Genomic DNA, 57671 nt, shown 5'->3' with positions numbered 1-57671 from the left:
CCGGTCGATCTCCGCGCGGGTCACTCGTGTCATCGGCGCTCTCCTCCGGGCGATTCGGGGCCGGTTCCGGGCGGTTCGGGGCGATACGCGGGGGCGATTCGCCAGGGCGATTCGCCAGGGCGATTCGCCAGGGCGATTCGCGGGGGCGATGAGGCGTCCCTAGCCATGCCCTGAGACTCCTAGGCCATGCCCCGAGAATCGCCCGTCTCACACCGAAATCGGACGGAACCGCGGAAGTCAGCCCCAGGTGTAGGGGAGACGCGTGATGCCGTTGTCGAAACTGGAAAGCAAGTACTCCGGCTCACCGGACGCGCGCAGGCCCGGCAACCTGTCGAACAGCTCACGCAGCATGATGCGCAACTCCATGCGCGCGAGGTTCGCCCCAAGGCAGAGATGCGGCCCCGGCCCGCCGAACCCGACGTGCGGGTTGGGGGAGCGGGTGATGTCGAACGCGTCCGGATCGGTGAAGACCTCCGGGTCGCGGTTGGCCGCCAGGTAGAACAGCACGACCTTGTCGCCCGCCCTAAGCGCATGCCCGTTCAGCTCATAGTCCGTGGTGAGGGTCCTACGGAACTGGATGATCGGGGACACGTACCGGACGAGTTCCTCGGCCGCCGTACTGATCCGTTCGTCGTACTCAGCCAAGAGCAGGTCGCGCTGGTCAGGATGGTCGGTGAACAGCTTGAGCCCATGCGCGAGCGCGTTCCGCGTCGTCTCGTTCCCTGCCACTAGCAGCAGGTCGAAGAACGAGCCGAGTTCCTTCACCGACAGGCGCTCACCGTCCGGGTTGGCGTTGACGAGTGCCGACACCAGGTCGTCCGTCGGGTTCTGGCGGCGTGCCTCACCCAAGCGTGCGACGAGCCTATGCAGATCGACGATCGCCTTGAGATTCCCTGCGAGAAGCCGCATCGTGCGCGGGCTGGCCAGGGAACCGCGCACGCCGGAGTACTCCGTCATGGCGTCGATCCGCGACAGCACGTACGGGCGCTTCTCCTCCGGGATGCCCATCATCGAGCAGATGACGTGGATCGGCAGGCGCGCGGCGACCTGCTCCACGAAGTCGCCCGGACCGTCCTTGATGACGTCGTCGACTATGCGCGCGGCCGTGGCGCGGATGTCGTCCTCGATCCGGGCGAGCATCTTCGGTGTGAACGCGCGGAACACGATGCGCCGCAGACGCGCGTGCGCGGGATCGTCCATGTTCACCATCGGCGTGCCGAACACCTTCGCCAGCCAAGGCGGAGGCTCGGGGGACGTCGCCGCGGGCTCGCTGGAGAACACCTTCGCGTTCCGGCTCGCCTCCACCACGTCCGCATGCCGGACCAGCGCGTAGAAGCCCTTTCCTGAGCGGACGAGCGGGACGCGCGGTTCGGCGAAGAACACGGGCGCGCCGCGCTCGCGCAGGCGCGCGAAGTCCGCGAGCCGTTCGCCGGGCGGACGATCCCAGAACGCGATGTCGACCAGGTCGATACCGGTGGCGAGCGTCATCGCATACCCCCTGCGTCCCCCGCGTCTCCTGCGCCCGATCTCACCGGGTCGCCCATCTGACCTCGTAGGGCGCGAGGTCGAGTCCGCGGCCGTCCACCTGGGCCGAGACGGGCCGGCTGCTCGTGTTCACGATGACCATCTCGTGCGCCTGCGCGAGTACCCGCACGGACGGGTCGGACGACCGCACGTCCACGAGTCTGGTCCCTGGCGGGAACCAGTGCGCGAAGTTCTGCAACATGACCAGGTTCGGCGTTCCGCCGCCGCCCTGCGCCGAACCGAACCACAGGCAGCCGGGGCAGTCGGAGTTGGTGTTCGTCTGCGGGCTCCAGTAGAGGGCGCTGGACGCGCCGCCCTTCACGAACTCCATCATCGCGGCCGACAACACCGCGCCCCTGTGCTCGTCCGTCCATCCCGAACCATCCGGCTCGACATACCACTCCGCCCACCACACGGGCAGTTTCGGATCGAGCGCGCGCAGCCATTTCGTGGTGTCGGAGAACTTGCCGAGCATCTGGAACTCGTCCACCTTCGAGTCCTTCTGTTGCGGCAGTGAAGAACCGTCCACGGCAAGGAAATCGGCACCCGCTTTGTGCTTCGACCAGTACTTCACCGCATCGAGCCCGCGCTGGTCCATGCTTCCCCACGCGCCGCGCAGCTCGGACGGCGGACCAGTGGCCCTACCTGGGGCGTCGCTGTTGAGGACGATGTACGGGCCACCGACCTGGATGTCTGGGTCCACCTTCTTCAGTGCCGCATAGACCTTGTTGTAGAGCTTGGTGTAGCCCTCGTAGTCCCAGCGGTTCGCGCCGTTGTTCCAGAAGCCTTTGAACTCGTTCCAGACCGCGTAGTACTTCACGTCCGGATAGCGCCGGGCGACCTCCGCGGCCAGGTTCGCGAAATCATCGAAATGCCGCGGTTGGACGGCGTCCTCAAGGTGCGTCCAGTCCGTCTGGCCCGCGGCCCCGCCCTTCATCCAGTCCGGCGAGCAGCACAGCGTGACCACCGGCGTGCCCTTCGTCTGCCGGATCACGCCCATCCGCCGGTCGAGCGAGGCGAAGTTGAACTGTCCCGGGCTCGGCTCCGGGTTGTCCAGACCCCACCCCATGATCGGCGTGACCTGCGGCATCGGCTGCCGCGCCAGGTCGCTGAGCGCCTGCGCGGGTCCCTGCTGGGTGTCGACCGTGACCTGCGTGTGCGTGAAGCCCCACGCGGGCCAGCCCTCCGGCGCGCCCGGCGCCACCCTGGACGCCGCGCCCGCCGGCGTGGACGGCCCCGGCCCCAGACCGCCCGCCCCCCACCCCATCAGCCAGATCACCAGCGCGGAGGTCAGCACGCCCGCGATCGCCGCCACGACCGCCACCGCGACCGTTCCCCGGCGGCGCCTGCGCCCGTGCTTCCCGTGCCGTCCCCGGAACAGCGCGGTGCGTCCCGTTTCCCCCACGTCATGGGTCCGCGACCGAACTTCCACGTGCGCCTCCTGTGATCGGCGTCATCCGCGCACGACTGTTAGAACGCCACGCGCAAGGACCGGGTTCGTCCCGCCCCCCATTCGGCCGGTCACAACTGCCTAACCGCTACGCCCCCAACCCCGGAACCCCCACGAGTACGACCCCCCCTGCGCCCCCTGCACGACCCACCACCTGCCCACTCACCCCCAAACCCCCGCATCCTCCGCGAGGACGGAGCGGGTGACGGGGGCCCCGGGAGCGCCCCGCACGCGCTCCCGGGGGTGTCCGGGCGGACGGGTTCACCGCTTCCCCGGACGTCGCGAGGGATCCGTGCGACGGGAGAAAGCGTCGGTTCCACCCCGTCCCGGAGGAAGAATCACTCTGCGCAACCGCACGGACGGCACGACTTCTCGTTGGGGTCGCGCCGATGTGCCATCCGTGCGGTCACGTCGTTCTGGCCCGCGAGGTGACATCCACCCCACCGACCAGGGCTCCACTCCTGTGTCACCTGAGCGCCACAGGTCACTGTCGCCGCGGCATGGCCGATCCCGGCCCGCCCCCGAGGACGGGCCGGGCCGGCCGGCGCCCCCGCGGCGGCCCTCACCGCTCGGCCCCGCCCCGGCGGGACTGCTCGGCGAGGAGCTCGCGGAGGCCGCCCGAGTCGTCGGCGGCCACGGTCATCGCATATCCGGCCTGGAGTTGGGCGTCGGTGAGGTCGCCGCTCCGGGTGGCGTACCAGCGGCCCGCGTCGCTGCGCCACACGAGCCAGCCCGGATACTCGCGCTCGATGGCCGCCTTCAGATCCTCGAAGTCGCCCATCAAGGTCGTCCTTTCCCCGGGGCGGCTGTTCTGTATACAAAAGTCTTACTCGGTCGAAGAGGTGTCAAGCTGTCCGTAAGAGGACCGTCCCCTCACGGACAGTGCCTAGGGAGGTGAGCCCGTGCCCGAACGCCCGGCCTACCTGCGCATCGCCGACACCATCCGCGACCAGATCCGCTCGGGCACCTATCCGCCCGGGTCCCGGCTGCCCACCATGCGGGACCTCGGCGACCGGTACGGCGTCTCGGAGATCGTGGTCCGGCAGGCGTTCGCGCTGCTGCGCGGGGAGGGGCTGATCGAGTCGCGGCGCGGCGCGGGCACCATCGTGCGGCACGCGCCGCCGGTGCGCCGCATCGCGATGGACCGGTACCGCACGTTCACCGCGCCGGTCGCGACGCCGGCCACGACCTTCACCCACGACCAGCGGATCGGCTGGCGGGAGTACCGCCTGGACCGCGAGTTCACCCGCGCCGCCGCCACCCCCGACCTGGCCGCCCTGTTCGAGCTGCCGGTCGGCACCGAGCTGCTGCGCCGCCGGTTCGTGTTCTACGCGCGCGGCGACCCGCAGCAGATCTCCGTCAACTACCTCCCGTGGGACCTGGTCGCCGAGACCCCGGTGTCGGATCCCGCGCGCGAGCCCTGGCCGGGCGGCACCCTCGCCCAGCTCGCCTACCTCGGCCACCCGCCGACCCGGGTCGAGGAGTCCGTCGGCGCGCGCATGCCCACGCCCGAGGAGGCCGAGACGCTCGGCATGGCCGCCGGCGTCCCGGTCTTCACCATCACCCGGCGGATGATCTCCAGGGACCGGGTGATGGAGGTCTGCCGCGACATCGTCATCCCCGCCGACCGCGCCGTGCTCGACTACGCCATCGACCTGGACGCCCGTCCGGCCGACCTGGACACCCGCCCCAACGGCCACCGCGACACCAGCTGACCGCCACCCGCCCCGCCACCCGTCCGCGCCCGCCCGTCGTGCCGCGCGGCGCGAGGCGGGAGGGGACGGGCCGGCGCGGCGGGCGGTCAGTCCTTGAAGAGCCAGTCCTCGTCCTCCTCCTTGTCGCGGCGGGGGAGGGGGAGGTCCTGGCGGGTCGTGGCAGGGGCGTGCGGGGGCGCAGGCTCCGCGGCGGCGGGCCCGTCCGGACGGGGTGGACGGCCCGGTGGTCGGTGGACGCGGCTCAGGGCCGCCAGGACGGCGCTGAGCAGCAGCACCGCGAGGACGCCGTGGAGCGGGGTCCAGGCGTCCGCCATCAGCATGACCTGCGCCGTCCCCGCGAGGACGGCGAAGGCCCCGGCCAGAGCGGCGACCAGGCGGCCCAGCGGGTCGAGGCCGGGCAGCAGCAGCCACCACGCGGCGGCGGGCGCGGCGAACAGCAGCAGCGCGAGCGCGAGGCTCATGAGATCACCACGAACCTCTCGACGATCACCGCGACGACGCTGAGGAACAGCGGGATCGCGAGCACCGTCAGCGGCCGCAGCCGCCACAGCCCGCCCGGCGGCAGCCGCAGCCGGCGCAGCTCGCGCGCGAGCAGCACCCCCAGCAGGACGGGCAGGTAGATGAGGCCGGCCGGGGTCCACGGCGACGAGCGCAGGCCGAGGCCGGACGACCTCGGCACCGGCGGGTCCGGCTCGGCCGGGGGCTGCCGCAGCCGGTACACGGCGGCGTCCCGGTCGGACACGACGGTCTCGATCCGCGGGTCGGCCGCGAGCGCGGCGCGCATCTTCGGCGCGAAGTCGGTGGACAGCCCGGCGGTGAGGACCTGGAAGTCCTCGTGGCTGCGGGTGGTGACGAAGAACCCGCCCGGCCCCTGCTCGCGCAGCCGCTGGATGATCTCCGACAGGTCGGCCGGGTCGCTCCGGTTCGCGATCACCGGGGTGTAGTTGAACCGCTCGAACTCGCGGTACGACCAGGGCATCACGGGCGTGCCGCCGACCAGGTCCGGATTGTCGGCGCTCATCCACACCACGCCGATCACGCCCTTGGTGCGCTGCGTCATGACGTCGAACGCGCGGACGTCGCTCGGCCGCACCTGCTCGTACTTCTCGTTGCCGTAGCGGACGGTCAGGAACCCGGCGACGAGCAATAGCGAGAACACCGCCGCCGCCGCGACCGCAGGCCAGTGCCTACGCGGCCCGGCGCGCAGCCAACCCAGCCTCATGCGCACGCGCGGGTCGCGCACCGGCGGCGCGTCGAACGGCGCGGGGAAGAACAGGTAGGCCACCAGCAGGCACGCGGCGGGCAGCATGAAGAAGTAGATGCGCAGCGCGATCTCACCGCCGTAGTTCTGCAGCCCGAACGAGGAGAACGGCACCAGGAGCAGGACGAGCGCGACCCGGTCGTCAATGCCGCGCGCACGCCGCCGCAGCAATCCCAGCACGGCCAGCCCGACCACGACGACCGCGATGACGATACGCAACTGCTGGACGTCGGCGGTCTGCGGGCTGGTCTGGCTGATCCGTCCGCCCGTGCTCTGCTGGACGTTCTGGAACACGTTGCCCAGCCCGCCGAACAGCTCGCCCTTGCGGCTGGACCAGTAGCCGACCGTCATGAAGCTGACCCACGCCGCGTACACGACGCCCGCGATGAACGGCAGCCCGCGCAGGCTGCACCGCCGGACCAGCACCAGGCCCGCGCACGATGCGGTCATCAGGAACGGCGTGAGCTGGTGCGCGGCCGTGCCGACGAGGATCAGCAGGAACAGCAGGCAGAGCAGGATCGTCCGATCGCGGACGGTCGCGTTCGGCGCGGGCAGTTCGCCTGGGTCTTTGGGCCCGAACAGCCAGTTGTAGACGCGCCACATGCCGCCGGTGCGCTGCGCGGTCTCCGGCGAGCGGCGACGGCCCGCGCTCTGCGTCGTCTCGTCGTGGTGGCGGAACCAGTTCACCAGGATCGCTACGAAGAACAGGTAAAGCAGGTAGGCGAACGCCTGCGGGGAGAGGTAGTCCTGCCCGACCCAGTTGGCGGCGATGAACAGCCAGGCGGCGAACCACTTCGCCCGCCACGTCGCCCTCAGCACGCGCAGGATCAGCATGTAGGGGACGAGGTACATCAGATCGGTCAGCGGCGGCGCCCATTTCAGCAGCGGCGAGATGTTGTTCTGGCCGACCGCTTTCAGCATGAAGCCGACGAAGGCGAAGAAGCCGGGCGTGCTGAACCGGGCGTCCAGATCCCAGCTGACGGTGTGGGTGCGCCCGATGTACTCGGTGAACCCGGCGGTCTGCCACGCCGTCGGGAACCGCGCCTCGGGCTCCAGCGCCTGCGCGACGCCGTGCAGCGTCGCGATCAGCACGAGGATCTGCGCGACCAGCAGCACCCGGTGCGGGCGCGGCAGTGCCAGCGTCAGCAGGAACGACAGGACGATCACGGCCGCGCCGGCGAACGTCGCGACCGGTAGCACGCTGACCAGGCCGTACCCGTTGATCGCGTCGAGGTCCACGTGCCGCAGCGGCGTCCAGAACAGCGCGGTGCCGAAGACCAGCAGCGCCGCCGCGGCGAGCGCCGTCCCCCGGTCGGCCGCCTCGGGAGGGCGCGGCGCGTTCCGGGCACGCTCGTCCGGTTCCTGGCGAACCGTCATGCTCAACTGATATCCCGCCCTCCGCCGGCGGGGAAGACGCCGACCGGCCCGACCGGCCCGCCGCCACCCTCCAGCCCGCCGCCCTCCAGCCCGCCGCCCTCCAGGCCGCCGCCTTCCGGGCCGTCCAGCCCGCCGCCTCCTGGGCTCCGCGGCCGGTCTTCCGGTGCCCCCGGACGGGACGGGGGGCCCGCACCGCGTATCGCGCGCACGAGGCCAGGCAGGACGAGGAGGGCGACAACGGCGTTCACCGCGAGGATCGCGAGACCGATGACGGCCAGGTGGTGCGGGTCGATGAGCGGGAACAGCAGCGCCAGGACGCCCAGGAACCGGGCCGCCTGCAACGCCGCGATGAGCCGGGTGCGGTTCTCCACCCGCAGCACGCCGATGTAGAGCTCGATCAGCGCCTTGGGCAGCACCGCGATGGCAAGGATCTGGAGGAGCGGGGCACCGCGCGAGGCGTATTCATGCCCGAAGAACGCCAGGCCGAGGGGTGCGCCCACGACGACGACGAGGACGACCGGCGGCAGCAGCGTCAGCGTGCGCCGCAGTGCCGCGCGCGCGGACGAGGCGAGCCGGTCGGTGTCGAACGACCCTTCCACGGTCAGCGACATCGACAGCGTCAGTGCGAGCAGGTCCAGCATCATGCCGAGCGCCCACGCCATCTGGAAGTAGGCGTTCGCATCCTCGGCGAGGTGCGCGGCGACGATTACTGGGATGAGGCTGATGGAGGCGTACTGGAACGCGCCGCCGAGGTATGCGCCGCCGAGGTAGGACCAGATGTCCCTGTAGGTGGGGCGCGGGCCGCGGCCGTAGTTCTCCGCGCGGTGGCGCGGTATGAGCCGTCCGAAGATGAGGTAGCTGACCGGGACGAGCGCCACCAGCACAGGTACGAACCAGGACAGCGTCACACCGTTGCTAGGGAACGACGTAGCCAGCGCTACCAGCAGCACGAGTTTCGCTAGCCCGAACGCGACGTTCACTACCGGAACCCAGCCTGCGTGCCGGAGCCCGGTGAACACGCCCTCCTGCTGGTTCCACAGGTTCCACGCGACGGCCATGACCAGGAACCACAGCGCCGAACGCCAGTCATGCAGGTGCCGGAAGGACGGCCCCCACCACGACAGCGTGCCGAGGAACCCGAGCGCGAGCAGCGCCGCGGCTGCCGCGCCCGTCCCGTAGCAGGCCAGAACCAGCGCGCGTGTGTGCCGGGCCGTCTGCGGGACGAACCGGATCAGCAGGAAGTTCAGCATCGTGACGCTGCCGACGAACATGATGGCCTGGATGACCGCCCAGTTCCGTCCCATGTCGGCCGGTGCGTACAGCTTGGCGCCGAGCGCCCAGTAGCCGAGCCCGAGCAGCCCGGTCAGCCCGCCGTTCACCACCAGCGCGTACGCGTTGCGGAACAGCGGGTTCGACAGCTCGCGCCGCAGCCACCCCGGCCCGCGCCCCGCGCCGTCCACCGGAGGGGCGGCGGCGTCGGCGCTCGCCTCGCTGGAGCTGGTCATGACCGTTCCCCGGCCGGCGCGTCCCGCTGCGGGACGAGGGTGCGGCGGAGCGCGTAGCGGGTGCGGCGGACGACGGCGTAGCCGCGGGTCAGCGCGCGGTCCTTGAGGAAGATCAGGGGGATGTCCCTCCCCTCCACGACGCGGGCGAACGTGCCGGGCCCGGTCGTCGCGCGGATGGTCAGCCTCGGGACCGCGAGCGGGTCGGCGGCCCCGGCCGCCATCCGGTTGGCGACCGCGCACGCGGTGTCGTACCCCGCTTCGCGCGCCATCCGACGCACGCGCGCGCTGGAGTAGCCGAACGGATAGGCCATCGTCCGGACGGCCCGTCCGAGCCGCTCTTCCAGCAGCCCGCGGTTGCGGACCAGCTCCTCGCGCAGCGCGCGGTCGCCGAGCTGGTCGAGCTGCGGATGGCTGTGGCTGTGCCCGCCGATCTCGATGCCGTGCGCGGCGGCCTCGGCCACCTGCGCCCACGAGAGCATGCGGTCGAGCGGCCGTCCGGCGGCGTCGCCCCCCGCGTCCGCGAGCCACCCCGTGGTCACGAACAGCGTCGCCGCGAACCCGTGACGCTCCAGAACCGGCAACGCGTTCTCATGGAAATCGGCGTACCCGTCATCGAACGTGATGACCACCGGCCGTTCATGAGCATCGCGCCCACTGCGCAAAGACATGCCGTCTTCGAGGCAGCTGGAGAACGGTATGGGGTTGTAGCCGTGGGCTGCGAGGTGGGCCATCTGGTCGGCGAACGCGGCGGTGGGGACCGAGAGCGCGCGGGTCCCGGGCGCCGGGCGGTCGGTGACCGAGTGGTACATCAGGATCGGGACGGCGGTCACTGGGCGGGTTCCTCCCCGTTGGGACGGGCGGCCGCGCTCGGGGCGGCGCCCGTGGAGCGGCGGGCGGCGTACCTGCCGACGGCGTAGCCCCAGGCCGTCCACGCGAGTCCGACCGTGATGGCGGAGGCGCGGCCGAGCCCGGCGAGGTCGCCGCGGCAGGCGTCGCCGAGGCCGCGCAGGGCGCCTCGGGGAAGGGTGCGCAGCGCGTGCGCGCGCTCGCTGGCGAGGCCGTCCTGCGTGCCGACGCTGCGGGTGACCAGGGCCTTCGACAGTCCTTCGGCAAAGCAGCGTTCGCGGAAGTAGGAGAACCGGGCGCGTTCGGCCGGGACGCGGTGCCAGATGATCGCTTCGTCGTCGAGCAGCAGTTCGGATTCGGGGCTTCGCTGCCTCAGCCTGATGCAGAACTCGGTCTCCTCACAACCGAACGGCCTTCTGTGGATACCGCGACCGATTCCCGAGTTGAACCCCCCGGCGACCGGGAACATCTCCCGCCTGAACGACGCGTTGCCGCCCATCAGGTTCCGTACAGGCCCGGCTTCCAGCCCCCTATAGGTGCAGCCGACCGTCCAGTCGAACTCCTCGGGAAACCAGCGCGGACGGGTTCCGGTGGACGCGGGCACAGGATCGGCTACCAGATCCGACGACGGCGTGGACCCCGGCCACATGGGCAGGGTCATCCCTCCTACGCCCGCGACGTAGGGATCGGCGTAGTGCCGGGAGAACGCGCGCAGCCACATCGGCGCGGCAACGGCGTCGTCGTCGAGGAAGGCCACCACGTCCCCCTGCGCGACGGCGACCCCCGTGTTCTTCCCACCCGACAGGCCCCGCTCCTCGCGGTTCTCCACCACCACGACGTCCGGCAGGGACGCCTTGAGCCGCTCGTATAGCGCGGGGTTGTGGTCGATGACGAGGACGATCTCCTCGGGCGCGAGCTCCTGCGCGCGCACGGAGGCGACGGCCGCGTGCACGTCGTCCCAGCGTTTCTCGGTGAAGGCGCAGATGACGACCGAGATGCGCGGCCCGCCGTCCAGGGGTTCGAGAGGCGGAACGCTCCGAAGGGGGTCGGTCACCGGCTCCGCCCCCTCAACTTGGCATAGGTCTTAAGGACGCGGTCCGCCCGCTTGTAGAGGGCAGGGTTGTCGAGGACGGCTCCGCGCGCCTTGTTCAGCGGCGTCGCGCGCATCCAGTGGACGCCCGCCCCCGCTGCGGCGCGTGCGACGCGCCCCTCGGCGATGGGGATCTCGCGTCCCTTGAAGCCTTCCTTGAACTCCTTGCCACCGCGTCCCATGGCGATCTCGGAGATGCCGTTGAGCGTGCAGCCCTCGGCGAGGCGCAGGTGGCCGATCATGCCGGGGGAGTACTTGCCGAACCGGGTGTCGTAGGCCGGGAACCAGCCCGCCATGACACCTTCGTTGCGCAGGCCGAAGTGTGCGGAGACCGGCTCGTCGCCTGCCCACAGGACGCTCAGCACACCGAAGCCGGTGCGGTGGAAATGCTCCACCAGGGAGACGATCCACGCGCGCGCGAAGCGGTCGGTGCGTCCGGTCCGGTTGTACTGGTCGGACTTCCAGCCCATGAGGCGGCGCAGGTCTTCGGGGTCATCCGAGGAGAACTCAAAACGGAGTGCGCCGACATCGCGGCCGAGCTTGCGTTCCTTGTAGCGGATCGTCTTGTGCGTCTTGGGAGCGGCCCTCCGCATCTCCTCCTCGAACGCGGCGAACCCAGCGCCGAGGTCCATCACGGGCTCGACCCGGCGGACGGTGTGGTGCGGCGCGAACGTGCGCTGCGCGGCGAGCAGGTGGTCGAAGTCCCACACCGCGAGCCCGCAGGCCCGCAGCAACGCGCGCGCGTCGAGGGCGAGGCCGGGCGGCGCGACCATGCCCTGAAGGTCGGTGAGGCCGAACCCCACCGGATGCCCGATCCCCAGGGGGCCGCGCTCGAACGGGAAGAAGGCCGCGATCTCTCCGGCGTCCTCGACGACGGCCACCAGGACGTCCACCCGGCCGGGGCCCTCGCGGCGGAACCGGCCGACGCCGAGCGTGAACTCGGGCGCGAGGAAGGGGTTGGTCAGATCGGGGTGGGAGCGCTGCAGCACGCGCCACCGCCCGATCTCGGCGGCTCCGAGATCGGACGGGCGGACGACGGAGATCCTCACTCGGTGCCCGTCCGGCTGAGCGCGGCGGACCGCCAGGACAGCCGCACATGGTCCGGGACCGTCTCCTCCGGCGACACGGCCGCGCACGCGGACGAACCTGCCGCCGACGCGCGCCCGGACGAGCCGGCCGCCGTGGCGCGCCCGGACGAGGAGGCCCCTGACGCACGCGCGGGCGAGGCGGCCGCCGCACGCGCGGAAGAACCCCCGGACGCGCGCGCGGACGAGCCTGCCGCCGCGCGCGCGGACGAGCCCGCCGGGACGGACGCGGCGAGCGCGCCCGGCGCGAGGTGCTCGGCTGCGGGCAGCCGCGTGGCGGTGCCCTCGGCGCCGAGCGGCCCCGCGAAGCGGAGCCGGACCATCGTGCGCAGCACGCGCCAGCCGTCGCGCCAGGTGTTGAGGTTGGACACCCCGTGCCTGCGCTCGGTCTCGTGGCTGGCGATCTCGGCGATGCGTAGGCCCGCGCGCACCGCGTTGACGCACATCTCGGTCTCGATCTCGAAGCCGGTGGAGCGCAGCCGCAACCGCTCGACCGCGTCGCGGTGCAGCGCGACGTAGCCGTAGCACAGGTCGGTCCAGTGCTGCCGGTAGAGCCGGTTGGCGAGCCAGGTCAGGGCGCGGTTGCCCAGCCGGCGCAGGCCCGTCAGGTCGTCCGAGCCGCCCCCGCAGCCGTACCGCGTGCCCTTGACGAACTGGTAGCCGCGCCGCAGCAGCGCCAGGAACGCGGCGAACTCCTCGGGGTCCATGCTGCCGTCGGCGTCCAGCATGATGACCATGTCACCGGTGGCCGCGGCGAGCCCCTCGCGCATCGCGGCGCCCTTCCCCCGGGGCGGCTGCGACAGGAGGCGGACGGCCGGGTGCGGGCCGGGCAGGAGCGAGTCCCGCTCGTAGCCGGCGGCCAGCTCGCGGGTGCCGTCGGTGGACTCGCCGTCGACGATGACGATCTCGTCCAGCTCCTCGTTGGCGTACAGCCGCGGCAGCAGCCATTCGAGGTTCTCGCGCTCGTTGAGCGTCGGCACGACGGCCGTCACGGTCCGCCATCGCCGGCCGTGGTCGGTGAGGTTCACGAGGTTGCCGCCATGGGTTCCGGCGGCCGCTCTAGGCACATCGTCGGCGCGGGCCGTGGGATGGGAGGTTGACATGGGAGACCCCGTAAGTAGGTGACGTCCTGGCCCTTTTAGATGCCAGGTGCGCCCATCATGTTTGGAGGATCCGCCGGAGCACTCGTTTAAGTTGCGCAGGATCGCCTACGCACCTGGTACGGCTCCGGCAGGTAAGGGCATCATCACGGATTGCTGCGCCGGACAAATGGCGGTAAAGCCGCCGTACCATCACATGTGACCTGGCCAGATCCGGCCAGATCGATCTCGGTCACGGAAGCATAAAGATCATTTTCGGACGGCGCCCGCACCGATTATGGCCGGAATTCTCTTCCCTTCCCGGATGTCCGCATCACCGTCCGCGAATGGTCTGGGAGAAGGCTGGGAGTGCCCTGGGGGAAGGCTGGGAGCGCCCGGGGAGATCATTCCTTTCCCCGGACGATCATTCCGTGAGATGCGCGAGTGATCGCAGGGGGACGGGAAGCCACGAGGGCCGGTTGGCCGCCTCGTACCGCACCTCGTACACCGCCTTGTCGAACTCCAGCGCGCGCAGCAGCGTCTCGTGCGCGCCGGGGTCCGGGCCTCCCGCGGACGCGTACCCGCGGCAGAACGCCGCCCGGTTGCGCGCCACCCACGCACGCGCGCGCTGCTCCAGGTCCCGTTCCGCCTCCGGCGGCGTGTTCGGCCCGGCCGTATGCAGGAACCTCGCCGCGTACTCGAACGAGCGCAGCATGCCCGCGACGTCCCGGAGGGGATGCGACGCCTCCCGCCGCTCGTCCGGGCTGCGGGCGGGCTCGCCCTCGAAGTCCAGCAGCACCCAGCCCGACTCGGTCCGCATCACCTGGCCCAGGTGGTAGTCCCCGTGGACGCGCTGGACCGGCAGCGGACGCGTCCACTCGGCCAGCGCCGCGAACGCCGCGCCGATCACCTTCGTGAACGGCTCGATATCGGGGACGTCCGCGCGCACGCGTTCGAGCTGCGCGCGCATACGAGCGGCCATCGTGCGCACGTGTTCCGGCGGACGCTCGGCACGGCCGAACGCTTCGGCCAAGTCCTGATGGACGGTCGCGGTCGCCTCGCCGAGCCGTTCGGCCTCGGCCGCGAAGTCACCGCCCGCCGAACCGACACCCTGGTCCGTGCCGAACACGTGCTGCGGCTGTGCGAACCAGTCGCGGACGCTGGTGACGGCGAGTTTCCAGCCGTCCGTCCCTGTGCGCAGGTACTCCGACAGGAGGGCCAGCGTCGTCGCGTCCGAGCCGTTGGCCTCCAGCTCCACCCAGCCATAGACGCCCGGGACGTGGGCGCAGCCGAGCTTGGTCAAGGCCAGGTTCACTTCGAGATCCGGGTTCACGCCGGGGGAGAGCTTCCGGAACAGCTTGCAGATGTACTCGTCCCCGAAGATGAGCGAGGTGTTGCTCTGCTCGGCCGTCGCCACAGCGGGCATGAGGCTCGTGTCCAGGTCCACCCCCGGCGCGCGCCGGAACCGGAGCGGCCCTACGACCGCGTTGTCCGCCATATAGGTGAGGAGGCAGCGAGCCAGTTCCGGGTCGTGCGCGGCGTCGAAGGCATGCGCCGCGTCCTTGTAAGCACCCGTCCCTCCGTGCGCGCCCGCGTCGAGGGCGAGCCATCCGACCTCCGCCGGCCGTATCCGCTCGGGGAGGTCCCGGCGCAGGCCGAGCAGCAGCTGGTACTGCTGCACCTCCCCGTCCTGCCGGACGTCCAGCACCAGGTGGTGCAGGCCCGGATCGCCGGGGAGCAGCGCGGTCGCCGTCCCGATGGTGATCTCGCGGATCGGACGGTCCTTGCCGGCGAACCAGCGCTGGGCGGGGAGCCACTCGGCCAGCAGGTCGGCCAGGGAGGGGACGGAGGGCCGCACGTCACATCACCTCTGGCGTGTCCGGAGGGGGGAGCAGGAACCAGTAGAAGCCGTGACCCGGCAGGGTCAGCAGGTAGGGAAGCTCGCCGATCGCGGGGAACCGCACGCCGCCCATGCACTCGATGGGCGTGGACCCCTCGAACCGCCTCAGATCCAGCTCGACCGGCTGGGGGAACCGCGAAAGGTTGTTGACGCACAGGACGGTGTCCATGCCGCCCCAGTGGTTTGACTCCCCATTGGGGATCTCGCGCACGAACGCCAGCACGCTCGGGTTGGACGCGGACAGCTCCACGTACTCGCCGACGCCGAACACCGGATGGCGCCGCCGGATCTCGATCATCTTGCGCGTCCAGTTGAGCAGCGAACCGGGGTTCTCGCGTTGCGCCTCGGTGTTGACCGCCTGGTAGCCGTAGATCGGGTCCATGATGAGCGGCAGGTACAGGCGCGCGGGGTCGCAGCGGGAGAATCCGGCGTTCCGGTCCGGTGTCCATTGCATCGGCGTCCGCACGGCGTCGCGGTCGCCGAGCCAGATGTTGTCGCCCATGCCGATCTCGTCGCCGTAGTACAGGACGGGCGAGCCGGGCAGCGACATCAGCAGGGCGGTGAACAGCTCCAGCTGGTTGCGGTCGTTCTCCAGGAGCGGGGCCAGCCGCCGGCGGATTCCGATGTTCGCCTTCATGCGCGGGTCTTTGGCGTACTCGGAGTACATGTAGTCGCGTTCCTCGTCGGTGACCATCTCCAGGGTCAGCTCGTCGTGGTTGCGCAGGAAGATGCCCCACTGGCAGTTCTCGGGGATCTTGGGGGTCTGCGCCATGATCTCGGAGATGGGGTAGCGCTGCTCGCGCCGCACCGCCATGAAGATGCGCGGCATCACCGGGAAGTGGAACGCCATGTGGCACTCGTCCCCGCCCACGCCGGGGTCGCCGAAGTACTCCACCACGTCCGCCGGCCACTGGTTCGCCTCCGCCAGCAGCACCCGGTCGGGGTACAGGCGGTCCACCTCCGCGCGCACGCGCTTCAGGTAGGCGTGGCTCTCCGGCAGGTTCTCGCAGTTCGTCCCCTCGCGCGCGTACAAATAGGGGACGGCGTCCAGGCGGAACCCGTCGATCCCCAGGTCCAGCCAGAAGCGCAGGACCTCCAGCATCGCGTCCTGTACCGCGGGGTTGTCGTAGTTGAGGTCCGGCTGGTGCGAGAAGAACCGGTGCCAGTAGTACTGCCCGCGCACCGGGTCGTAGGTCCAGTTGGACGTCTCGGTGTCGACGAAGATGATGCGGGCGTCCTTGTACTTGTCGTCGGTATCGGACCACATGTAGAAGTCGCCGAACGGGCCGTCCGGGTCGGAACGCGACGCCTGGAACCACGGGTGCTGGTCGCTGGTGTGGTTCATCACCAGGTCCGCGATGACGCGGATACCGCGCGCGTGCGCCTCCTCCACGAGCTGGACGAAGTCGATCAGCTCCCCGAACTCCGGCAGGATCCTGGTGTAGTCGGCGATGTCGTAGCCGCCGTCCCGCAGCGGGGACTCGTAGATCGGCAGCAGCCACAGGCAGTCCACGCCGAGCCACTGCAGGTGGTCGAGCTTGTTCACCAGGCCGCGCAGGTCGCCGTAGCCGTCGTTGTTGGAGTCGGCGAAGCCGCGCACCGACACCTCGTAGAAGACGGCGGTCTTGAACCAGTGCGGGTCGCGCGGCGTGCCGGGGTCGAACGCGTCCGGCACCGGGTCGCCCGCCGTCGCTGAGAGCGCCTCTGGCGGGATTTCGGGGATCGGGTCGGACTCGGGGAAGGGCACCGGCGGCTGGTCGTCCGGTGGGGCGCAGGGGGCCTCGGAGCGGTCGTTGTGAGGGGCGTGGTGAGGGGCGTCGTGCGGGGCGCGGGTGGCCTCGTGGGGTGCTTCGCTCAACTCGGGCTTCTCCGGAGGGTGAAGATGTGGGCCGGCTGGACGTGCGGGTCGAGGCGCACGTAGTTGGCCTGCCGCCAGGTGTAGGTCTCGCCGGACAGCTCGTCGGTGACGGCGAACTCCTCGTCCGGGCCGAGACCCAGCGCGGGCAGGTCCAGATGGACGGTCGCCTCGCGGGCCGTGTGCGGGTTGAGGTTCACCACGCAGAGGACGGTGTCGCCTTCGCACACCGCGCCTTCACGAGCCGTGCCTTCGAGCGCCTCGGATACGAGCGTCTTGGAGAAGGCGATGAACTCGGGCTGGTCCACGTGGTGGAAGCGGAGATTGCGGAGTCGGTGCAGTGCGGGATGGGCGCGCCGGAAGGCGTTGAGCCTGGTGATGAGCGGGGCGATGCTCAGCCCCTCGCTCTCGGTGGCCTCCCAGTCGCGCGGCTTGTACTGGTACTTCTCCGAATCGCGGTACTCCTCGCTGCCGGGACGGACGGGAACGTTCTCGATGAGCTCGTAACCGGAGTAGACCCCCCACGCGGGCGCGAGCAGCGCGGCCAGGACGGCCCGGATCTCGAACGCCGGACGCCCGCCGTGGACGAGGTACTCGTTGAGGATGTCCGGGGTGTTCACGAAGACGTTGGGCCGCATGTAGGCCGCGGCGTCACCGGACAACTCCTCGAAGTACTCCTGGAGCTCCTCCTGGGAGTTCTTCCAGGTGAAGTACGTGTACGACTGGTGGAAGCCGATTTTCCCTAGCGTGTGCATCATCGCGGGCCGGGTGAACGCCTCGGCCAGGAACAGCACGTCCGGATCGGTGGACGCGATGTCCGCCAGTAGCCGCTCCCAGAACGGGACGGGCTTGGTATGCGGGTTGTCCACACGGAAGATGCGGACGCCTTGGGCCATCCAGTGCCGGACGACCCGCTTGACCTCCGCGTAGATGCCCTCGGGGTCGTTGTCGAAGTTGAGCGGGTAGATGTCCTGGTACTTCTTCGGCGGGTTCTCGGCGTAGGCGATCGTCCCGTCCGCGCGCGTGGTGAACCATTCCGGATGCGCCGTCACCCACGGATGGTCCGGCGAGCACTGCAACGCCAGGTCGAGGGCCACTTCCATACCGAGGTCGCGCGTGTAGTCCACGAAGGCGCGGAAGTCCTCCAGCGTGCCCAGTTCCGGATGGACGGCGTCGTGCCCGCCCTCGTCCGAACCGATCGCCCAGGGAGAACCCGGATCGTAGGGGCCTGCCTCAAGGGTGTTGTTCGGACCCTTGCGGAACGTCTTGCCGATGGGATGGATGGGCGGCAGGTACACCACGTCGAAACCCATGTCGGCTATGGCGGGCAGCCGCTTCATCGCCGTGCGGAAGGTTCCGGACATCGGACCGCGCCGTCCCAGCGGATCGAACGACGCGCCTTCGGAACGCGGGAAGAACTCGTACCAGGACCCGTACAGCGCGCGCTCGCGATGGACGGCCACGGGGAACCACTCGGTGGTGGTCAGCAGGTCGCGCAGCGGGTAGCGCTCCTCCAGATCGAGGACGTCAGGCGTCTCGGCCGCTTCCAGACGCTCGCCTACAGGAACGGTGCGGTTCTTGAGGGTTCTGACCAGGCGCGTGAAGACCGGCCGCTTCGACGAGGGCAGTTGCTTGGCGGCACGGGAGAACAGGCGCGCGCCTTCGAGGAACATCAGCTCCACGTCCTGGCCGCGCGGAATCTTGATCTCGGCGTCGTGCCGCCAGTGCGCGATCGGGTCGCCCCACGCCTCGATGCGGAAGTGCCACGTTCCCTCGGACGTCGGGGTGATTTCGGCGGAGTATCGGTCCAGCCCCTGGCCGACCTCGCGCATGCGCGCGGACTGGACCGTCTCGCCGTCCGGTGCGCGGAGCGCGACGGCGCAGCCGAGCATCTCGTGGCCCTCGCGGAACACGGTGGCGCCGACCTCGAACGTCTCGCCCACGACGGCCTTGGCGGGCCACCGCCCGCCGCCGACGAGCGGTGCGACGTCGAGTATCGGAATCCGCCCGATTGTCATCAAGTCGTGCATCTCGGATGTTCCGGACTCGACTCGCATGCGGCATCCCCTACCCGCTCGACGTGACCAAAACCGTCCATGCCCGCGATCGGCCGGATGCCGCCCCGGACGGTCCGGCACCTTTCCGCCACATTTCGGCTACCTCGCGCTGGCCGGGGTCGGACGTGCGCGAACTCCCGCGCGGCGCGGCTCGTCGTCCCGACTGTGCTCGCCATGTCCGTGGCCGCCGTGCCGGTAGCCGTCACACCCGCGTTCGCCCTGCCGGGCGTGCCGGTGCCGCCTCTCCTTGCCGCGGCGCACCTTCCGGTGGCGCATCACGTTCCGGTTGAGGCGGTACGAGCGCTGACGCTGTGGACTGGGCTGGCGCTCGGCGCGGTCGGGACGTGGCGTCCGCTCGTGCGTAGGACGGGCTGGGCCCGCCTGCCGACGCTCGGCCTCCTCCTGTGGACGTGCCTGATCCTTGCCATGACCGTGCCGATGACCGTGGAACCGGGCATGGGGGAGCGCCTGGCGATGTGCGTCGCGCATCCGGTCGATCGCGCCGCCTGGTCCGTCCGCACGTTCGGTGACCGCGGCCTGGAGGACGCCATGAACGTGGCCCTCTGGCTGCCCGCGGGCGCGCTTTCCGTCATCGCCACCAGGCGTGCCGTAGCCGCGCCCGTGTTTCTGTCGCTGGCGTTCGTCCTCATCGAGTTCCTACAGACACTCGACCCGGGCCGTGAATGCGATCCGGGGGACGTGGTCTACAACTCGTCCGGACTCGCCATAGGCGCGTTGACGGCCGCCCTGGGGCTGCGCGTCCGGAAAGTCCTCGCTTCCCGTTGACGGCGTCCGAAATCGCGGACGACGCATCCGTGTGGTGGTCGACACATCCGTGCGGGTGACGGTCTCGTACCGGCGGGTCGCGCGCGCAGGGATCAGCGCCTAGCGTGGCGGTGCGTGAAGGCAATCCGTAGATTCACCGTACGCACCGTCCTTCCAGAACCCCTCCGCCCACTCGAAGAACTGATCCTGAACCTCCGGTGGTCATGGCATCACGAGACCCTGGATCTGTTCCGCGAGGTCGACCCCGCGTTGTGGGAGAAAGTCCGGCACGACCCCGTCCGGCTGCTGGGCGAGATCGGCCCCGAGCGCCTGGAACTGCTCGCGGGCGACCGCCGCTTCCTGCGCCGCCTGCACGACACCGCCGACGACTTGCGCGAGTACCTGACCGCGCCGCGCTGGTTCCAGTCGCTGGACGACGGGCCGCGCGCCGTCGCGTACTTCTCGCCGGAGTACGGAATCACCGCCGCGCTACCGCAGTACTCAGGCGGCCTGGGCATCCTCGCCGGCGACCACCTCAAAACCGCCAGCGATATGGGCGTGCCCATCATCGGTGTCGGGCTCCTCTACAGGCACGGCTACTTCTCCCAGTCGCTCTCGCCCGACGGGTGGCAACTGGAGCGCTATCCACCGATCGACCCGAACGGGCTGCCGCTGACGTTGCTCCATGAGGAGAACGGCGATCCGGTAAGGGTCTCCATTGGGCTTCCCCATGGGCATGACCTGCACGCACAGGTCTGGCTCGCGCGCGTAGGACGCGTCCCGCAACTGCTCCTCGATTCGGACGTGGAGGACAACGACCAAGCCGCGCGCGACATCACCGACCGCCTGTATGGCGGCGGCGGTGACCATCGTCTGCTGCAAGAGATGCTGCTAGGGATCGGCGGCGTCCGTGCCATTCGTGCTTACTGCCGTATCACCGGTCACCCAGCGCCCGAGGTGTTCCATACGAACGAGGGGCATGCGGGCTTCTTGGGGCTGGAGCGCATTCGCGAACTCGTCTCTGAGGAAGGGCTCGGTTTCGAGGACGCCCTAGAGGCGACGCGTGCGGGAACCGTGTTCACAACGCACACGCCCGTCCCGGCCGGTATCGATCGCTTCCCCAGAGAACTCGTCCAGAGGTACTTCGGCGGGGCGAACGAGGAGCACGACGTCCCGGTGGAGCGGATCCTCGAACTCGGGGCCGAGAACTACCCCGACGGCGATCCCACGGTCTTCAACATGGCCGTCATGGGGATGCGCCTGGCGCAACGCGTCAACGGCGTCTCCACCCTGCACGGAGAGGTCAGCAGGGAGATGTTCGGCGGGCTGTGGGGCGGGTTCGACACGGCCGAGGTGCCGATCGGGTCCATCACCAACGGCGTCCATCCCGGAACGTGGGTCGGGCGCGAAATCCTCGAACTCGCCGCGCGCGAAGTGCCGTCCGTAGTGGAGGCCGGGCAGGGCTGGGAGAAGGTCCGCGACGTCCCGGAACGGGAGATGTGGCAGGTCCGGCGCATCCTGCGGGAACGGCTCGTGCAGGACGCGCGGAGGCGGCTGCGCGAGTCCTGGCGCGGACGCGGGGCCAGCGAGGCGGAGACCACCTGGATCGACGAGGCGCTCGACCCCGACGTCCTGACCATCGGGTTCGCCCGGCGCGTCCCGTCCTACAAGCGGCTCACGCTGATGATGAGCGATCCGGAACGGCTCCGGTCGATCCTGCTCGACCCCGAACGGCCCGTCCAGATCCTCATCGCGGGCAAGGCGCACCCTGCGGACGAGGGCGGCAAGCGGCTCATCCAGGACATCGTCCGGTTCGCCGACGCCGAGGACGTCCGGCACCGGATCGTCTTCCTCCCGGACTACGACATGGCCCTCGGGCAACTGCTCGTCCAGGGCTGCGACGTGTGGCTGAACAACCCGCTACGGCCACTGGAGGCGTGCGGGACCTCCGGGATGAAGGCCGCCCTCAACGGCGGGCTCAACCTGTCCGTACGGGACGGCTGGTGGGACGAGTGGTACGACGGCCAGAACGGCTGGGCGATCCCCTCGGCGGACGGCCTGGCCGGCCCGGAACGCCGCGACGCTCTCGAAGCGGCCGCGCTTTACGAACTCATCGAGGACCACGTCTCGGTGATGTTCTACGACCGCGACGCGTCCGGCCTGCCTAGGCGGTGGCTGGAAATGGTGAAGCACACCATCGCGACCCTCGGGCCCAAGGTGCTCGCCACGCGGATGCTGCGCGACTACGTCACGGAGTACTACACGCCCGCCGCCTCGTCCGCGCGCGCGATGAGCGACGACGGATACGCGGGCGCGCGATCCCTCGCCGCCTGGAAGCAGCGAATCCTTAAGGGCTGGCCCGGCGTCGCCGTCGAACACGTGGAATCGCATGGCGAGGCGAGCCCGCACGTAGGGACGCGCCTGGAGGTCCGTGTGGTCGTGGACCTGAACGGGCTCGAACCGTCCGATGTCGCCGTCGAAGTCGCCTACGGATGCGTGGACGACGCCGACGCGATCGTCGATCCGTCCTATCTGGAACTGAGCTGCCAGGAGGCGGTCGACGACGGACGCCTCCGCTACACGGGCGAGGTGCCGCTCGCGCGCAGCGGCGCGTTCGGCTACAGCGTCCGGGTCGTCCCGCGGCATCCGAAGCTCGCGAACCGCGCCGAGATGGGCCTGGTCGCCCTGCCGCCCGTGCCGCAAGGCATGACCAACGGCAACCTGCGCTGACAGCAAGGCGGGCGCGGCCTCCGAAACCGGAGGCCGCGCCCGGTCATTCCCTTCTCAGAGCTCGTCGTCCTCGTCGGGGATCGGGTCGGGCATCCGCCACGTGATCACCAGCAGCGGCAGCGCCACGACCGTGACCAGCAGCGCGACGAAGGTGACCAGCACCGCCGCGGACGGCGAGTGGTCGCCGCCGCGCGACATCCCGAGCTCGATCGCGAACATCGCGACGAACAGCAGGATCACCGTCAGCCGGTGCGCCGAGGAGTGCGCGCGCAGCTTCTCCAGGGCCTGCCGCTCGTCCAGCAGGTGGTCGGGCAGGCGGGTGGTGCCGCGCGAGACCACCAGCATCTGCCCGAGCAGGATGCCCCCGGCGACGATGCCGATCCCGTCGCACGCGAACGTCGTGTACATGGCGGTGTCGCTCGGAGCCAGTTCCCAGCAGACCACGGCGCTCACATAGAACAGCGCCAGGCACGCGATCCCTGCGCGCACGAGGTTGCGGCGTCCGCCCTGCGTCGCGTACCGGCTCGGCACCTCCGCCTGGAGGACGGTCAGCAACCGCTCCTCGCGCTTGGTGCGGGGGGTCGTCATAGTGCTCTCCCTACGAAATCGCGCATTGCAAAGTCGCGCGTCATGAAGCCGCGCTGCCGATGAGCGGGAACGGCCTCAGCGAGAAGACCACCTCCACCGGCACCTGGAAGTACTCGGCGATCTGGAGCGCCAGATGCAGGCTCGGGCTGTACTCGCCCCGCTCCAGGTAGCCGACCGTCTGGTAGTGCACGCCGAGCGCGGCGGCCAGCTCGCGCCGCGACACCCCCCGCTCGGCCCGCAGCACCGCGATGCGGTTGTGGACGAGGTCCTTGTCCCCGTCCCCGCCCTTGTTCCTGTCCGCCGGCACCGGCCTCGCCATCTCCTGCCACCGTAGAACTCCGACTGTTGATAGTAGATGTACTACATTCGATCGCAGGAGCGCAAGAAACCGATGCCGCGACCAGGGCGTCCGCCACCGCCCGGGTGCGGGGTTGTCAGGACGGGCAAGATCGGATTGGCTCGTCCTGCCGAGGGCCGAAGAACGCGACTGGAGGTACGGGCGGATGAAGGTGTTCGTCTCGGTGGACATGGAGGGCATCACCGGGCTCACCGACCCCGAGGAGATGCGCGCGGGCGGGCGCGGCTACGAGCGCGGCTGCGAGCTGATGACCGCCGATGCCAACGCCGTCATCACCGCCGCGTTCGACGCCGGGGCGGAGAAGGTCGTGGTGGCCGACGCCCACGGCAGCGGCAAGAACCTGCGCGTGGACCTCATCGACGAGCGCTGCACCCTCGTCCGCGGCCCCTACAAGCCCATGCGCATGGCCGAGGGGCTCGGCACCTGGTGCGACGTGGCGGTCTACGTCGGCTACCACGCCCGCGCCGGCACGCCCCGCGGCGTCCTGAACCACACCTGGATGGGACGCGAGATCCAGAACGTCACGCTCAACGGCGAGGTCGCCGGGGAGATCCGGCTGATGGCCGCCTACGCGTCCACGCTCGGCGTGCCGGTCGGCCTGGTCACCGGGGACGTCGCCGCCTGCGCGGAGGCGCGCGAGGTGCTCGGCGAGGTCGCCACGGTCGCGGTCAAGAAGGGCAGCGACCGCTACGCCGCCGAGCTCGTCCCGCCCGCCCGCGCGCAGCGCATGATCAACGAGGCCGCGCGGGCCGTGCTCGCCTCGCCCGACCGCTGGCGCAGGCACGAGGTCGAGCCGCCCTTCACCCTCGGCGTCGAGTGGAGCTCCACCTCGATCGCCCAGTCCTGCGAGGTCATCCCCGGCGTCCGGCTCACCGGCCCGCGCACGACCGAGTTCACCACCGACGACTTCCACGAGATCGTCGGCCTGCTCGGCGTCTGGTCGACCATCGCGGGCGAGGTCGGGTGCACCGGCCGCCACTACGGCTGACCACGGCCCGCCGAAGTCCGCTCGCGCGCTCGCAGCTCCGCCGAAGTCCGCTCGCGCTGCCGCAGCCCCGCCGGAGGACGTTCGCGCTCCCGCGGTCCAGCCGGAGGCCGTTCGCCCTACCGCAGCCCGGCGGAGCCCGTTCGCGCCTGCCGGAGTCCCGGTCGCGCCCGCCGCGGGCTCAGTCGGTGGTGAACGGGGTTTCGGCGAGGGCCTCGTAGGCGGGTTGGAGGACGTCGGTGAGCGGGCGGCGGCGGATCTTCACCGGGGGCGGCTCGGCGATGCGCAGGATGAAACCGGGCGGGACCGGCGTACCGGGCGGACGGTCGCGCAGCCGCGCCAAGCCACTCGGCGGCGCCCAGAAGCCCTCGGCGGTGAGCGGCTCGTCCTCGATCTCGAACGGGTCGGCGGCCTCCCGCGACGGCGCGCGGCGCAGCGCCGTGAGGAGCTGCTCGCGGGTGCGGCCGTTCCAGGCGAGGATCAGGAACGGGTCGTCGTCGAACGCCTCGGCCAGCAGGTAGAGGACGGCGGCGGCGTGCTTGCACGGGTCGCCCCAGTCCGGGCAGTCGCACATCAGGTGCAGGTCGGCCGCCGACTCGGGGAACAGCGACAGGCCGAGCCCGGCGAACACCTCCTCGATCTCGGGCGGCATCTCCCCGGCGAGCAGCCGGGCCCGGAACACCGCGCGGGACGCGAGCTCGTCCTCGACCCGCCGCCAGTCGGCCTCGCCGATCGCGTCGATGCCGAGCGCGACCTCGTACGGCTCGGCGACCGAGCCCTGGACGCGCGCCGTCACCTCGTGCGACTCGACCCGCAGGTTCACGACCTGGCCCTTGCGCGCGTACGCGCGGCCGCGCTGGAGCCGCCCGGTGTCGGCGAACGACTCGACCAGGTCGATGAACCGCCGCGACCACCACTGCGACCCGATCGACCCGCGCCTCGTGCGCGCGCGAAGGCCGTCCTCGACCTCGATGGGGGTCCCGTACTCCTCGAACCGCGCCATCAGTCGCTCACCGCCTCGGGGGACAGCCGCAGGACGTCGCGCAGCTCGGCCACCGACAGCTCGGTCAGCCAGTCCTCGCCGGTGCCGACGATGGACTCGGCGAGCGCCTTCTTGCGCTCGATCATCTCGTCCACCCGCTCCTCCATCGTGCCGACGCAGACGAACTTGCGGACCTGCACGTTCCTGGTCTGCCCGATGCGGAACGCCCGGTCGGTGGCCTGGTCTTCGACGGCCGGGTTCCACCAGCGGTCGACGTGGACGACATGGTTCGCGGCGGTCAGAGTGAGCCCGGTGCCGGCCGCCTTGAGCGACAGCAGGAAGACCGACGGCTCGGTGTCGTTCTGGAAGTGCTGCACCAGGTCGTCGCGCTGCTGCTTGGACGTCCCGCCGTGCAGCCACAGGACGGGCCGCTCCAGCCGCGCCGCGAGGTACGGCTGGAGCATCGAGCCGAACTCGGCGTACTGGGTGAACACCAGCGCCTTCTCGCCCTGCTCCAGCACCTCGGCGCAGATCTCCTCCAGCCGCTCCAGCTTCCCGGACCGGCCGGGCAGCCGCGAGCCGTCCTTCAGCAGCTGCGCCGGATGGTTGCAGACCTGCTTGAGTTTGGCCATCGTCGCCAGCACCAGCCCGCGCCGCTGCTTGTCGTCGCTCTCGGCGATCTGCTCCAGCATGTCGTCGAGCGTCGCCTGGTACAGCGACGCCTGCTCCGGTGTCAGGTTGCAGTAGACCTTGATCTCCTGCTTCTCCGGCAGGTCCGAGATGATCGACTTGTCGGTCTTCAGGCGGCGCAGGATGAACGGCTGCGTCGCGCGCTTGAGCGCCATCGCCGCGCGCTCGTCGCCGTCCCGCTCGATCGGCACGGCGAACCGCTCCCGGAACGCCGCCCGCGGCCCCAGCAGCCCCGGGTTCGCGAACTCCATGATCGACCAGAGCTCGGTGAGGTGGTTCTCCACGGGCGTGCCGGTCAGCGCCAGCCTCGTGCGCGCGGGAATGCTCCGCACCGCCCGCGCCTGCCGCGTCCCGCTGTTCTTCAACGCCTGCGCCTCGTCGCACACGACCCGCCGCCACCCGACCTCGGCCAGCATCTCCGCGTCGCGCGCGGCCGTCCCGTATGTCGTCAGCACCAGATCGGCCTGCGTAGCGGCCCGCACCAGCTCCTCGTCCCGATGGCGGCCCGTGCCGTGGTGCACGTAGACCCGCAGCTTGGGCGTGAACTTCGCCGCCTCCCGCTGCCAGTTCCCGACCAGCGACATAGGCCCGACCAGCAGCGTCGGCCCGGGCGCCTGCCGCCCCGAAGCCCGCTCCCAGGCAAGCAGCGCCAGCGTCTGGGCCGTCTTCCCCAGACCCATCGAGTCGGCGAGGATGCCGCCCAGGCCGATGCTCTCCATGAAGGTGAGCCAGGCCAGGCCGCGCTCCTGGAAGGGACGCAGGGTGCCGTTGAATCCGGACGGCGTGGAGACCGGGGTGAGCCGGCGGTCGGCGGTGCCGGAGAGCAGGTCGCCGAAGGTGCCGTCGGCGTCGACGCCGACGAGGGGGAGGCCCTCGTCGCCGGCGTGGATGACGGCGCGCATGGCCTCGGCGGCGGACATCGTGCCCGTGCGGGGGTGGCGGAGGAAGTCGAGCGCCGCCTGCAGCTGCACCTCGTCCAGCTCGACCCATTGGCCCCGGAGGCGGACGAGCGGGGCCTTGAGGCGGGCCAGCTCTTCCAGCTCGTCCTCGTCGATGGCCTCGTCGCCCATGGCGAGGTCCCAGCGGAAGTTCACCATGCCCTGGAGGTCGAAGCCGGAGCCGGCGGCGGCGCCGGACCCCTCGCCCTCCTGCGCGCGGGTGGTGAGCTTCATGCCGAGCTTGGCCTTGCCCGCCCACTGCGGGAGCAGGACGCCGAAGCCGGCGGCGGCGAGCATGGGCGCGGCCTGCTTCAGGAAGCGGAACGCGGCGGCAGTGTCGAGTTCGGCTTCGCAAAGGACGGGGCCGTCCAGCGCCGGGGCCATGTCGGGGAACAGGCGCAGGGCGCGTCCCAGGCCGGTGAGGAGGGTTTCCTCGGCGTCGGGGAGGAAGTTGGCCTCGCCCGACCAGACCAGCGCGGCAGGGACGTAAAGGCTCAGGTCTTCGGTGCCTTGGAGGGCGAACTCGACCCGCCACACGTCGGACGGGGTCTCGTGCGGGGTTTCGGACGCGGTTTCGTTCGGCGCCTGCTCGTCGTCTTCGGGGACGGTGGGTTCGTAGAGGCGGAAGCAGACGCGCAAGGGGCCGGACGGGCGGTGGGCGGCCGTGTGCCAGGCGTCGAGCTCGGCGATGAGGTCTTCCGCGTCGTCGCGGGGCTCGCGGACGACCAGCGCGTTCGGGCCCGTAAGCGCCTCGACCCAGCGTTCGGCCAGGGGGATGCGGTCGGGGGCCTTGCCCTTGCGCAGGGGGAGCAGCGGGTGGGGGACGACCCCGCGGACGGCCGTGTCGACCATGCCGGACAGGGCCTCGCGCAGCACCTCGGCGGCGGGCCGTCCGCCCTCGGCGGCGCGGCAGGCGGCGGGCATCGCGCGCGCGAGGTCGCGGAACCGGGCGGCGTCGTCGACGACCGGCCGCCAGCGGGCGACGAGGTCGCCGTCCTCGCGCAGCAGGGCGGGCAGCACGTGGCCGCGCTGGGCGAGCCGGACGGCCTCGTCCGCGAGCAGACACAGGAAGCGCAGGTCGGTGCCAGGGACGACGTCGCCGCTGTGCTCGGCGGCCTGGAGCAGCGCCATCGCCGGGAACGGCTCCAGGACGAGCGCGGGCACCCGCCACCCGCGCAGCTCGGCCGGGCCGTCGAACGGCTCGGGCCCCAGCTCGACGGACGGCTGCGGATGATCGCCGTGGGTGGGCAGCGCCATCGCCAGGTCGACCCGCATCGCGCCCTTGACCAGCGGCTCGTAGGACGTGCCGGTGAAGTCGCGGGTCGCGAACGGATGCACCGGGGCAGGGGACGCGTCGCCGGCGGGCCCGTGCGGACCGCTCCGCTCGGCCCACAGGCACAGCGCTCCGCCGTGCCATGTGCCGTGCGCGACCAGCATGACGGCATTCCCCCAGTTCACCCGTGCCCGACGACGACCTCCGAAGCTACCAGCGGCCGCCGACACCCCGCCGGTGGCCGCCGATCCTGTGGACAACCCCGAGACATTAGGCTCGGGACGTAGTCCGCGTAGGGATGATGGAGGCGTTTGTGGGCGAGTTCGTACGTGTCGAGGTCGAGGACGGCGTGGCGACGATCCGGCTGGACCGGCCGAAGATGAACGCCCTCAACGCGCAGATGCAGCGCGAGCTGGTCGAGGCCGCCCGCCAGGTGGGCGAGGACGACGCGGTGGCGGCGGTCGTGCTCTACGGCGGCGAGCGGGTCTTCGCCGCCGGGGCGGACATCAAGGAGATGGCCCCGCTCTCGTATGCGGAGATGTCCGGCGTCCCGTCGCGGCTGCTGCAGGACTTCACCCGGGCGCTCGCGGGCATCCCGAAGCCGGTCATCGCCGCGATCACCGGGTACGCGCTCGGCGGCGGCCTGGAGGTCGCGCTGACGGCCGACTTCCGCGTCGCGGGCGAGGGCGCGAAGGTCGGGCAGCCGGAGATCCAGCTCGGCATCATCCCGGGCGCGGGCGGGACGCAGCGGCTCGCGCGCCTGGTCGGCGCGAGCAGGGCGAAGGACCTGATCTTCTCCGGACGGCACGTGAAGGCCGACGAGGCGCTGGCCATCGGGCTGGTCGACCGGGTCGTCCCGGACGCGGACGTCTATGCCGAGGCCAAGAAGTGGGCGGCGACCTTCGTGGGCGGGCCCGCGCTGGCGCTGCGCGCCGCCAAGCAGGCCATCGACTCCGGCCTTGAGGTCGATCTGGAGAGCGGTCTGGAGATTGAGCGCATGCAGTTCTCCGCCCTGTTCGCCACGGACGACCAGCGCGACGGTATGAAGAGCTTCGTGGAAGAGGGCCCGGGCAAGGCCAAGTTCACCGGCCGCTGACGGACGGCGTCACTCCTCGCTGACGTCCCACGGCGGTAGCGGCCACCAGATGGCCGGATGAACCGTCAGTGCCGCCGCGACCAGCAGCCCTATGGCGACCAGAGGCAGCAGTAGCTTCAGCCATAGGGCTGCCGTCGTGTTGTAGCGGCAGCGTAGGGCGACCACGGTCGCCGCCAGGACTCCTAGGGCGATCTCAGGAGCACGGTCGGCGGCGGGGGTGAGCCTAGTTAGCGCGAAGATGGCCGCGTACACGCCAGCACCGGCCATGCTCAGCAGGCCCAGCCGGATGATGACTTCGAGCGGGACGGCGATCAGGGCGGCCGTGCCCGCGCGGAAGCGGGCGGCGCGTCCGCCCCGTGCGCTCGTGATGCGCAGCCGCATCCGGCGCAGCGCGCGCCGGGCGTAGACGGAGAAGAACCAGAGCAGGCAGGCGGCGGACGTCAGCACGGGCACCGCGACCGCCGTCCCGGGCAGGACGGCCAGCATCAGCGCCCCGAGCACCCCCCGCAACCTCCGAGGCCGCCCACCGGAAGACCGCCGCGCCACCCCCTCGGCCTCCGCTTCCCCCTCCTGCCCACGCCCCTCGTGCCCGCGCCCGTCCTGCGCGCGTCCCTCCTGCGCGCGTCCCTCCTGCGCGCGTGAGTCCTGCGCACGCGAGTCCTGGGGGCGGGGTTCGTCTTCGGGGGCGTCCTTTTGGGGCTCGGACGCGTCCGTCTCAGAGACGGCAAGTGGACGTGGCGGAACAGGGATCTGCTCTGTAAGAGCGTCCGCCGGGACGGGCCGGAGCATGGGCAGCAGCTCGATCGCCGTAGGGCGTTCGTTCGGATCGACCGAGAGCGCGGCTTTGACGGCGGGCATAAGGTCGCGCGGGACGCCGTTCAGGTCCGCGCGCCCGCGCAGGATCCGGGAGCAGATCGCCGCCGCGGGCCCGGATCCGAAGGGCGGACGGCCCGTGGCCGCATGCACGACCGACGCGCCCCAGGAGAAGACGTCGGACGCCGGAGTGGCCCGTTCGCCGTCCAGGACCTCGGGCGCGAGGTAGCCGGGTGTGCCGATGGCGGTCCCGGTGAGGGTGAGGCGGGTCGCGTCCAGCACGTGCGCCAGGCCGAAGTCGATGACGACGGGATCGCCGTCCACGAGCATCACGTTGCTGGGCTTGAGGTCGCGGTGCACCACGCCGCCCTCGTGGATCGCGACGAGCGAACGCGCGAGCCCGCGCGCGAGGCGCCGCAACGCCGATCCGCGCAGGGGACCGCGCTCGCGCAGCACCTCGTCCAGCGTCCGGCCCTGGACGTAGCGGGTCACGATGTACGGGCGGTGCGCGGTGAAGTCGGCGTCCAGCAGCTCGGCGACGAACGGCCCGCGCACCCGGCGCATGGTGGCGACCTCGCGTTCGAGCCGCTTGCGGGCGACCTCGTCGCGCGCGACGGCCGGATGCAGGACCTTCACGGCCACGGCGCGGCCGTGCTCGTCCAGGGCGAGGCTCACCTCGCCCATCCCGCCCACGCCGAGCTCTTCGAGCACCCGGTAGGGGCCGATCCGATCTTCCGTTCGCACTGGGACACCCGTCGCGGTCGGGGACTGCGGTGCATGATCGTAGGGGGTTTGCCCTGGGATGTCCGCGAGGCGCGACCAAATCGGTCTCACCCGGGCAACCGCCCGGGCGACCGCCGCCGACGACCGCGCGGCAATCGCCGCGGACGGGCCGCCGCGTAAAGGCGGGGGAGGGGCTAGCATCACCCGCCATGCGGCAGGCGTTCCGAACCGCCCTCGTCACGGGCGCGTCCAGCGGGATCGGCGAGAGTTTCGCGCGGGAGCTCGCCGCGCGCGGTGCGGATCTGGTCGTGGTGGCCCGCCGCGCCGACCGGCTGGACGCGCTCGCGCGCGAGCTGGTCGAGCGGTACCGGGTCGCAGTGGAGGTGATCGCCGCCGACCTCACGCGGTCCGCCGACCGGGACGAGGTGGAGCATCGCCTCAAGAACGAACCGGTGGAACTGCTGGTCAACAACGCCGGTTACGGCGCTTTCGGCGCGTTCGCCGAGATCCCGATCGGCGACCAGCTCCGCGAGGTCGAGCTGAACGTGAACGCGCTCATGAGGCTGACCCATGCCGCGCTGCCCGGAATGCTCGCGCGCGGACGAGGCGGAGTGCTGAACGTCGCGTCCATGTCGGGTTTCGCGCCGTCCCCCGGTAGCGCGGCCTACGGCGCGACCAAGGCGTACGTGGCGTCCTTCTCGGAGAGCCTCCACGCGGAGGTGATCGGCCAGGGCGTCCACGTCACGGCGCTCTGCCCGGGCTTCACCCGTACCGAGGACGGTCACGAGCCGCATCCGCTGTGGCTGCGCCGGGAGGACGTGGCGCGCGCGGGCCTGGACGCCGTGGAGGCGGGCCGCGCCCTGTGCGTCCCGGGCGTCCAGTACAAGGCGGTCATGCCGGCGCTCAAGGTGCTGCCCAGGCCGCTCCTGCGCGCGGCGGCGAACCGCCTGTGGAAGCAGGCCGCTGACTCTCAGTAGCCGAGGGCGCCCTTTCGGTGGGCGCCCGTAGGAGCCGGATAGCAAACCCGGCCCCGCGTTTCATCACATCCGACAAGAATTCCGGCCCGCTCCTTGTGGCGGGAGTGCCTTGACGGGAGGCGGCCGCGATCGCGAGGCTTGAACCTACGCTTCAGTAGGTTCGATGATCGCCCGCTGGCGACCAACGACCACGGCCGAGCCCCCGCCGCGCCGCGTGCCGCCCCGACGGGACCGCGCGGACGCCCGGCCGCCCTCCGTCCAGCGAAGGAACCGCATGACCGTGACGTCCGTGTCCAAGCAGCAGATCCAGCTCCTCACCGAGCTCGAACCGGTCGTCGAGAACGAGCTCAACCGGCACCTGGGGATGGCCAAGGAGTGGTTCCCGCACCAGTACGTGCCGTGGAGCCAGGGCCGCGACTACGACGGTCCGCTCGGCGGTGAGGGCTGGGAGCCCGGCGACTCCAAGATCACCCCGGAGGCGCGCGAGTCGTTGTTCGTCAACCTGCTCACCGAGGACAACCTGCCCGGCTACCACCGGGCCATCGCCGACGTCTTCGGCCGGGACGGCGCGTGGGGCACGTGGGTCAACCGCTGGACGGCCGAGGAGAACCGGCACGGCATCGTCATCCGCGACTACCTCTCGGTCACCCGCGCCATCGACCCGGTGGCGCTGGAGCGCGCGCGCATGCACCACATGGAGGTCGGCTACGAGGCCGACCACGGCGAGTCGCTGCTGCACGGTGTGGCGTACGTCTCGTTCCAGGAGCTCGCCACCCGCGTCTCGCACCGCAACACGGGGAAGGCGTCCGGCGACCCGCTCTGCGACCAGATGCTCGCGCGCGTGGCCGCGGACGAGAACCTGCACATGGTCTTCTACCGGAACCTGCTCGGCGCGGCCTTCGACCTGGCCCCGGACGAGACCATGCGGGCCGTCACCGACGTCGTCAAGGGCTTCCAGATGCCCGGGCACAGCATCGACGGCTTCCTGCGCAAGTCCGTGACCATCGCCAACGCCGGCATCTACGACCTGCGGCTGCACCACGACGACGTGCTGTTCCCGGTGCTGCGCAAGTGGAACGTGTTCGACCGCACCGACCTGACCGGCGACGGCGAGAAGGCGCGCGAGGAGCTGGCGGAGTTCATGTCCGCGCTGGACGGCGCGGCCACCAAGTTCGAGACCCGCCGCGAGGAGCGCCGCGCCCGCCAGGCCGCCCGCAAGAGCTGACCCGCGCGGGCCCCCTAGGCCGCGTCCTCCGAGCCGTTCACCAGGCCAGGGGCGGCCCAGGGGGCCGGACATTTCGAGCCCGCGTGCAGGTGATGATCGTCCCTTCTTGACCGAAGTCGCCGGTTTCCCAGGAACGACCCTGGCGGAACCGGCGTCAAAGGGGGTATGGGGACGCACCGGCGACTCGGTGACTACCGGTTGCTGAACGAGATCGGGCGCGGGGGGACCGCGGTCGTCCATCTCGCACTGGACGCGACCGGCCGCGAGGTCGCCGTCAAGGAGCTGCGGCCGGAGTTCGCGCCGGACGCGGAGGCGCGGCGGCGGCTGGCCAGGGAGATGGCGGCGCAGCGGCGGGTGGACAGCCCGTACGTCGCGCCGCTGCTGGGCGGCCGGATCGAGAGCGACCGGCCGCACCTGGCGATGGGCTACGTCCCGGGGACGCCGCTCGGCGACCTCGTGGACGCGTACGGGGCGCTGCCCAGGGCGCGCGTGCCGGGCTTCGCCAGGACGCTGGCGCTCGCGCTGGCGGCCGTCCACGACGCCGGGGTCCTGCACCGGGACGTCGCGCCGGGCAACGTCATGGTGCTCGGCGACCGCCCGACGCTGATCGACTTCGGCATCGCGCACGAGCCGGGGGCCGACCACGTCCTGTACACGGCGGAGCGGCCGCAGCGGAGGCGGCGGATGGTCGCGGGCACTCCGGCCTACCTCGCGCCGGAACTGATCGAGGGCGGGAACGCGGGCGCGGCCTCGGACGTCTTCGCCTGGGGGGCCACCGTCGCGTACGCGGCCACAGGGCGTTCACCGTTCGGCAAGGGTTCGCTGCACGCGGTGTGCTTCCGGATCCTGCGGGGGATGGCCGACCTCGACGGGGTCACCGGCCCGCTGGCCGAACCGGTCCGGCGGGCGCTGTCGCGCGACCCGGCGGACCGGCCGTCCGCGCGCTGGCTGGCGGGGGCGCTCGCCGAGTGGGGGCAGGGGACGGGAGGGAATCCGGTGCCCGGTCCGAACTCCGCGGCCCGGACGGCCGTCGCATGATCGAAGGGTGCCGCGGCGGGGACGGGGAGATGGCGCGAAGCGGACGGCCCCGCGTCCGGCGCGGCCGGGGCGGGCGGACGAAGGTAGGGTTTCGGAAACGATGAAGGGGGTCGCCACGTCCGGGGACAGTATCGGCCAGTCGATCGGCCACTACCGCGTCCTGGAGACACTCGGGGAGGGCGGTATGGGCGTCGTGTACCTCGGCGCCGACCCCGAGGGCCGCGATGTGGCGATCAAGGTGCTGCGCCCGTCGGTCGCGGGGGACGCGACGGCGCGCCGCAGGCTGGCCCGCGAGGTCGACTCGATGCGCCGGGTGCACAGCCCGAACGTGGCCGAGATCCTGGACGCCGACGTGACCGCCGAGCGGCCCTACATCGTCACCCAGTACGTCCGGGGCCGCACGCTTGAGGAGGTCGTCGAGGAGGGCGGTCCGCTCTACGGGCGCGCCCTGCAGCGGCTCGCGGTCGGCCTGGCCGGCGCGCTGTCGGCGATCCACGGCGCGGGCATCATCCACCGCGACCTCAAGCCCGCGAACGTGATGCTGCTGGACGGCGAGCCGATCGTGATCGACTTCGGCATCGCGCAGGCCGCGGACGCGACCCGGCTGACCGCGACCGGGATGGTGATCGGCACCCCCGGCTACCTCGCCCCGGAGATCATCGAGGGCGAGGACGCGGGCCCGCCGTCGGACGTGCACGCCTGGGCGGGCACGGTCGGCTACGCCGCGACCGGGCGCCCGCCGTTCGGCTCCGGCACCTTCGAGTCGATCTTCTACAAGATCATGCAGGGCCGGCCCGACCTGGACGGCGTGCCGGACGCCCTGCTGCCCGTGCTGCGCTCGGCGATGGCCCGGCACCCGGCCGAGCGGCCGACCGCCGTGGCGCTGACCCAGCTCGTCCGGAAGATCCACGTCGAGGCGACGTTCACCGACCAGACCCGGATCGACGACCAGTTCAGCACCCGTCCCGACCACGGCAACCCGCTGCCGGTCCCGCCCGTGCCGCTGCCCGACCAGGTGCGGCAGTTCGCCATGCCCGCCCCGGACGCCGGCACCGACGACCCGGAGACCGTGCAGGACGCGCCGTCCCCCTACGACCCCGAGACGCTCCGCGACGCGCCGAACCCGGCCGGCGGGACGAACGCGCCGAACCCGGCCGGCGGGACGAACTCGACGGGCTCCCCGGGACGTACCAGTGCGGACCCGGACACCCTCCGCGACACGCCTCCGCCCATGGCCGCGCCCGTCTCGGCGCAGCCCAAGGACTTCGTGGGGATGCTGCCTCCGGCGGCGCCCCCGCCCGTCCCGCCGCCCGCGCCCGGACTGTACGACCGTCCGTCCCGCGCGGGTTATCCACAGCCCGTCCAGGGGCACCCGCCGGCGCAGCCGCCCGGGCAGACTTGGCCTCCCCAGGATGCGCTGCGCCGGGGCGATCCGCCCCAGCCCTACGACCCGTACCGCCAGCCCACGCAGCCGAGCCCCGACCAGCGGCAGCGGCCTGACCAGCGGCCCCCCGGTCCTGGCCGGCAGCCCCCTGGCCAGCAGCCGCAGCACGACCGCCGGGAGAAGGGAGAGCAGCCGAAGCCGTTCGGTTGGTACCGCGTGCTGAGCCTGCTCGTGCTCGGCGCGCTGGTGGCGTTCGCGAACATCGCGCCGCTGCTCGCCGTCGCCGTGACCGTCGCCGGCGTCCTCGTGCTGCGCGCGGGGGACAAGGCGGCGCGCGGCATGGAGGGCCGCCGCACCCGGCGCGGCCCGCGCGCGGGCGACGCGGTCGGCGCGGCCTTCCGCACGCCCCTGCACCTGCCGGGCGCGGTGATGGCGACCGCGCTGCTGTCCGGCCTGGCCGCGTTCGCGGGCGCGATCATGCTCGGCGTGCTCATGTTCGCCTACCCGGACATGACCGCCTCGCGCGCGATCGCCTACTCCGCCATGGTCGTGATCGGGCTGCTGACGCTCGCGCCCGGCAGCGGCGCGCCGCGCCGCCAGCTCGCGCGCGTCTGGGGCGCCCTGCTGCCCCGCGCCGAGGCCGCCCTGGCCGGCGTCCTCGTCCTGGGCGTCTTCACGGCCGTGCTCGCCGTGCTCTCCCAGAAGCAGCCCCCCGACACCACCCCGGTCGACGGCATGAGCAACAGCCTCGACCACGTCCGCTCCCGCGTCGAGGACATCCTCCACGGCCACATCCCCTTCGTCCGCTGACCGCGTGCCCTCGCCCGCCCACCGGCGCGCGCCGACCTCCGTCCCGTCCGGACCACGCTCCTGGGCCGCCCTGCGGGCCCGCAGGGCGGCCGCGTCCGCGGGGCTCCCAGGCTCGCAGGCACCTGCGGTCCGCGACGCGATGGCCGGGTTTCGGAGAGCGGCCGGATTCGCGGCGGCCGGATTCGCAGGCTGGCCCGGGCCCGCAGGCTGGCCCGGACTCGCAGGGTGGCGGGTTCGCGGGGTGGCCGGGGGCCGCACGCGGGGGCTGGGTTCGCCGTGGTGGGCGGGGTGACGGGGCGGTCGGGGTGGTCGCCGGGCGTGGGGCGGGTGGGGGATGAGCGCATGAGGCTTCGGGGGGAGGGGCGTGGGCGGTAGGGTGCCGGGTCCATGAGCGGCGAGACGAGCCACCAGGAGCACATCGGTCCGTACCGGCTGCTGTCCAGGCTGGACGGGCCGTCCGGTGTCGTCCACCGGGCGGCGGGCCGGGACGGGCGCGACGTCGCGATCCGGATGCTGCCGCCCGGCGCCGCCTTCGATGTCGAGCGCATGCGCGCGGTGCTCAGCCCCTACGTGGTGGACGTCCTGGACGGCGACGCCGGGCCCCGGCAGCCCTACGTGGTGTCGCGGCTCGTGCCGGGCCGTCCGCTGGCCGAGACCGTCGCCGAAAGCGGCCCGTTGCGGGGCCCTGCGCTGCGCTACCTCGCTATCGCGCTCGCCAAGGCCGTCGCGGCGATCCACCGCGCGGGCCTGGCCCACGGAGCGCTCGATCCGCGCACCGTCCTGGTAGTGGACGGCGCGCCCGTCGTGGTCGACTTCGGCCTCGCCGCCGACCATGAGGGCCCGGCGGCCGACGTCCGCGCCTGGGCGGCGACCGTGCTCTTCGCGGCCACCGGACGCGCGCACGCCACTCCCGACGCCGCCGCCGTCCCGGACGCCCTGCGCCGCCTGCTCCGCGCCGCCGCCGCGCCCGACCCGGCGGCCCGTCCGACCGCCGAGGAGCTGATCGCCGCCGCCTCGGCCCTCGACCTCGGCCCGGCCCCCGAGCCCCCCGTCCCGCCCCAGCGCCCGTCCACCCCCGACAGCGGCGGCTACCCCCTCCCCACCGGCCCCGGAACCGGTGGCTTCCCCACGCCGACGAACGAGACCGGCGGTTTCGCCACGTCGGCGAATGAGACCGGTGGTTTCGCTACGCCGACCGCCGACACGGGCGGGTTTGCTACGCCGATGGCCGACACCGGGGGTTTCGCTAAGGCCGCGCCTGACGCCAGTGGGATTGCTGCGGCGACGGCCGATGCTGGTGGTTTTGCTGCGCCGACTGCCAGCGCTGGTGGGTTGGCCACGCCGACGGCCGAGACCGGCGGGTTTGCTGCGGCTTCGGTTACCAGTGGTGGGTTTTCTGTGGCTGCTGAGGCGCGGGCGCAGGAGGGGGACGTGGTGGTCGGGGGTGGGCGGCATGCGGGGACGGTCGATGCGCATGAGCTCGCCGTAGTCCGGGGGTGGGCGCGGCTGCTCGCGGTGCTGGTGATCGTGATCCTGGGGAGCGCCGCCGTCGTGATGCCGGTGGTCGGGGTGGCCGCGTCGGCGGTGGCCGTCCTGCTTCTGCGGGTCGCGTTCGCGCGCGGGGCGGTCGGACGGCTCGGAGCCCTCGGCAGGACGGTCCTGTCGCTGCCCTACGCGGCGGTGTTCGCGGTGGTGGTGCCGCTGATGGTCGCGGGGCTCGCGGCGGTGAGCGTGGAGCTGTCGCCGCTGGGCGCGTGCGCGCTCGGCGCCGGGACGGGCACGATCGCGCTCTGGACGGCCCCGGGCGCGGGCGGCGCGCGGCGGGCGCTGGAGCGCGCGTTCGAGCCGCTGGCGTGGCGTCCGGGCACGGTCGCGGCGGCGGGGCTGGTGCTCGGCGTGCTGTCGCTGGCGGGACTGGTCGCGGCGATGTCGCTCACGCCCAGCTTCGCGCCGCTCTACGGCCTGCAGAGCACGCTGGAGGCGACGGTGTCCCGCATCCAGAACTCGCTGCACTGACCGCACGCCCGCTTCCGCACTGACCTGCGGGAGTGTGATGTGCGCCATAGGGTGGCGGTGCGTCCGCGGGGCCCGTTCGCGGCCCTCCGGCGTGGGTAAGGTCTCACGACCTGGGTTTCGCCCAGGCCCTACTGACCGGTAACATTTCCGGTGAACGGTCCAACCGGGGACCCGGGGCCGAAGCACGTTCGGGTCTTTGGCAGGCTGTCAGCAGTCGCGCCACCGCCAGGCGGCGCGAGCACGCGTCGACCCGGCCCACGGGCGGCGTCCTACTGTCCGCTTACCCCAGCGGCCAACTGAGTGCAGGGAGGTCGGCCACCGGCCATGAACATCGTCGTCTGCGTCAAGCAGGTTCCCGACACGGAGAGCCCGCGCAAGCTGAAGTCCGATGACAGCACCCTCGACCGCGGTGCGGCGGACGGTGTCATCAACGAGCTCGATGAGTACGCGATCGAAGAGGCGCTGCGCATCAAGGAGGCCCAGGGCGGCGAGGTGACCGTCCTGACCATGGGTCCCGACAAGGCGACCGACTCGATCCGCAAGGCCCTCGCCATGGGCGCGGACAAGGCCGTCCACCTCCTGGACGACGCGCTCGCCGGCTCCGACGCCCTCCAGACCTCCTACGCCATCCAGCAGGTCCTCGGCCGCAACGGCTTCGACCTGGTGATCCTCGGCTCGGAGTCCACCGACGCGCGCACCGGCATGCTCGCCGCGATGCTCGCCGAGCGGCTGGGCGTCCCGCAGCTGTCGCTGGCCAACAAGGTGGAGATCGACGGCTCCGCCATCAGGATCCAGCGGCAGACCGACTACGGCCACGACAAGGTCGAGGCGACCCTGCCGGCCGTGGTCAGCGTCGTCGAGAAGATCAACGAGCCGCGCTACCCGTCCTTCAAGGGCATCATGGCGGCCAAGAAGAAGCCGGTCGAGACGCTGGACGTCGCGGGCGCGGGCATCGACGCGGGCCAGGTCGGCCTCGCCAACGCCGCGACCGAGGTCGTGGACTTCGCCGAGGCCCCGGCGCGCGCGCAGGGCCAGATCGTCACCGACGAGGGCGACGGCGGCGTGAAGATCGCCGAGTTCCTCGCCTCGAAGAAGTTCGTCTGAGCGGGGAAGGGGACCCTAAGCAATGAGTGAGATCCTGGTCCTCGTCGACCACGTCGACGGTGACGTCAAGAAGGTCACCCTCGAACTGCTCACGCTCGCAGGCCGCCTCGGTGACGCCGCGGCGGTATGGGTGGGCCCGGGCTACGAGGGCGCCAAGGACAAGCTGGCCGAGCACGGCGCGAAGAAGGTCTACCTGGCCGCCGACGAGGAGCTGACCTCCTACGTCGTCGCGCCGAAGGCCGCGCTGCTCGCCAAGCTCGTCCAGGAGAAGTCCCCGGCGGCCGTGCTCGTCGCCGCCACGGCGGAGGGCAAGGAGGTCGCGGGCCGCCTCGCCGTGAAGACCGGCTCCGGTGCGCTCACCGACGTGGTGGACGTGACCGAGGGCTTCGTCGGCGAGCACTCCATCTTCGGCGGCGGCATCATCGCGCACGCCAAGGTGAAGACCGGCACGCCGATCATCGCCGTCCGGCCGAACTCCGTCGCGCCCGAGGCCGCCCCGGCGACCCCGGCCGAGGAGCAGGTGTCGGTGGAGCTGTCCGCCGCCGACAAGGGCGCCAAGGTCGTCGAGAAGGTCGTCGAGGAGAAGGGCGAGCGCCCGGACCTCACCGAGGCCGCGATCGTGGTCTCCGGTGGCCGCGGCGTCGGCTCCGGCGAGAACTTCAAGATCATCGAGTCGCTGGCCGACACCCTCGGCGCGGCCGTGGGCGCCTCCCGCGCCGCGACCGACGCCGGCTGGTACCCGCACCAGTTCCAGGTCGGCCAGACCGGCAAGACGGTGTCGCCGCAGCTGTACATCGCGGTCGGCATCTCCGGCGCGATCCAGCACCGGGCCGGCATGCAGACGTCCAAGACGATCATCGCGATCAACAAGGACCCCGAGGCGCCGATCTTCGAGCTGGTCGACTACGGCATCGTGGGCGACCTGTTCCAGGTGGCCCCGCAGCTGACCGAAGAGATCAACAAGCGCAAGTAGGCGCGTGCGCGCAGCGCCCCGGCCGGTTCCCTCCGGCCGGGGCGTTCCGCGTTCTCCGGGCGCGTGCCTACGGTGTGGGACGGACGGACGTCGCGGGGTACGGGACGGCAGAGGTGATCTCCGGCTTCAGCAGGTCCGCGACCTCGCCGTACGGGACGTCCGCGCTGCGGTTCCCGCACGAGCCCGAATAGCCGAGCGCCGCGCCCTGGAAGGCGACCCGGATCCCGGACGCCGTGAGCGTGACGGCGACCTCGCCGCTGGTCAGCTGCTTGGCGGTGATGCCGGGCCCGACCGGCTCGCGCGGGCACCAGCGGTTGCCCGGCAGGTGCGCCAGGACCTTCGGCGACAGCGCCGGCGAGGACGACCCGAACAGGTCGATCGGACGCGCGTACGCCGCGCCCGTGTCGAGGTTCACGGTCACCGACCGCGCCTGGTCCCAGCCCGTCCCCACCTGGCCCTGGACGTCGGTCGCGTAGCTGACGCTCAGCAGCTTCGGCCCGCGCAGCAGGATCGTCGGACGGGCCGTCGCGGTGTAGGCGCCGCCGCCCGAGCCGCCGAGGATGGCCTTGGCCTCCGTCCAGCGCTGGTCGAGCGGGGCGCGCAGGGCCGCGTCCAGCTTCCGGTCGATCGCCGGGTTCTTGTGGCCGGAGACCGTCACGACCTGGCCGTTCACCCGCCACGTCCCGCCTCCGGGGAGCGCGCTCTGCGGATCGTTCAGCGCCGCCAGCCTGATCGCGATCGGGGGCGGCGCGGGCGCCTTCTTCTTGCCGGGGTGTGTCGCGACGTACGCGGCCGCGCCGCCTCCCGCGACGATCACGGCCGTCCCGGCGACGGCGAGGGTGACCTTGCCTCCGAGCGCCGCCGCGACGCCCTTCCCCGCGGCCCCGGCAGCCGCCTGCCCACCCGCCGAAGCGCCCCCGGCGCCTGCTCCGCCTGCACCCGCGCCGCCCGCGCCCGCCGCGCTCGCACCGCCTGCGCCGCTCACGCCCAATCCGGCGGCCGTCAGCGGGAAGACGGCTGCGAGCGCGACGGCGGCCGTGCCGAGGGCGGCCACGCCGCGCCGCTCCCAGTCCGGCCCGTACGCGCCGGACGCGGCCGACTCCAGCTCCCGGACGAACGCCGCCGCGCCGTGCGGACGATCCCACGGATCCTTCGCCATCCCGCGCTCCACCAGCGGACGCAGTGGTTCCGGCACCAGCCCGGACGGCACGGGCGCGGACACGTGCAGCTCCCGCAGCTCCTCCGAGGAGGCCGCCGGGTACGGCCGCGAACCGGACACGCACTCGACGAACACGCACGTCGCGGCGTACACGTCCGTCGCGGGGGAGGCGGGCTCGGCGCGCCACTGCTCGGGCGCCATGTAGAGCGGGGTGCCGGAGCGGTCCGCCGCGCCCGCGTCCACCGCGATGCCGAAGTCGATCAGCTTGCTCAGCCCGTCCGCCCGGACGACCACGTTGGCGGGCTTGTAGTCACGGTGCACGACCCCGCCCTCGTGCGCGGCGGCGAGGCCGAGCAGCGAGCCCTTGAGCACCGCGAGCGCGCCCTCGGGCGGCAGCGGGCCGCGCTCGGCGAGCACCGCGCGCAGCGACGCGCCGTCCACGGCCTCCATCACGATCGCCAGCCCGGCGTCCGACCGGACGAGCCCGAAGAGCTGCGCGATGTAGGGGCTGCGCAGCCGGCGCAGCAGCTCGGCCTCGCGGACGAACCTCTCCCGGAACGCCGTGGACGCCGCGTCCCCGCCGGTCAGGTACTTGATCGCGGCGGGCCGTCCGGTGGCGTCGTGCCGGGCGAGCACGACCCGCCCCTGCCCGCCCTCGCCGAGGACGCGCAGCTCGGTGTACCCCGGTATGCGCCAGCCGTCCATGCCCGCCCCCTCGCCGGAATTGATCCCGTCCGAGCGTTTATAGCGAAAAGGGAACCGTCCACGCGGACGGTCCCCTCACGCGAGGCACCGGCGGCCCAGGCCGCCCCAGCGGCTCAGGCGGGCACGGCCGTCTCAGGCCGGGACGGGGTGCGGCTCGCCTTCGCGGAGCGGGTCGGCTTCGCGGCGCGGGTCGCCCTCCGGCTGCGGGGCGCGGGTGCCGGACGGGACGGGCTCGTCCGCCGTGACCACGATCTCCGACGCGGTCCGCTCGCCGCTCCGGGCGCCGACCTCGGCCGGGCCGAGCGGGACGAACCGGGACCCGACCGCGATCATCAGGGCCAGCAGCACGACGGCGCCGACGCCGATCCGCAGCGACGTCGCGTCCGCGAGGAACCCGACGATCACCGGGCCGAGCAGCAGCCCGCCGTAGCCCATCGCCCCGGCCTGCGCGACCGCGGCGGCGGGCTGGTCGGGCGCGGACGTCCCGGCGAGGGACATCGAGGTCGGCACGACCGTGCAGACCACCAGGCCGGTCAGGAAGAAGCCGACGAGCGCGACGGCGGTGTTCGGCGCGGTGACGACGACGGTCATCGCGACCGCCGTGCCGAGGCCCGCGCCGGTCAGCATGTTCCGGGTGCCGACCCACATCCGCAGGTGGTCCCCGGCGACGCGCCCGATCAGCATCGCGAGCTGGAACATCGGGTACCCGAGCGCGGCGACGGCCTGCGTCGCGCCGAGCTCGCCGTGCAGCAGCAGGCCGCTCCAGTCGGCGATCGAGCCCTCGGTCATGAACGCGATGAACGCGAGCACGCCGACCAGGTAGACCGCGAGCGGCAGCCGGGCGCGGCGGCGTCCGCCCTCGCCCGCGGCGGCCACCGGGGCCGGACGGTCGGCCAGGTAGGTCGGGCCGAGCAGCAGCGCGACCGGCAGCGCGGCGAGCGAGGCGGCGAGCACGGTGGCGCTGAACCCGAGCCCGGCGTGCGCGGTGCCGAACCCGATCAGCCCGCCGCTCATCGCGCCCACGCACCAGCCCGCGTGCATGGACGACAGGATCGACCGCTTGTACGCCTGCTCGACCACGCTGGCCTGCGCGTTCATCGCGATGTCGGTGATCCCGAAGGTCATCCCGAACAGCGCGACGGCCGCGATCAGCACCCCGTACGACGGGGCGTAGGCGACGCCGATGTACGACACGGCGGTCAGCGGCAGCGACACGCGCAGCACGGCGCGGCTGCCGAACCGTCCCATCACCGAGCGCAGGCCCTGCATCGCGACGAGCGCCCCGAGCCCCCAGACGAGCACCACGACGCCGATCTCGGCCTCGCTCGTCCCGAACTTGCTCGCGAGCGCGGGCATGCGCGACGTCCAGACACCACAGAGCAGTCCGGCCAGGGCGAAGGTCAGGAACGTGCCCGTGCGAGCGCGCGCCAGCATGGTTCACCTCTTTCTCGTCTTGAGGGGCCGAGGAGGCCCGGGGCAGGGGTGCGGCACACGCGCTGGAACGCTCCAGGGCGCGCGGGGGCGCCAGGAGGCTCGGCGGCGTGCGCCGGGGTCGTGCGGATGAGGGGTCGTGCGGGTGGACGAGGCGGGGGCGGGACCGGTCCGGCGTCAGCCGGAGGCCAGGGCCAGCAGCCGTTCCCTGAGCGCCGCGAGCTGTGCCTCGTCGTACAGCTCGGGCGAATGGCTCAGCACTTCCCAGAGGCCCTCGGCGGCCAGCCGGACGACCATGGCGGTCGCCGGGTCCGGATCCTCGCCGCAGGGCCGCTTGTGCCAGCGGCCCATGGCCTCGTTCAGCGGCTCGGCGAGCTCGGGGTCGGTGGCGGCGGCCGTGATGGCCGACCACCGCCGGTGCGCGCGCGCCTCGCCGGTGAGGATCTCGAACGACGCCAGCACGTAGGCGCGGGTGTAGGACCCGGGCCGGCCGTCGTCGAACGAGTCGATCAGCTCGTCGAACTCCGCGATGACCCGGGCGACCAGCGCCCGGACCAGGGCCTGCTTGTTCGGGAAGTGGTAGAGCAGCCCGCCCTTGCTGACCCCGGCGCGCTCGGCGACGGCGTTCAGCGTCAGCGCGCGTCCGCCGTGCTCGAACAGCACGGCCTCGGCGGCGTCGAGGAGGGCTTCCTTCATCATGGCCTCTCTACTGTACCGACCGGACGGTTCAGGCAGCAACTCGAAGATCTTACGTAAAAATCACATCAGGAGCGTAAATATTCCGCTGTGACCACGCTCACCCCACCGTTCCTCCGGGTGCCTCGCAAGCCGTCCGGGCCGCGGCGGGAACCGGCCGCCGCGCGGATAACCTGGGGCGCGTGGTGACCTATCTCGACCATGCGGCGACGACCCCCATGCTTCCCGAGGCGATCGCGGCGGTGACGGCCGAGATGGCCGGGCTGGGCAACCCCTCGTCCCTGCACGCCGCGGGCCGCCGGGCCCGCCGCGTGGTGGAGGAGTCCCGCGAGATCATCGCCGAGGCGTTCGGCGCGCGGCCGAGCGAGGTGGTGTTCACCTCCGGCGGCACCGAGGCCGACAACCTCGCCGTGAAGGGCCTGTTCTGGGCCCGTCGCGCCGCGGACCCGGCGCGCAACCGGGTGCTCGCCGGGGCGGTAGAGCACCACGCCGTCCTCGACACCGTCCAGTGGCTCGGCGCGCACGAGGGCGCCAAGGTCGAGTGGGTCCCGTGCGACGAGCTCGGCCGGATCCGGCCCGAGACGCTGCGCGAGATGCTCGGCACCGGCGACGACGTGGCGCTGGTCACCGTGATGTGGGCGAACAACGAGGTCGGCACCGTCCAGCCGGTCGCCGAGCTGGCCGCGGTCGCGCGCGAGCACGGCGTCCCGTTCCACACCGACGCCGTCCAGGCCGCCGGGCAGCTCCCGGTCGACTTCGGGGAGAGCGGCGCGCACGCGCTGACCCTGTCCGGGCACAAGCTCGGCGGACCGGTCGGCACCGGCGCGCTTCTGCTCGGCAAGCCCGGGAAGCACGGCGGGGTCGATCCCGTCCCGGTCCTGCACGGCGGCGGACAGGAGCGGGACGTCCGCTCCGGCACCCTCGACACGCCCGGCATCGCCGGTTTCGCCGTCGCCGCCCGGCTCGCCGCCGAGCGCCGCGCGGACGAGGCGGCCCGGCTCACCGCGCTCCGCGACCGGCTGATCGACGCCGTGCTCACCGCCGTCCCGGACGCCGTCCTCAACGGCGACCCGGTCGACCGGCTCCCCGGCAACGCGCACTTCTCCTTCCCCGGCTGCGAGGGCGACGCGCTGCTGATGCTGCTGGACGCGCGCGGCATCGCCTGCTCGACCGGCTCGGCCTGCTCGGCGGGTGTCGCGCAGCCCAGCCACGTCCTGCTCGCGATGGGCGCGACGCCCGAACGCGCGCGCGGCTCGCTCCGCTTCACCCTCGGCCACACCTCTACCGACGCCGACGTGGACGCCCTCGCCGACGCCCTCCCGTCCGTCGTCGAACGAGCCCGCCGCGCCGGCCTCTCCTAGCCTGTCGCGTCGGCCTCTCCTAGCCCGCCGCGCCGGCCTCTCCTGGCCCGCCGAGCCCGCCTCTCCTAGGCGGTTCGTCCCGCCAGGTAGTCGTGGACGGGCTTGGCGGGCGCGAGCGTGAGGTCGGTCAGCACGTGCGACGCCGAGACGACCTCCAGGACGGGCAGGTCGGCGAGCGGCGCCATCACGTGCTCGAACAGCTGGAGCCGCGCCGGGCCCCGCCACGCCTGCTTGACTGCGATGTCGGTGATCTCGGTCCGGACGAGGTCGCAGGAGCTCGGCCCGGACGGCCCCATGACGGTCTTGACCGCGAAGGTCGGCACGGTGATCTGGGCCCGGGCCTCGGCGTGGTCGAGCGGCGCGTACTTGTAGGGCATCGTCGCCGTCGCGACGCGCTGGCTCGCGAAGTCGAGCGTGCCGACGAGCACGCCCTCCTCGGCGAACAGCCGCGGCGTGCCGAGGGTCTTGGGGTAGGCCGACAGCTCGCGCCCGGCGAGGATCGCGCCGATGTTGTCCAGGTGCATGGCGTGCAGGTACTCGCCGTCCTCGCCGCCGTACCGGACGGCGATGACCTGGCCCGCCTCGGTATAGGGGCCGAAGCCGTCCACGTCGCCCATGTGCATCACCTCGAACCGGACGTGCGGCTCGATGATCTCCAGCGGCTCGGGCACGACGGCGCGCAGCGCGTCCGGGTCGGTGCGGTAGACGACGTTGAGGTACTCGCGGTCCACGAAGCGGGTGGCGCGCAGCGGGTAGGGCGGCGCGGCGAGCGGCGGGACGGGGCCGCGGAGCAGTTCTTCCGGCTTCATGGGCACTCCTTGAACGGGGGCCGCGTTTGCCGGCCCGCCGGGACGGACACGAAACGTCACATAAGAATCACCATTCGTAACGCATTCATGTTCCGTCCGGTAGGCCGGTAAACCCGCTGGTCCCGCGGCCGCGCCCCGCGCCGCAGCGCGCGGCGAGGCGCGCGGCGAGGCGTTCGGCGCCCGGACGCGGATCGAAGGAGCGAGCCGTGGGTCAACCTCTGCCGGAGGACCGGTCGGGCCGTCCGGTCGCCGTGATCGGGGCGGGCACGCTGGGCCGCAGGATCGCGATGATGTTCGCGACGCGCGGCGGCACCGTCCGGATCTTCGATCCGTCCGCCGAGCAGCGGCAGGCCGCCGTGGACTACGCGGCGCAGGCCCTCCCGGCGACGGTCCGGGATCTCGGGCTCGGCCCGGCGGGGACGGTCGAGGCGAGCGACGACCAGGCCCGCGCCGTCCGGGACGCCTGGCTCGTGGTCGAGGCCGTCCCGGAGAAGCTCGACCTGAAGCGGAAGGTGTTCGGGCAGCTGGACGCCGAGGCGCCGGAGGACGCGATCCTGGCGAGCAACTCGTCCTCCTACGCCAGCCGCCTGTTCATCGACGAGGTGGCGCGGCCCGAGCGGGTGCTGAACACGCACTTCTACATGCCGCCCGCCACGAACGCGCTGGACGTGATGTCCTGCGGAAAGACCGAGCCGTCGGTGATCGACTTCGTCAAGCGGGTGTTCCCGGACTACGGCCTGCACCCGTTCGAGGTGCGCCGCGAGAGCACCGGCTTCATCTTCAACCGCATCTGGGCGGCCATCAAGCGCGAGTCGCTGGAGGTCGTGTACGAGGGCGTGTCCACGCCGCAGGACGTGGACGCGATGTTCAAGCTGAACTTCGGCACCAAGGCCGGGCCGTTCCAGATGATGGACCAGGTCGGCCTCGACGTCGTCCTGGACATCGAGGACCACTACGCCGCCGAGAACCCGTCCCTGCCGGAGGGCCCGCGCAAGCTGCTGCGCGAGTACATCGGCAAGGGACGGCTCGGCGTCAAGAGCGGCGCGGGCTTCTACGACTACGCCAAGGACGGCAAGCCCCAGGAGGCCTGGGGCTCCTGAGCCGGCGGGCGGCCAGGCCCGGGCGGGCGGCTAGGGCTGGAAGGGCGCGAGGGCGCGCCATCCCGGGTCGGGGGTCGAGGCGACCTTCGCCTTGCCCTCCGCCCAGCCGGCGGTGAGCTGGTCGAGCTCGGCCAGCACGCCCGAGTCGGGGTCGGCGTACAGGTGGAAGACGCGCAGGCCGTCCCCGGTCTGCCGGACGACCAGCACCGACCCCGGCAGGTCGGCGATCTTCTTCTCGAACTTGCGCAGCGCCGAGGCGGACGGCTCGACGGGCAGCCGGTCGGGGTTGGCGTGCTGGTACGGCACCGACACCTCGACGTGCAGGTCGGCGAGCGGGTGGTCCTGCCGGTGCACGGGGAAGCGGATGCCGAACTGCGCGGGGTGCCCGCGCGGCGTGCGGCCCTCGCCGGACAGCCAGGTCGGCTCGCGGAAGTCCTCGACGATCTGCTCGACCACGGCGGGCAGCACCGCCGGGGGCAGCGCGTCCACCGGCTCGGCGGTGGAGATCTTCACCTCGCCGACCCAGCGCGCCACGTCGTCCTCGCCGAGCGCCCAGTGCAGCACGTGCAGCGCGACCGCGACCTGGTGCTCCTCGGAGACGAACAGGAAGTCGGGGTGGTAGGCGACGATGTCGACCCGGCCGCGGAACTGGTCGGCGCGCATGCCGAACCGGACGTACTCCAGGTCGAACTCGTGGTCGCCGAGCTGCAGCTCCTGGCCGAGCATCTCCGGATCGGCCGGACGCGCCGGATGGAACTCCCACCCGCCCGCCGCCTCCCCGGTCGGCGCGGCCCGGTACCAGCGCTCGGACAGCCCGCGCAGCTCCGGCTCGCCCGCCCCGGACACCGTGAGCGCGGGCGCGCGCCCCTCCACGCCGCCGATCTCCCACTGGAGGTCGGGGTGGATCCGGTGCACCCGGCGGGACAGCTCCTCCATGATCTCCGTCGAGAGCCCCGGCTCCGGCCCGGGTTCGCCCCCGCTCTCGGCCAGCAGCGCCTCGGGGGTGTCCGGGACGGCCGACAGCGACGCCTCGACGTCCGGGCGCGCCCGCGCCCACCACTCCCAGAACTCGCTGATCGCCGGGCTCACGGCGGACGGCGTCTCGCGCGGACGGCGGAAGATACCCACCAGTCGTCTCTTCCTTGTCTCGGGCCCCTGGACCGGGCCGTCTCGGTCCCGCGAACGGGGCTTCCTCGGACCCACAACCGGGCCCGGAAGAGCCCGCTCCGCAACCCTACGCGAGCCCCCGCCCGTCTCGTCATCCATCGCCCGCGGCGCCCGTGACCCAGCGGAACCGGACGCCTCCGTCCTGCTGCTTCCGGTCCGCACCCCGCCGCCTCTACGCTCTCGCCACCCTCGCAAACCGCCGCGAACGCCGCTCCCGCTCGTCCATGACGTCCGGTCTGCGCGGGTTCTTCGTGAAGCGACCCTGGAGGGGCGATGGACACCGACTACGCCGCAGCCGTCCGGCAGCGGATGGAAGCCGACGGATGCGCGGTGACCGAGGAGCGCGTGGGGCAGCACGCCGCGCTCGTCGGCTACCGGTCGAACTGGCGGATGCTCAACAAGCTGCACCTGATCACGACCGTCGCGCGCGTGCCGAACGCGACCCGCGACGGCGTGGACGAGTTCGTGAAGGCGAGCGTGACGCTGGTCAAGCAGCGCCACGGCGCGGCGCGGGGGATGCAGTCCGGGGTGGTGGCGATCCCGGCGCTGCTCGCCGACCACGCGGACGACGACGCGATCGAGCTCGTCTCGGCGCCGTACCGGCTCAAGCTCGGCGGCTTCGCGGCGATGGCGCGGCCGGTGATCGTCGAGCTGGAGGCCGGTCACGTGCACGCGTTCCGCGGGTTCCGGGTCTGGGGCGCCGCGTTCCACTCCTACATCCGCGGCAAGGTGAACCTCTACTTCCCCGAACCCTGACCGGGCGATCAGATGTGCTGAGGTTCACCAGGGGACGGGGGTTCCGTCCCAGGAGGTGAAGGTGCCGGAGGGGCCGTCGTCGGGGAGCAGGGCCAGGCGGACGGCGGCCTCCGCGGCTTCGGCGGGATCGTCGCCGCTGGCGGCGGCGGTCGCGTTGAGTCCGGTGCGGCGCAGGCCCGGCGCCAGGGCGTTGACCTTGACGCCGTCGCTAGCGAGCGAGTGCGCGTAGTGGACGGTCAGCGCGTTGAGCGCCGTCTTGGACGACCGGTACGCCGCATAACTTCCCCGCTGCGGGAAGTGCCCGTCGGTGGACCACTCCAGCGAGCCCGTCCCGCTCGAAACGTTCACGACGCGCGGACGCGCCGACCGCCGCAGGACGGGCAGGAACGCGTTCGTCACCGCGACGACGCCGAAGACGTTCGTCTCGAAGACGCGCCGGAAGGTGTCGGGGTCGGTGTCGCCGGGCGGGGCGTCCTCGGACGAGATGCCCGCGTTGTTGACGAGCACGTCGAGTGCGGTGACCTGGCGGGCCGCTTCGGCGATGCTCTCGGCGCTCGTCACGTCCAGCGGCAGGAGGCGGGCGTCCCCGCCGATCTCCTTGACGGCCTGCTCGCCGCGTCCCGCGTCGCGGGAGCCGACGAAAACGGTGTGGCCCGCGTCCGCGAGGAGGCGCGCGATCTCCTTGCCGATGCCCGTGTTGGCGCCGGTGACCAGCGCGATCAGCTTGTCCATGCTCTGGAGCCTGCCCCCGGGACACCTGCCGCATCCAGGCACAATGAATACCTGGCAGGCGGCGCGGAAGGAGCGGGATGGCGAGGGACGAACTGGCGCGTTTCCTGCGTGACCGGCGCGAGGCGCTGCGCCCGAGCGACCCCGGGCCGCGCCGCCGGACGCCCGGGTTGCGCCGCGAGGAGGTCGCCGAGCGGGCCTGCATGTCGCCGGAGTACTACGCGCGGCTGGAGCAGGCGCGGGGGCCCCGTCCGTCCGCGCGGATCCTCGATGCGCTCGCGGGCGCGTTGCGGCTCGTCCCGGCCGAGCGGACGCACCTGTACCGGCTAGCGGGTGTCGCGCCGGACCCGCCTGCCGCGCCGTCCCGGACGGTCCGTCCGCATGTTGCCGCGTTGCTGCAACGGCTCCCCGACACGGGTGTGATCGTGACGGCGGCCAGTTACGACGTGGTCGCATGGAATCCGCTGGCCGAAGCGCTGCTCGGCGAGCTTGAAGGACTCAACCTGGCGCGGCGTCGCTTCCTCCGTGGTTCGGACGTCCTGACCAGCGGACACGAGGAGTTCGGCGAGATCGCCGTCGCCCGGTTGCGTGCCGCTACCGCCCGCTACCCGCACGACCCGTCCCTCGCAGCCCTGGTGGACGAGCTGAAAGCGGGCAGCGAGGAGTTCGGCGCGATCTGGGATACCAACCCCGTCCGCGCGCCCGGCCACCGGACGAAGACCCTCAGCCATCCCGAGGCCGGGCGGCTGGCCGTCAACTGCGACGTCCTGACCGTCCCGGACGAGGACCAGCAGGTCGTCTTCATGACGGCCGACCCGGGCTCGTCCAGCGCCCGGGCCTTCCGCCGCCTCGCCCTGGCCTAGGCCGGCTGGAGCGAGTCGACCACGGTGTTGATGTCCGGCCAGAGGTGCTTGTGGCTGTCCGGGATGTCGATCCACACGTAGGACGGGCGCGGACGACCGGTATCGACGATGACGACCGCCGACAGGTCGAGCGTCGCGCGAACGCCGGGCTTGCTGAACCGGATCTCGCGGACGATCGCCCAGGCCTTGCGCCCGCCGACCTTCAGCGGTTGGGACGCGACGTCGCGTCCGCGGGCCGTCTCGGGGAAGTTCGCCCGCTGCCGGTAGTCCTGGAGGGCCGCGGCGAGGTCGTGCAGCTTGGTGCGGCCGCCGTTCGCGGTGACCAGGTCGCCGTCCACCAGGCCGGACGCGAGGACCGCCTCCCAGCTCGCCTCGGTGTCGAAGTTCTGCTCGCGCGAGTGGCCGGAGAGCTGCGGGTCCACCGGCTTGCTGCGGTTCCAGTCGCCGCCGAGCGAGGTGTAGGACAGGCGCGCGTCCTCGTCGGTGACGCGGCCCGCCTCGGGGGAGCCCGGCCCGCGGTAGCGCTTGATCGGCACGTTCCTCGCCAGCCGCGACTCGCCCGCGAGCAGCCCGTTGCCCTGCTCCGGGACCTTGGCGCCCGTGATCGTCGGGTCGGTAGGCACGACGCCCAGGCAGGCGGCGATCTCGCTCTTGCCGGTCGCCGTCTCCTGCTTGATGACGCGCTCGCCGACGATGACCGTGCAGGTCACCATCCCCGGGCCGTTCTGGTAGCGATTCTGGATCGTGACCGACAGGCGGTCGTCCTCGGCCATGTGGACGGTCTTGCGGACGGGCAGGACCGCGGCGTCCGTCTTCGTCTCGGCGCCCGCGCCGACGGAGTAGGAGATGTCCGCGGTCCGGCGGTCCCCGGTGAGGACGAACGTGACGTCCACTTCCTGCGGCTTGCCTTCGGTCCCTTCGCTGCGCGCGTCCCCCTTCCCGCCGTCCGGCAGCGAAAGCCAGACGAAGGCGGCGATCCCCTGGGCGACGAGCAGCATGGCGCCGACCATGGTCAGCCACTCCGGGTACCGCACCCGCGGCGTGCCGCGCCTGGCGGCCGTGGCGTTCGGTTCGCTCATGACGTGCTCCTCAGCCGCGACTGGTCGCCGGTCAGCGGCGGGCCTGCCTCGTACGCCTCGCGGAGGGCGTCGCGCAGGGCGCCCAGCCCAGGCCGATCGGCCAGGTCATCAGGTCTGTTGACGGCCCGGTCCGGGAGGTCATCAGCCTGGTCCGGGAGGTCGTCGGCCCGGTCGGCAGCTCGGTTCGGGCGGTCATCGATTCCGTCTACGGGCGGCTCGTTCTCGACCAGGCGGGCGAGCAGCGCGCGCGTGCCCGCGTCGATCCCGGGCACGTCCTGCTGCGCCTGCCATGCGCGGTAGGCGGCGTCGGCTCCGCGGACCCGGTCGGCGTAGCGCTCCAGGTCCTCGACGCGCTGCCGCAACGCGGCCATCGACTCACGCAAGGCCTTCCGCTGCGGTTTGACCGCGTCGTGAAGGGCTCCGCCGGACCGTCCGGCGGGGACGGTGGCCTGGAGTTGCCGCCCGATCCTGGACAGCGCGGCCAGCGACTCCGCGATCTCCCATTCCTGGCGCCGCAGGCCGTCCTCGTCGGCGCCGTCCGCGAGCAGGCCGGCGCGCTGCACGTCCGAGCCCAGCACGGCCGAGACCGCTTTGCGCGTCCGCCGCATCAGGCGGCTCGGGGAGGCGTTGCCGAACCAGTCGCGCATCCTCCCCGTCGCGAAGTCGTCCTCGACGTAGTAGCGGCCGTGGTGGACGTGGGCGAGTTCGGCCCGCTCGTCCTTCGTGCGGGAGAAGAAGAGCAGCACCGCGAACGAAAGGAGCTGGAGGGCCGTTCCGGCCAGCACGAACATCCAGAATCCGCTGGACCACCAGACGGCGGCGAGCCCGGCTTGCGCCGCGGCACCGACGGCGAGTCCTGCGGCCCGTCCGAGCAGGGCGGGCGCGGCGATGACCGGAAGGAACCCGCACACGGTCGCGGCCTGGAGCGACTTGATGGCGTTCTCGCCGGTCAGTCCGCCGGCGGGCGGCGCGGGCGGGGGCTCCCCGTACGCGGAGGTGAGGCTTCCGGGCCTGCTGAGCAGCGCTTCACGGACGTCGCGCGGCAGGTCCGGATCGACCACCGGCCGCAACGTGTTCTTCCCGTCCAACCATCACCCCGTTTGAGATCTTTCGGGGGATTGTGGCAGAAGCCGACCCGGCCCGACCAGCGGGTTCCCGGCCGGACGCGATGCGCCTGCTGCCGGGTGTTATGTGCCGCTAGAGTGCGTATGTTCTGTGATGAGGAGCCTCATGAGCTATCCCCCCACGCCCCCGAGGGATCCCCGGTACGCACCGCCTCAGCAGGGCTACCCCCCGAACCCCTACGCGCCGCGGCCCGGGCACCAGCCCCAGCCGTACGCGCCGCAGCCCCAGCCGCAGCCCTACGCGCCGCAGCCGGGCTACCCGCCGCAGCCGGGGCCTCCTCATCAGGGACCGCCTCCGCAGGGCCCGCCGCCCCAGGGATATCCGCCGCAGGGCTATGCGCAGCCTGGGTACGCGCCGCCGCCCGGTTACCCGCAGCAGGGGTACGCGCAGCAGCCGCCTCCTCCGCCGCAGCAGTACCAGCAGCCGGGATACCCGCCCCCGGGCTACCCGCAGCAGGGCGGCCCTCCGGCCGACCTCTACGCCGAGTCGGTCCTGGTCTACGACCAGCCGCAGGGCTTCTTCTCGGTGGAGGCCAACTACACGATCTGGGCCGCGGACGGGCGTCCCGCCGCCTACGTCCGCGAGGAGGGCGTCAACGGCGCGCGCAAGGTCTTCCGCGCGCTGAACCAGGGCACGCAGAACAACGCCGAGCGCCGGCTGAGCATCGTCCGCCCGGACGGCATGCCGCTGTTCTACTTCTACAAGCCCTACGGCTTCGCGCACACGCCCAAGATGCACATCCTCAGCCCGCAGAACCAGCCCATCGGCTACCTGCGCAAACGCGCGCTGCGCGGGTGGGAGCTGCTGGACGCCTACGACCAGCAGATCGGCTACTACGAGCTGATGGGCGGCCGCGTCAAGGACAACGCGGAGCGGGAGCTGGCCCTGTTCCGGCGCGCCAGCGAGGGCTTCGGCGACCTGCTGGCGCAGGCGTTCACCGGCTCCGACCGCTACGTCCTGCGTCAGCACGTCCAGCTGCCCGAGCCGTTCAAGACCCTCACGCTGGCCTGCCCGCTGGCCTTCGACACCGCCGTCTCCCAAAACCGCAGCCTAGGCGGCCTCCTCACCTGACCCGCCCACCCCCGGCCCCAGCAACCGCTCCCAGCGGGACCGCCTCCGGGAACCGCGCCTTGCGAGCGGGACCGCCTCCGGGGACCGCGACCTTCGGCCAAGGCCACCTTCGGCACGGCGGCTCTCGGGCGGGACGGCCTTCGGGGGCGTTCGGGCCGTCCGAGCAAGACCGCATCCGGGTTCTGTGGCTTCCGGACGGGCGCCTCTGAGGGGCACGGTTTCGGGTGGGGTTAGAGGTGGGTGTAGCCGGTGAAGCGGATGAGGAGGTCCTGCAAGGTCTGGCGTTCGGCGTAGGAGAAGCCCTCCAGGAGCTCGTCGTGGGTCTTCTCCATGACGGCGTCGGCCTGGCGCAGCATGTCGCGGCCCGTGTCGGTCAGGGTGATCGCGTGGGTGCGGCGGTCGGCGGGGACCGGGGTGCGGGTGATCAGCCCGGCGCGCTCCAGGTCGTCCACCAGCCGGACCATCGTGGACTTGTCGGTCGCCATCTCTTCGGAGAGCTGGCGCTGGCTGCACGGGCCCTTCGCGCGCAGCACCAGCAGCGCGCCGTAGTGGTAGCTCTTCAGGCCGAGCGGCTTGAGCGCGGCGGAGAACAGGTCGCGGGCGCGGACGTGGGCCATGCGCAGCAGCAGCCCCACGGGCGGGCCGTCCGGTCGGTTCGTCACAGGTTCCGATTCTAGACCAGCTGAGATAGTTTCACTTGAGATAGATTCAACTGAGATAGACTCATCTGAGACTTTCTCGCGTGAAACTGGTGACGATGATGCGACGACCCCCCAAGCGATGGCCGGTGATCCTCTTCCGGGTGGCGGCCGTGCTCCAGGCCCTTCTGGTCCTCCTCCAGGCAGTGCTCGCGGGCCGCTTCCTCTCCGGCGGGTACGGGGCGCTGAGCATGCACAGCGCCAACGCGATGTTCACCGCGACCGTCGGCCTCCTGACGATCGCGGCGGCCGTGCTGGTGTGGCGGCCGGGCGGCGGTCCCGCGAAGCTCATCGGCCCGTCCGTGGCGATGGTGGTTCTGGAGACCGTCCAGATCACCCTCGGTTTCGGGCGGGTCCTCGCCCTGCACGTCCCGCTCGGGACGGCCCTGCTCGTCGGCGCCGCCACCCTCGTCCGCCTCGGCATGGGCCTGCCGACGTCCGCCGAGGACGAGGCCCCGGTCGCGGGCGAGCGCGTCGAGGAGAGCGTGTGATGGCGGACGGACCGGCCCCCAAGCGCGGCATCTCGCGCCGCGGGTTCCTCGGCGCGGGCGTGGCCGTGGGCGTCGGCGCAGGCGCGGTGGCGCTCGGCGGGGCGAAGTTCCTCGGCACCGCCCAGCCCGGCAAGGTGCTCGCGAGCAGGCGGCCGCTGCCGAAGGCGTTCGAGCGCCCGCTGAGGCTGCCGCCCGTCCTCAAGCCCACCCGCACGGACGCGACGACGGATTACTACGAGATCACCCAGAAGGCCGCCGACCTGGACATCCTCCCCGGTGCGACGACGACGGCCTGGACCTACGGCGGCTCGTTCCCCGGTCCGACGATTGTGTCCAGGTCTGGGCGCAGGACGGTCGTCCGGCACAAGAACGAGCTGCCCAGGCCCGTGGTCGTCCACCTGCACGGCGGCCACACCCCGCATGACAGCGACGGCTACCCGGGCGACGAGATCCTCCCGGCGGGCGGGAAGCCGACCATGGTCATGGGCGGACACCCGATGCCCGGAAAGCCCGTCCTCGGCGGGCGCGACTACACCTACCCGATGAACCAGCGCGCCGCGACGCTCTGGTACCACGACCACCGCATGGGGTTCACCGGCGCGAGCGTGTGGCGGGGGCTGGCCGGGTTCCACCTCGTCCATGACGACGAGGAGGAGCGGCTGCCGCTGCCGCGCGGTGACCGGGACCTTCCGCTGATGATCGCCGACCGCTCGTTCGAGGCGGACGGCTCGTTCCGCTACCCGTCGCTCGACCGGACGCTGGAGCACATGCCGGGCGTCCACGCGGCGCACATGAACGGCGTCCTCGGGGACGTCGTGCTGGTCAACGGCGTGCCGTGGCCGGTGCACCCGGTCGAGCGGCTGCGCTACCGGCTGCGCCTGCTGAACGCCTCGAACGCCCGCAACTACCGGATCGCGCTCGACCCGCCGCCGCCCGGCGGCAAGGCCATGGTCCAGATCGGGTCGGACGGCGGCCTGCTCGCCGCGCCGATCGCGCACGACGGCATCGACGCCGCCCCGGCGGAGCGGTTCGACGTGATCGTGGACTTCGCGCGCTACCGGCCGGGCACCCGGGTGCGGCTGGTGAACCTGCTGGGCGACGGCCGGACGCGCGAGATCATGGCGTTCGACGTGTCCCCGTCCGCGCGGGCGCCGAAGGACGACACGGCCGTCCCGGCCAAGCTGTCCGACCTGCCGCTGCACGATCCGGCGAAGGCGGCCGTGACCAGGACGTTCCTGCTCCAGAAGAAGTCGGGCGGATGGCGGATCAACGGGCACGAGTACGAGCCCGGGAGGCCGCTGGCCCGCCCGAAGCTCGGTCAGCTGGAGATCTGGCGGTTCGTCACCGACTTCCACCACCCGATCCACCTGCACCTGGACGCCTTCCAGGTGGTCTCGCGCAACCGCAGGGAGCTCGGGCCGTCCGACCACGGCTGGAAGGACACGATGGACCTGCGCCCGGCCGAGGCCGCCGAGGTCGCGGTGCGGTTCACCGACTACCCGGGGGCGTTCGTCTTCCACTGCCACAACCTCGAACACGAGGACATGGCGATGATGGCCGACTTCACCACCGAGTGACGGTCCGGTTGCGCGACGGGTCGATAGCACAATGTGGCCGGGGCAGAGAAGCTCCGGCGCGCTGATCGCGGAATTTTCCCCGGGCGTTACCCTGAGCGGCGATCACCGGGGGAACATCCAGGTCTGGTGATCATCTTCGGTGATCGGTTCGGGGGACGCGCGTGCGAGGACGGGTACTGCCGGCGGCCGGGGCCGCCCTGGCGCTGGCGGCGGTGGTCGCGGGCCTGAGCGGCTGCGGTTTCGCGTCGCATCGCGACGGGGCGGGGGCCCCGGTGAGCCCGTCCGGGTCGTCCGGGCCGTCCGCGCCGTCCACGACGGGCTCCGGGAAACCGGCGCCCTCGCCGTCCCGGACGGTGAACGGGCGCGCCCAGCCGCCGACCGTGCGCGTCCCCGAGTCCGCGAGCGGCACGTACGCCGTGGCCAAGGGGACGCAGGAGGCGCCGGCGGGGGCGCGCGGGACGACCATCCGGTACGCGGTGGAGGTCGAGCGCGGCCTGCCGTTCAAGGTCGCGGAATTTGCCGCGACCGTGCACCAGACGCGGAACGACCCGCGCAGCTGGGGCCACGGCGGGCAGATGAGGTTCGTCCGGGTGGACCACGGGCCGGTGGCGTTCCGGGTCGCGCTGTCCAGCCCGGCGCTGA

At 72.1% G+C, this 57671-nt stretch carries 48 protein-coding genes (2 of these 48 only partly in view); 20 read left to right on the top strand and 28 right to left on the bottom strand.

Annotated features, from left to right (window positions below; all coding sequences use genetic code 11):
• The 4 genes from glgB to FHU30_RS25915 all read right to left on the bottom strand — a co-directional run.
• On the bottom strand, positions 1-33 hold the 5' end (the start) of the coding sequence (glgB, locus tag FHU30_RS25930; RefSeq protein WP_253879201.1) for a 1,4-alpha-glucan branching protein GlgB. Its footprint begins 2223 nt before the window's first position; only the first 33 of its 2256 coding nucleotides appear in the window; it begins with the start codon at positions 31-33; its stop codon lies off the left edge, out of view.
• 204 nt (positions 34-237) lie between these two features.
• Positions 238-1488: a cytochrome P450 gene (locus FHU30_RS25925; RefSeq protein ID WP_253879200.1), complete on the bottom strand. Its 1251-nt coding sequence runs from the start codon at positions 1486-1488 to the stop codon at positions 238-240.
• 40 nt (positions 1489-1528) lie between these two features.
• Positions 1529-2929: a GH39 family glycosyl hydrolase gene (locus tag FHU30_RS25920; RefSeq protein ID WP_253879199.1), complete on the bottom strand. Its 1401-nt coding sequence runs from the start codon at positions 2927-2929 to the stop codon at positions 1529-1531.
• Between the two features lie 607 nt (positions 2930-3536).
• The gene (locus tag FHU30_RS25915) at positions 3537-3755 is read right to left on the bottom strand and encodes a hypothetical protein (protein ID WP_253879198.1); all 219 of its coding nucleotides are present in this window, start codon (positions 3753-3755) and stop codon (positions 3537-3539) included.
• A 121-nt stretch (positions 3756-3876) separates the two neighbouring features.
• Here FHU30_RS25915 and FHU30_RS25910 point away from each other — a divergent pair, with 121 nt between their 5' ends.
• Positions 3877-4689: a GntR family transcriptional regulator gene (locus FHU30_RS25910; RefSeq protein WP_253879197.1), complete on the top strand. Its 813-nt coding sequence runs from the start codon at positions 3877-3879 to the stop codon at positions 4687-4689.
• 86 nt (positions 4690-4775) lie between these two features.
• Here the strand turns inward: FHU30_RS25910 and FHU30_RS25905 are convergent, their stop codons facing one another.
• The 10 genes from FHU30_RS25905 to FHU30_RS25860 form a co-directional block, all read right to left on the bottom strand.
• Positions 4776-5150 (bottom strand): hypothetical protein, encoded by a 375-nt coding sequence (locus tag FHU30_RS25905; RefSeq protein WP_253879196.1) that lies wholly within the window; start codon positions 5148-5150, stop codon positions 4776-4778.
• Positions 5147-7327 carry a hypothetical protein gene (locus tag FHU30_RS25900; RefSeq protein WP_253879195.1) on the bottom strand — a complete coding sequence of 727 codons (2181 nt, stop codon included), beginning with the start codon at positions 7325-7327 and terminating at the stop codon, positions 5147-5149. The genes FHU30_RS25905 and FHU30_RS25900 overlap by 4 nt, the downstream gene beginning before the upstream one ends.
• Before the next feature lie 2 nt (positions 7328-7329).
• Positions 7330-8832, bottom strand: coding sequence for a lipopolysaccharide biosynthesis protein (locus FHU30_RS25895; protein WP_253879194.1), 1503 nt, complete (start codon positions 8830-8832; stop codon positions 7330-7332).
• The gene (locus tag FHU30_RS25890) at positions 8829-9662 is read right to left on the bottom strand and encodes a polysaccharide deacetylase family protein (protein ID WP_253879193.1); all 834 of its coding nucleotides are present in this window, start codon (positions 9660-9662) and stop codon (positions 8829-8831) included. Before FHU30_RS25890 ends, FHU30_RS25895 begins: the two co-directional genes overlap by 4 nt.
• Entirely contained in the window at positions 9659-10732 is a 1074-nt protein-coding gene (locus FHU30_RS25885; protein ID WP_253879192.1) for a glycosyltransferase family 2 protein, read from the bottom strand. The genes FHU30_RS25890 and FHU30_RS25885 overlap by 4 nt, the downstream gene beginning before the upstream one ends.
• Positions 10729-11817, bottom strand: coding sequence for a GNAT family N-acetyltransferase (locus tag FHU30_RS25880; protein ID WP_253879191.1), 1089 nt, complete (start codon positions 11815-11817; stop codon positions 10729-10731). Before FHU30_RS25880 ends, FHU30_RS25885 begins: the two co-directional genes overlap by 4 nt.
• Positions 11814-12956: a glycosyltransferase family 2 protein gene (locus FHU30_RS25875; RefSeq protein ID WP_253879190.1), complete on the bottom strand. Its 1143-nt coding sequence runs from the start codon at positions 12954-12956 to the stop codon at positions 11814-11816. Before FHU30_RS25875 ends, FHU30_RS25880 begins: the two co-directional genes overlap by 4 nt.
• A 400-nt stretch (positions 12957-13356) precedes the next feature.
• Positions 13357-14790 (bottom strand): maltokinase N-terminal cap-like domain-containing protein, encoded by a 1434-nt coding sequence (locus FHU30_RS25870; RefSeq protein ID WP_253879189.1) that lies wholly within the window; start codon positions 14788-14790, stop codon positions 13357-13359.
• Position 14791: 1 nt separating this feature from the next.
• Positions 14792-16507, bottom strand: a complete 1716-nt coding sequence (gene treS / locus FHU30_RS25865; protein WP_253879620.1) for a maltose alpha-D-glucosyltransferase — start codon at positions 16505-16507, stop codon at positions 14792-14794.
• Between the two features lie 179 nt (positions 16508-16686).
• Entirely contained in the window at positions 16687-18705 is a 2019-nt protein-coding gene (locus tag FHU30_RS25860) for an alpha-1,4-glucan--maltose-1-phosphate maltosyltransferase (RefSeq protein ID WP_253879188.1), read from the bottom strand.
• A gap of 213 nt (positions 18706-18918) precedes the next feature.
• On the opposite strand from FHU30_RS25860, the gene FHU30_RS25855 reads away from it, so the two are divergent.
• Together FHU30_RS25855 and glgP are read left to right on the top strand one after the other, a co-directional pair.
• Positions 18919-19530 carry a VanZ family protein gene (locus tag FHU30_RS25855; RefSeq protein WP_253879187.1) on the top strand — a complete coding sequence of 204 codons (612 nt, stop codon included), beginning with the start codon at positions 18919-18921 and terminating at the stop codon, positions 19528-19530.
• A gap of 114 nt (positions 19531-19644) precedes the next feature.
• On the top strand, positions 19645-22239 hold the full coding sequence (gene glgP, locus FHU30_RS25850) for an alpha-glucan family phosphorylase (RefSeq protein ID WP_253879186.1): 2595 nt from the start codon (positions 19645-19647) through the stop codon (positions 22237-22239).
• Between the two features lie 54 nt (positions 22240-22293).
• On the opposite strand, the gene FHU30_RS25845 is transcribed toward glgP, so the two are convergent.
• Together FHU30_RS25845 and FHU30_RS25840 are read right to left on the bottom strand one after the other, a co-directional pair.
• Positions 22294-22827 (bottom strand): hypothetical protein, encoded by a 534-nt coding sequence (locus FHU30_RS25845; RefSeq protein WP_253879185.1) that lies wholly within the window; start codon positions 22825-22827, stop codon positions 22294-22296.
• Between the two features lie 40 nt (positions 22828-22867).
• On the bottom strand, positions 22868-23146 hold the full coding sequence (locus tag FHU30_RS25840; RefSeq protein ID WP_253879184.1) for a helix-turn-helix transcriptional regulator: 279 nt from the start codon (positions 23144-23146) through the stop codon (positions 22868-22870).
• A gap of 184 nt (positions 23147-23330) precedes the next feature.
• On the opposite strand from FHU30_RS25840, the gene FHU30_RS25835 reads away from it, so the two are divergent.
• Complete coding sequence (locus FHU30_RS25835; RefSeq protein WP_253879183.1) at positions 23331-24173, top strand: M55 family metallopeptidase; 843 nt, start codon at positions 23331-23333, stop codon at positions 24171-24173.
• 178 nt (positions 24174-24351) lie between these two features.
• Here the strand turns inward: FHU30_RS25835 and FHU30_RS25830 are convergent, their stop codons facing one another.
• Both FHU30_RS25830 and FHU30_RS25825 read right to left on the bottom strand, forming a co-directional pair.
• Positions 24352-25173, bottom strand: a complete 822-nt coding sequence (locus tag FHU30_RS25830) for an SWIM zinc finger family protein (protein ID WP_253879182.1) — start codon at positions 25171-25173, stop codon at positions 24352-24354.
• Positions 25173-28217, bottom strand: coding sequence for an SNF2-related protein (locus FHU30_RS25825; protein WP_253879181.1), 3045 nt, complete (start codon positions 28215-28217; stop codon positions 25173-25175). The genes FHU30_RS25830 and FHU30_RS25825 overlap by 1 nt, the downstream gene beginning before the upstream one ends.
• A 149-nt stretch (positions 28218-28366) precedes the next feature.
• On the opposite strand from FHU30_RS25825, the gene FHU30_RS25820 reads away from it, so the two are divergent.
• Entirely contained in the window at positions 28367-29149 is a 783-nt protein-coding gene (locus FHU30_RS25820) for an enoyl-CoA hydratase/isomerase family protein (protein ID WP_253879180.1), read from the top strand.
• Positions 29150-29158: 9 nt separating this feature from the next.
• On the opposite strand, the gene FHU30_RS25815 is transcribed toward FHU30_RS25820, so the two are convergent.
• Entirely contained in the window at positions 29159-30706 is a 1548-nt protein-coding gene (locus FHU30_RS25815) for a serine/threonine-protein kinase (RefSeq protein ID WP_253879179.1), read from the bottom strand.
• Positions 30707-30894: 188 nt separating this feature from the next.
• Between FHU30_RS25815 and FHU30_RS25810 the strand changes: the two genes are divergently transcribed.
• The 7 genes from FHU30_RS25810 (at position 30895) to FHU30_RS25780 (ending at position 40212) form a co-directional block, all read left to right on the top strand.
• Positions 30895-31662, top strand: coding sequence for an SDR family NAD(P)-dependent oxidoreductase (locus tag FHU30_RS25810; protein ID WP_253879178.1), 768 nt, complete (start codon positions 30895-30897; stop codon positions 31660-31662).
• A gap of 274 nt (positions 31663-31936) precedes the next feature.
• Positions 31937-32887 (top strand): acyl-ACP desaturase, encoded by a 951-nt coding sequence (locus tag FHU30_RS25805; protein WP_253879177.1) that lies wholly within the window; start codon positions 31937-31939, stop codon positions 32885-32887.
• A gap of 165 nt (positions 32888-33052) precedes the next feature.
• Positions 33053-33925 (top strand): serine/threonine-protein kinase, encoded by an 873-nt coding sequence (locus tag FHU30_RS25800; protein WP_253879176.1) that lies wholly within the window; start codon positions 33053-33055, stop codon positions 33923-33925.
• A 100-nt stretch (positions 33926-34025) separates the two neighbouring features.
• On the top strand, positions 34026-36119 hold the full coding sequence (locus tag FHU30_RS25795) for a protein kinase domain-containing protein (RefSeq protein WP_253879175.1): 2094 nt from the start codon (positions 34026-34028) through the stop codon (positions 36117-36119).
• Between the two features lie 387 nt (positions 36120-36506).
• Entirely contained in the window at positions 36507-38135 is a 1629-nt protein-coding gene (locus FHU30_RS25790) for a hypothetical protein (protein ID WP_253879174.1), read from the top strand.
• A gap of 324 nt (positions 38136-38459) precedes the next feature.
• Positions 38460-39239: an electron transfer flavoprotein subunit beta/FixA family protein gene (locus tag FHU30_RS25785; RefSeq protein WP_253879173.1), complete on the top strand. Its 780-nt coding sequence runs from the start codon at positions 38460-38462 to the stop codon at positions 39237-39239.
• A gap of 22 nt (positions 39240-39261) precedes the next feature.
• Positions 39262-40212 (top strand): electron transfer flavoprotein subunit alpha/FixB family protein, encoded by a 951-nt coding sequence (locus tag FHU30_RS25780; RefSeq protein ID WP_253879172.1) that lies wholly within the window; start codon positions 39262-39264, stop codon positions 40210-40212.
• Between the two features lie 67 nt (positions 40213-40279).
• Here FHU30_RS25780 and FHU30_RS25775 read toward each other — a convergent pair whose 3' ends face one another.
• The 3 genes from FHU30_RS25775 to FHU30_RS25765 form a co-directional block, all read right to left on the bottom strand.
• A complete protein-coding gene (locus FHU30_RS25775) occupies positions 40280-42076 on the bottom strand; it encodes a serine/threonine-protein kinase (protein ID WP_253879171.1) in 1797 nt (598 codons plus the stop codon).
• 132 nt (positions 42077-42208) lie between these two features.
• Positions 42209-43510, bottom strand: coding sequence for an MFS transporter (locus tag FHU30_RS25770; RefSeq protein ID WP_253879170.1), 1302 nt, complete (start codon positions 43508-43510; stop codon positions 42209-42211).
• Positions 43511-43684: 174 nt separating this feature from the next.
• The gene (locus tag FHU30_RS25765) at positions 43685-44206 is read right to left on the bottom strand and encodes a TetR/AcrR family transcriptional regulator (RefSeq protein WP_253879169.1); all 522 of its coding nucleotides are present in this window, start codon (positions 44204-44206) and stop codon (positions 43685-43687) included.
• A 182-nt stretch (positions 44207-44388) separates the two neighbouring features.
• Between FHU30_RS25765 and FHU30_RS25760 the strand changes: the two genes are divergently transcribed.
• Positions 44389-45564 carry a cysteine desulfurase family protein gene (locus FHU30_RS25760; protein ID WP_253879619.1) on the top strand — a complete coding sequence of 392 codons (1176 nt, stop codon included), beginning with the start codon at positions 44389-44391 and terminating at the stop codon, positions 45562-45564.
• A gap of 65 nt (positions 45565-45629) precedes the next feature.
• On the opposite strand, the gene FHU30_RS25755 is transcribed toward FHU30_RS25760, so the two are convergent.
• Positions 45630-46373 (bottom strand): acetoacetate decarboxylase, encoded by a 744-nt coding sequence (locus FHU30_RS25755; RefSeq protein ID WP_253879168.1) that lies wholly within the window; start codon positions 46371-46373, stop codon positions 45630-45632.
• Between the two features lie 206 nt (positions 46374-46579).
• On the opposite strand from FHU30_RS25755, the gene FHU30_RS25750 reads away from it, so the two are divergent.
• Positions 46580-47473, top strand: a complete 894-nt coding sequence (locus tag FHU30_RS25750; RefSeq protein WP_253879167.1) for a 3-hydroxyacyl-CoA dehydrogenase family protein — start codon at positions 46580-46582, stop codon at positions 47471-47473.
• A gap of 30 nt (positions 47474-47503) precedes the next feature.
• On the opposite strand, the gene FHU30_RS25745 is transcribed toward FHU30_RS25750, so the two are convergent.
• Positions 47504-48601, bottom strand: a complete 1098-nt coding sequence (locus FHU30_RS25745; RefSeq protein WP_253879166.1) for a DUF695 domain-containing protein — start codon at positions 48599-48601, stop codon at positions 47504-47506.
• A 312-nt stretch (positions 48602-48913) separates the two neighbouring features.
• On the opposite strand from FHU30_RS25745, the gene FHU30_RS25740 reads away from it, so the two are divergent.
• On the top strand, positions 48914-49396 hold the full coding sequence (locus FHU30_RS25740) for a hypothetical protein (RefSeq protein ID WP_253879165.1): 483 nt from the start codon (positions 48914-48916) through the stop codon (positions 49394-49396).
• 24 nt (positions 49397-49420) lie between these two features.
• Here FHU30_RS25740 and FHU30_RS25735 read toward each other — a convergent pair whose 3' ends face one another.
• Positions 49421-50128: an SDR family NAD(P)-dependent oxidoreductase gene (locus tag FHU30_RS25735; RefSeq protein ID WP_253879164.1), complete on the bottom strand. Its 708-nt coding sequence runs from the start codon at positions 50126-50128 to the stop codon at positions 49421-49423.
• A gap of 77 nt (positions 50129-50205) precedes the next feature.
• On the opposite strand from FHU30_RS25735, the gene FHU30_RS25730 reads away from it, so the two are divergent.
• A complete protein-coding gene (locus FHU30_RS25730) occupies positions 50206-50988 on the top strand; it encodes a helix-turn-helix transcriptional regulator (protein ID WP_253879163.1) in 783 nt (260 codons plus the stop codon).
• On the opposite strand, the gene FHU30_RS25725 is transcribed toward FHU30_RS25730, so the two are convergent.
• Complete coding sequence (locus tag FHU30_RS25725; protein ID WP_253879162.1) at positions 50985-52067, bottom strand: hypothetical protein; 1083 nt, start codon at positions 52065-52067, stop codon at positions 50985-50987. The two genes, FHU30_RS25730 and FHU30_RS25725, sit on opposite strands and share 4 nt — an antisense overlap.
• The gene (locus FHU30_RS25720; protein ID WP_253879161.1) at positions 52064-53128 is read right to left on the bottom strand and encodes a hypothetical protein; all 1065 of its coding nucleotides are present in this window, start codon (positions 53126-53128) and stop codon (positions 52064-52066) included. Before FHU30_RS25720 ends, FHU30_RS25725 begins: the two co-directional genes overlap by 4 nt.
• Before the next feature lie 169 nt (positions 53129-53297).
• Between FHU30_RS25720 and FHU30_RS25715 the strand changes: the two genes are divergently transcribed.
• Positions 53298-54263, top strand: a complete 966-nt coding sequence (locus FHU30_RS25715; protein WP_253879160.1) for a hypothetical protein — start codon at positions 53298-53300, stop codon at positions 54261-54263.
• A gap of 230 nt (positions 54264-54493) precedes the next feature.
• Here the strand turns inward: FHU30_RS25715 and FHU30_RS25710 are convergent, their stop codons facing one another.
• Positions 54494-54925: a MarR family winged helix-turn-helix transcriptional regulator gene (locus FHU30_RS25710; RefSeq protein ID WP_253879159.1), complete on the bottom strand. Its 432-nt coding sequence runs from the start codon at positions 54923-54925 to the stop codon at positions 54494-54496.
• A gap of 95 nt (positions 54926-55020) precedes the next feature.
• Between FHU30_RS25710 and FHU30_RS25705 the strand changes: the two genes are divergently transcribed.
• The 3 genes from FHU30_RS25705 to FHU30_RS25695 form a co-directional block, all read left to right on the top strand.
• Positions 55021-55452 carry a hypothetical protein gene (locus tag FHU30_RS25705; protein ID WP_253879158.1) on the top strand — a complete coding sequence of 144 codons (432 nt, stop codon included), beginning with the start codon at positions 55021-55023 and terminating at the stop codon, positions 55450-55452.
• A complete protein-coding gene (locus FHU30_RS25700; protein WP_253879157.1) occupies positions 55452-57029 on the top strand; it encodes a multicopper oxidase family protein in 1578 nt (525 codons plus the stop codon). Before FHU30_RS25705 ends, FHU30_RS25700 begins: the two co-directional genes overlap by 1 nt.
• A gap of 161 nt (positions 57030-57190) precedes the next feature.
• Positions 57191-57671, top strand: the 5' portion of a protein-coding gene (locus tag FHU30_RS25695) for a DUF3152 domain-containing protein (RefSeq protein WP_253879156.1). Its footprint extends 293 nt past the window's final position; 481 of the gene's 774 nt are visible here — the first part of the coding sequence; it begins with the start codon at positions 57191-57193; the stop codon falls past the right edge of the window.

The sequence above is a fragment of the Actinomadura rupiterrae genome (assembly GCF_024172125.1).
Classification (GTDB): domain Bacteria; phylum Actinomycetota; class Actinomycetes; order Streptosporangiales; family Streptosporangiaceae; genus Spirillospora; species Spirillospora rupiterrae.
This window is presented reverse-complemented; position numbering and strand designations above follow the sequence as displayed.

Coding starts and splice junctions, on each gene's coding strand:
- FHU30_RS25925 (WP_253879200.1), bottom strand. CDS start 1,488: ATGACGCTCGCCACCGGTATCGACCTGGTCGACATCGCGTTCTGGGAT.
- FHU30_RS25915 (WP_253879198.1), bottom strand. CDS start 3,755: ATGGGCGACTTCGAGGATCTGAAGGCGGCCATCGAGCGCGAGTATCCG.
- FHU30_RS25905 (WP_253879196.1), bottom strand. CDS start 5,150: ATGAGCCTCGCGCTCGCGCTGCTGCTGTTCGCCGCGCCCGCCGCCGCG.
- FHU30_RS25900 (WP_253879195.1), bottom strand. CDS start 7,327: ATGACGGTTCGCCAGGAACCGGACGAGCGTGCCCGGAACGCGCCGCGC.
- FHU30_RS25895 (WP_253879194.1), bottom strand. CDS start 8,832: ATGACCAGCTCCAGCGAGGCGAGCGCCGACGCCGCCGCCCCTCCGGTG.
- FHU30_RS25875 (WP_253879190.1), bottom strand. CDS start 12,956: ATGTCAACCTCCCATCCCACGGCCCGCGCCGACGATGTGCCTAGAGCG.
- FHU30_RS25860 (WP_253879188.1), bottom strand. CDS start 18,705: ATGACAATCGGGCGGATTCCGATACTCGACGTCGCACCGCTCGTCGGC.
- FHU30_RS25855 (WP_253879187.1), top strand. CDS start 18,919: ATGTCCGTGGCCGCCGTGCCGGTAGCCGTCACACCCGCGTTCGCCCTG.
- FHU30_RS25845 (WP_253879185.1), bottom strand. CDS start 22,827: ATGACGACCCCCCGCACCAAGCGCGAGGAGCGGTTGCTGACCGTCCTC.
- FHU30_RS25840 (WP_253879184.1), bottom strand. CDS start 23,146: ATGGCGAGGCCGGTGCCGGCGGACAGGAACAAGGGCGGGGACGGGGAC.
- FHU30_RS25835 (WP_253879183.1), top strand. CDS start 23,331: ATGAAGGTGTTCGTCTCGGTGGACATGGAGGGCATCACCGGGCTCACC.
- FHU30_RS25830 (WP_253879182.1), bottom strand. CDS start 25,173: ATGGCGCGGTTCGAGGAGTACGGGACCCCCATCGAGGTCGAGGACGGC.
- FHU30_RS25825 (WP_253879181.1), bottom strand. CDS start 28,217: ATGCTGGTCGCGCACGGCACATGGCACGGCGGAGCGCTGTGCCTGTGG.
- FHU30_RS25810 (WP_253879178.1), top strand. CDS start 30,895: ATGCGGCAGGCGTTCCGAACCGCCCTCGTCACGGGCGCGTCCAGCGGG.
- FHU30_RS25805 (WP_253879177.1), top strand. CDS start 31,937: ATGACCGTGACGTCCGTGTCCAAGCAGCAGATCCAGCTCCTCACCGAG.
- FHU30_RS25800 (WP_253879176.1), top strand. CDS start 33,053: ATGGGGACGCACCGGCGACTCGGTGACTACCGGTTGCTGAACGAGATC.
- FHU30_RS25795 (WP_253879175.1), top strand. CDS start 34,026: ATGAAGGGGGTCGCCACGTCCGGGGACAGTATCGGCCAGTCGATCGGC.
- FHU30_RS25790 (WP_253879174.1), top strand. CDS start 36,507: ATGAGCGGCGAGACGAGCCACCAGGAGCACATCGGTCCGTACCGGCTG.
- FHU30_RS25785 (WP_253879173.1), top strand. CDS start 38,460: ATGAACATCGTCGTCTGCGTCAAGCAGGTTCCCGACACGGAGAGCCCG.
- FHU30_RS25780 (WP_253879172.1), top strand. CDS start 39,262: ATGAGTGAGATCCTGGTCCTCGTCGACCACGTCGACGGTGACGTCAAG.
- FHU30_RS25775 (WP_253879171.1), bottom strand. CDS start 42,076: ATGGACGGCTGGCGCATACCGGGGTACACCGAGCTGCGCGTCCTCGGC.
- FHU30_RS25770 (WP_253879170.1), bottom strand. CDS start 43,510: ATGCTGGCGCGCGCTCGCACGGGCACGTTCCTGACCTTCGCCCTGGCC.
- FHU30_RS25765 (WP_253879169.1), bottom strand. CDS start 44,206: ATGATGAAGGAAGCCCTCCTCGACGCCGCCGAGGCCGTGCTGTTCGAG.
- FHU30_RS25755 (WP_253879168.1), bottom strand. CDS start 46,373: ATGAAGCCGGAAGAACTGCTCCGCGGCCCCGTCCCGCCGCTCGCCGCG.
- FHU30_RS25740 (WP_253879165.1), top strand. CDS start 48,914: ATGGACACCGACTACGCCGCAGCCGTCCGGCAGCGGATGGAAGCCGAC.
- FHU30_RS25735 (WP_253879164.1), bottom strand. CDS start 50,128: ATGGACAAGCTGATCGCGCTGGTCACCGGCGCCAACACGGGCATCGGC.
- FHU30_RS25730 (WP_253879163.1), top strand. CDS start 50,206: ATGGCGAGGGACGAACTGGCGCGTTTCCTGCGTGACCGGCGCGAGGCG.
- FHU30_RS25725 (WP_253879162.1), bottom strand. CDS start 52,067: ATGAGCGAACCGAACGCCACGGCCGCCAGGCGCGGCACGCCGCGGGTG.
- FHU30_RS25715 (WP_253879160.1), top strand. CDS start 53,298: ATGAGCTATCCCCCCACGCCCCCGAGGGATCCCCGGTACGCACCGCCT.
- FHU30_RS25705 (WP_253879158.1), top strand. CDS start 55,021: ATGATGCGACGACCCCCCAAGCGATGGCCGGTGATCCTCTTCCGGGTG.
- FHU30_RS25700 (WP_253879157.1), top strand. CDS start 55,452: ATGGCGGACGGACCGGCCCCCAAGCGCGGCATCTCGCGCCGCGGGTTC.